We start from the raw sequence: 57671 nt of genomic DNA on the forward strand, positions 1-57671 counted from the left end.
GCCGAGAAGGCCTTCGCCTCCTTCGACAAGGGCTCCGGCACCCAGAACGTGGCCACCACCATGGCCTTCGTCCGCCTGGTCAAGGACCTGGTCCGCGACAAGGAGACGGGCCGGCGCTGGGTGCCGATCGTCCCCGACGAGGCGCGCACGTTCGGCATGGAGTCGCTGTTCCCGTCCCTGGGCATCTACTCCCCCAAGGGCCAGACGTACGAGCCGGTCGACCGCGACCAGCTGATGTACTACAAGGAGGCCCAGAACGGCCAGATCCTCAACGAGGGGATCAACGAGGCCGGTTCGATGGCCGACTTCATCGCCGCGTCGACCGCGTACGCCACGCACGGCGAACCGCTGATCCCGTTCTACATCTTCTACTCGATGTTCGGCTTCCAGCGTATCGGCGACCTCGCCTGGGCCGCTGGCGACAGCCGTACCCGTGGCTTCCTGATCGGCGGCACCGCCGGCCGGACCACACTGAACGGCGAAGGCCTGCAACACGAAGACGGTCACAGCCATATCCTGGCCGGCACCATCCCGAACTGCCGCACCTTTGATCCAACCTACGGCTACGAGCTGGCGGTGATCATCCAGGACGGCATGAAGAAGATGACCGAAGAGCAACAGGACATCTTCTATTACATCACCGTGATGAACGAGTCCTACCAGCAGCCAGCCATGCCGGCCGGTGTCGAGGAAGGCATCGTCAAGGGCATGTACCTGCTCGAGGAAGACACCCGCGAAGCGGCGCACCACGTTCAGCTGATGGGCTCCGGCACCATCCTGCGCGAAGTTCGCGAAGCGGCGAAGATCCTGCGTGAACAGTTCAACGTCGGCGCTGACGTCTGGAGCGTTACCAGCTTCAACGAACTGCGTCGCGACGGCTTGGCCGTAGAGCGCAGCAACCGTCTGCACCCGGGCCAGAAGCCTAAACTGAGCTATGTCGAAGAGTGCCTGAACGGCCGTCAAGGTCCGGTCATCGCGTCTACCGACTACATGAAGCTGTTCGCTGAGCAAATTCGTCAGTGGGTCCCGTCCAAGGAATTCAAAGTCCTGGGCACCGATGGTTTCGGCCGCAGTGACAGCCGCAAGAAGCTGCGTCACTTCTTCGAAGTCGATCGTCATTTCGTGGTGTTGGCAGCCCTGGAAGCACTGGCTGACCGTGGCGACATCGAACCTAAAGTGGTGGCTGAAGCCATCGCCAAGTTCGGGATCGACCCGGAAAAACGCAACCCACTGGACTGCTGAGGAGACACTCTGTGAGCGAACTCATTCGCGTACCTGACATCGGCAGCGGTGAAGGTGAAGTAATTGAACTGTTTGTGAAGGTCGGCGACCGTATCGAAGCCGAACAGAGCATCCTGACGCTGGAATCGGACAAGGCGAGCATGGAAGTCCCTGCTCCCAAGGCCGGCATCGTCAAAAGTCTGAAAGTGAAGCTGGGCGATCGCCTGAAAGAAGGCGATGAACTGCTGGAACTGGAAGTTGAAGGTGCCGCTGCTGCGGCCCCGGCGGCTGCCGCTGCGCCGGCTGCAAAAGCTGAAGCGAAACCGGCTGCTGCGCCTGCCGCCGCTGCTGCTCCAGCGCCAACAGCCGCGCCGGCTGCCGCCTCGGTTCAGCAAGTGCACGTGCCGGATATCGGTTCGGCGGGCAAAGCCCAGATCATCGAGATCCAGGTCAAGGTCGGCGACACCGTCGAGGCTGATCAGTCGCTGATCACCCTGGAATCCGACAAGGCCAGCATGGAAATCCCATCGCCTGCCGCTGGCGTGGTCAAGAGCATCAGCGTCAAGCTCAACGACGAAGTCGGCACCGGCGACCTGATCCTGGATCTGGAAGTGGCGGGTGCTGCGGCCCCTGCTGCTGCCGCGCCAGCTCAGGCTGCTGCACCGGCTGCCGCTGCTCCGGCGCCTGCCGCTGCGGCCCCGGCTGCACCGGTTGCCGACACAGTTCAGGACATTCATGTCCCGGACATCGGTTCGTCGGGCAAGGCCAAGATCATCGAAGTGCTGGTCAAGGCGGGCGACACCGTCACCGCCGACCAGTCGCTGATCACCCTGGAATCCGACAAGGCGAGCATGGAGATTCCATCGCCTGCCGCTGGCGTGGTGGAAAGCGTTTCCATCAAGCTGGATGACGAAGTCGGTACCGGCGACCTGATCCTGAAGCTGAAAGTCAAAGGCGCTGCACCTGCTGCTGCCCCGGCGACCGCCGCGGCTGCACCGAGCGCTCCTGCCCCGGCCGCCGCAGCGCCTGCTGCCGCTGCACCTGCCGCACCCGCGGCTGCACCGGCCAAGCCGGGCGCCAAGGTTCATGCTGGCCCGGCTGTACGCCAACTGGCTCGCGAGTTCGGCGTCGAGCTGAACGCCGTCGGCGCCAGTGGCCCGCACGGTCGTGTGCTGAAAGAAGACGTGCAGGTTTACGTCAAAGCCATGATGCAGAAGGCCAAGGAAGCACCGGCCGCTGCTGCAGGCGCAACCGGCGGCGCGGGTATCCCACCGATTCCGGTTGTGGACTTCAGCCGCTTCGGTGAAACCGAAGAAGTGCCGATGACCCGCCTGATGCAAATCGGCGCGTCGAGCCTGCATCGCAGCTGGCTGAACATTCCGCACGTGACTCAGTTCGATTCGGCTGATATCACCGACCTGGAAGCGTTCCGTATCGCTCAGAAAGCCGTTGCAGAGAAGGCCGGCGTCAAGCTGACCATCCTGCCGCTGCTGCTCAAGTCGTGCGCGCACCTGCTCAAGGAACTGCCGGACTTCAACAGTTCGCTGGCACCAAGCGGCAAGGCGATCATCCGCAAGAAGTACGTGAACATCGGCTTCGCGGTCGACACGCCTGATGGCCTGCTGGTACCGGTCATCAAGAACGTCGACCAGAAGAGCCTGTTGCAACTGGCAGCCGAGGCCGCTGTGCTGGCCGCCAAAGCCCGCGACAAGAAGCTTACCGCTGACGACATGCAAGGCGCCTGCTTTACCATTTCCAGCCTCGGCCACATTGGCGGCACCGGCTTCACGCCGATCGTCAACGCGCCGGAAGTGGCGATCCTCGGTGTTTCCAAGGCAACCATCCAGCCAGTCTGGGACGGCAAAGCCTTCCAGCCGAAACTGATGCTGCCCCTGTCGCTGTCCTACGATCACCGTGTGATCAACGGCGCCGCTGCTGCACGCTTCACCCAGCGTCTGAGCAGCCTGCTGGCGGACATCCGCACCATCTTGCTGTAACACCGGCCGGCCCTCCTTCTCCGGAGGGCCTGTCGCGTTCCACGTTTTCCGAGCGCCACGCTCGTACCTCAACCCCGCCAATTTGGCGGGGCTTTTTTTGCCTTGAATAAAGCATCTTCCTACAGCCGTGGCTTACATCGCCCACAACTCAAGTCCACTTCCGCTCGATATTTTTTGTCGCTCAATAACTAGGCTTAGTTCCACAGTATTTTCTTATAAATACGACAAACCTCTTTTGCTTAGTTAGCGTTATTTCGAATGGATTCGAACATGTTTAAACCGACTGTCGGCCCTATTGTTGGCCACACTACAACTAACCACGCGCGCATTTTTCTGCGCGGCGAACTTCAAGACAACGCATTGGTATTTGCCGGTGTTCGTTATCGGCGCGCAGGGGAAGAGCGTTGGTCCCGAGGTGTATTCAGCAACCTGTCGATCTTGCGCGACATGTCCGATGTGATTGCACTCAACAGCCTCGCCATCGACACCGAGTACGAATTCCAGGCCGGATGGTTCAGCCCCATGAGCCCGGTGCATACAGTTGAGACCATTCAGGAATTGCCGCTGCAATGGCCACGGGAGATTTATCGCTTTCGCACCCGCTCCAGCAAAAGCGGTACGCCGCGTGCGTACATTGTCGGCTCCTGCCGCTACCTGCGCCTGACCGCCGGTGTGGCCATCGCACCACAGGCCGGCGATCGGATCTTTGCCTCGATCACCGAACTTGCGCAGCAGGCCGAACCGCCCATTAGCGCGATGTTGATGACCGGTGATCAAATTTACGTCGATGACCTGAACGTTATTGCGCCTGATCGTGAATACAAGGAAATACTCAGCAAGTATCGCGCGGCTTTTTCTCAGCCAAATATCGCCAGATTAATGTCCAGCGTGTCGACTTATATGATCCTCGACGACCATGAGATAGAAGACAACTGGCCCGCCAACGAAAGCAAGGACGATGCTTATTTATATAAGAACGCCATGGCCGCCTATGAGCTATACCAGGCCAGCCACAGTCCGGCGCATGCATTACTGGCCAATGGGCAGATAAGCAGAAAACTGGAACAGTATTGGTATCAGTTCGCCGACGGCGATATTGAATGGTTTGTCACCGACAGCCGAACCCGTCGCAACCTGTCGCCCGATGATCGACGCATCCTCGACGAAGATCAGGAACAGGCGCTGTGTAAATGGCTGATCCACAGCCCGGCCCGGGTCAAGTTCGTGGTCACCAGCGTGATGTTCTACCCCGACCGCAAACTCAACGGTGATGACGCCTGGAAAGCCTTCCCGGAACAACGACTACGGCTGCTGGAGACGATTCGTACGCACCGCATCAAGAACGTCATCTTCGTTTCCGGCGATGTCCACGGCTCCCTGACCAGTCGCCTGACCCACAGCGAGGATCCGGACTTCGACGTGCACACCATCGTGTCGTCACCGCTGTGCAACAGCAAATTGCTGCCGTATGCCTCCGCGTCCACCTTCATTCTCGATCAGGCGCTGGCGCGAACCGCTGCGGGAGATTATCGACATGAATTGACCAGCAAGGTGGTCAGCGAAGACAACTTTGCCCATCTGGTGGTGGATCGAGAGCAGATTCAGGTCAATTACCATGACCGGAACGGCCAGCACCTGCATTCGACCAGCATCCCGTTGCGCTAAGGCAATGAAGGCCAAATGCATTAGTTTTCGGCTCTTGCTGGAGAAATCTTCGCCCCTGCCGACATATTCTTATAGCACTTGGCCTTCATGTCTCTTGTCAGTCAGTGTCGCAATGATGCAACCTTGCCGCAGGCAACAGTAAAGAGGGCGAGAGCCCGGCGCGATCAGCACATTCGAAGCGAGTTTCCCTCAATGAAAAGCCAACCCGATGCCGCCAGCCGTATGGTGGCCGAGGTAGTGACGCAATTGCCTGTGCCCTCGCGGCTCGGCATGCTGCGTTTCGAACGGCTGAATGAAGCGAGCTGGGCGCTCCTGTTTCTCGACCCCAATTGCGAACGACAGTTTGGTCTGCCGGCCGTGGAGCTTTGTGCTCTGGTCGACTCACCTTACGCCAGCCTGATGGAGCCCGAAGCGCGTTATCAGCTGCACGACGCGATTCAGCAGCAACTCAGCGACGGCCCGCATTACCTGATCCGCTACAAGCTGCACACCGCCAAAGGCTCCCTGAGCCTGCTGGAACTCGGCGAAGCCTACCGACAACACAATCGACACCTGCTGCGCGGCTACCTGATGGTCGTGGACGGCTTGTTCGAGGGTGCCCCCCTGCTGCCGTCACTGGACCTGGAAACCCAGAACTCGCGTCTGCAAATCGCCCTGGAACTCAATCAGCGCGCCCAGCTGGAGCAACTGCAGCATCTGGATCGGGTCCGCGCCCAGCAAGACTTGATCCTGCTGCTGACCCGCCAGCGCTACAGCACCAACAATTCCCTGCAAGAAGCCGCCGAACTGATCACCCGCAGCGCCTGCGATATCTACGAAATCGACTGCGCCAGCCTGTGGAACCTCGAAGGCTCACTGCTGGTGCCGATCTCGGCCTATCACCGCGCCTCCGGGGATTACCAACTGCCGGCTCCGATCGACGTCAGCGGCTTCCCGGATTACCTCGACGCCTTGCACAGCAGCCGCGCCATCGATGCGCACAACGCCATGCGCGACCCGCGCACCCGGGAAATGGCCGAGAGCCTGCGCCCTCGCGATGTGAACGCGATGCTCGACGCCAGTATCCGCGTCGACGGCCAGGTGGTTGGCGTGCTGTGCCTGGAACAGACCGGCGCGACTCGCGCCTGGCAGTCGGACGAAATCGCCTTCGCCGGCGAGTTGGCCGATCAGTTCGCTCAGGTCATCAACAATCACAACCGCCGCACCGCCACCAGCGCCCTGCACCTGTTCCAGCGAGCGGTCGAGCAAAGCGCCAACGCCTTTTTGCTGGTCAATTGCGATGGCGTGGTGGAGTACGTCAACCCGAGCTTCACGGCGATCACCCAGTACAGCACCGAAGAAGTCCACGGCCAGCGCCTGTCGGAACTGCCGGCCCTGGAAAACCTCAGCGAGCTGCTGTTCGACGCGCCCTCGGCGCTGGCCAAGAGCAACAGTTGGCAGGGCGAGTTCAAGAGCCGCCGTAAAAACCTCGAACCCTACTGGGGCCAGTTGTCGATTTCCAAGGTCTACGGCGACAACCGTGAGCTGACGCATTACATCGGCATCTACGAAGACATCACCCAGACCAAGCTCGCCCAGCAGCGCATCGAGCGTCTGGCCTACACCGACAACCTGACCAACCTGGGCAACCGCCCGGCGTTCATCCGCAACCTCGACGAACGCTTCGCCCGGGACAGCGATACGCCGATCAGCCTGTTGCTGGTGGACATCGACAACTTCAAGCGCATCAACGACAGCCTCGGCCACCAGACCGGCGACAAACTGCTGATCAGCCTCGCCCGGCGCCTGCGCAACAGTCTGAGCCCGAGCGGTAGTCTGGCGCGGTTCGCCAGTAACGAATTCGCCGTGTTGCTGGACAACACCGACCTCGCGATGGGCCAGCATGTCGCCAACCAACTGCTCGCGACCCTCGACAAGCCGATGTTCGTCGACAACCAGTTGATCAGCGTTACCGGCTCCGTGGGCCTGGCCTGCGCGCCGCTGCACGGTCGCGATCCACAGACATTGATGCGTAACGCCGGCCTGGCGCTGCACAAAGCCAAAGCCAACGGCAAACACCAGGTCCAGGTGTTCACCGAAGCGCTGAACGCCGAGGCCAGCTACAAGCTGTTCGTCGAGAACAACCTGCGCCGCGCCCTGACCCAGAATGAGCTGGACGTGTTCTACCAGCCCAAACTGTGCCTGCGCAGCGGTCGCCTGCTGGGCATGGAAGCGCTGCTGCGCTGGAACCACCCGGAAAAAGGCATGATCCGCCCGGACCAGTTCATCAGCGTCGCCGAAGAAACCGGCTTGATCATCCCCATCGGCAAATGGATCGCCCGCCAGGCCTGCCGCATGAGCAAAGACCTGACCGCCGCCGGCCTGGGCAATCTTCAAGTGGCGATCAACTTGTCACCCAAGCAGTTCTCGGACCCGGACCTGGTGGCGTCCATCGCCAATATCCTCAAGGAAGAAGCGCTGCCGGCGAACCTGCTGGAACTTGAGCTGACCGAAGGCCTGCTGCTGGAAGCCACCGAAGACACCCACTTGCAGCTCGATCAGCTCAAGCGCCTGGGCCTGACCCTGGCCATGGACGACTTCGGCACCGGTTACTCGTCGCTCAGCTACTTGAAAAAATTCCCGATCGACATCATCAAGATCGATCGAAGCTTCATCCACGAAATCCCGGACAACCAGGACGACATGGAAATCACCTCCGCGGTGATCGCCATGGCCCACAACCTGAAACTCAAGGTCGTGGCGGAAGGCATCGAGACCGCCGAGCAGCTTGCGTTTCTGCGGCGTCACCGTTGCGACGTCGGCCAGGGCTACCTGTTCGACCGACCGATCCCGGGTTCCGAGCTGATCGAAAAGCTCAAGCGCTACCCACGCGGCCCGCTCGTCTGACAGCACACTGTGGAGCACCCCCAAATCCTGTGGCGAGGGGGCTTGCCCCCGTTTGAGTGCGCAGCACTCACAAAATCGTTGGTACCTCAGAGATTTGGGGGCAGCTTCGCCGCCCAACGGGGGCAAGCCCCCTCGCCACAGTTCGCTCCCACAAGGTAGTGCGTAACCGGCCGGCATTGGGCAAACTGCGTGTCTGACAATTTACATTCAACCTGACTGAGGGGACTGATGATGGTCTTGCGCTCGGAAATCCTGGTGAACAAAAACGTGCTCCCTACCAAAGAACAAGCTCTGCCTGGCCGCGAAACCCCGATGAACCTGCCGGAAAAGCACTTCGTCCACGACGCCCCGTTGCTGGGCCCGTTCGCGATGGACGTGGATTTCGCGATCTTCGGCCTGGGCTGCTTCTGGGGCGCGGAACGCAAGTTCTGGCAGCGTGAAGGCGTGGTCAGCACGGTAGTGGGTTACGCCGGCGGTTTTACACCGAACCCGACATACGAAGAAGTTTGCTCGGGCCTGACTGGCCACAGCGAAGTGGTGCTGGTGGTCTACGAACCGGCAAAAGTCAGCTATGAAGAACTGCTGAAAATGTTCTGGGAATTGCACAACCCGACGCAAGGCATGCGTCAGGGCAATGACATCGGCACTCAGTATCGCTCGGTGATCTATGCGACCAACCCGACTCAACTGGACGCCGCCAGGCACAGCAAGGACGTGTTCCAGGCCGAGTTGACCAAGGCCGGGAAAGGCGAAATCACCACTGAAATCGACGAAGCACCGACGGTCTACTTCGCCGAGGCGTATCACCAGCAATACCTGGCGAAAAATCCGGAAGGGTATTGCGGGATTGGCGGTACGGGCGTTACCTGCCCGATCTAACCCCGCACTGATCGTTCCCACGCTCTGCGTGGGAACGATCGGTCAACTCTCAGCAATCAACCAATCCATCTGCCACCCACCCTGGGTCTGCCCAAGCTTCTTCGACAACCACGGCAGCAACTCACGCAATTCCTCTTCCAGCCCCCACGGCGGATTCGCAATCGCCAACCCGGACCCGTTCAGACTGTTCGGCGTATCCAGCGGATGCACCAGCAACTCCACGCGCAACAACTTCGGTGCGCCCGTACCGGCCAAATCCTGATAAAACCGCCGCAACATGCGCTGATCCTTCACCGGGTACCAGATCGCCGCCACGGTTTGGCGCATCCGGCCAATCGCCTCTTTCAACGATGCCGCACAGCGCTGCATCTCATCCAGCTGCTCGAACGGCGGATCAATCAACATCACCGCCCGCTTCTCCTGCACCGGCAACATCGCACGCGGCACATGCCAGCCTTCGCCCAGATGCACCTTCACCCGACGGTCGCCGGCCATGTTGTCCTTGAGTAACACCCCGTCTTCCGGGTGCTTCTCGTTGAGCATCACCCGATCCTGCGGCCGCGTCAGCCGCCGCGCCAGCTCCGGCGACCCCGGGTAATAGCGCAACTGGCCATCCGGGTTCATGTCATGCAGCACCTTCATGTAATCAGCGGTCAACGCCGGCAGATCCGGCTGATCCCACAAACGTGCAATACCTTCCAGGTACTCACCGGTACGGCTCGCCTGATCACCCTGCAGGTCATACAGACCAATGCCGGCGTGAGTGTCGAGATAGGCAAACGGCTGCTCCTTGCGCGACATCAAAGCGATGATGCGGGTCAAAGTCAGGTGTTTGAACACATCGGCGTGATTGCCGGCATGGAAGGCGTGACGATAATTCATGATTGCTCCTGCGAAGGCCGGGAAGTTTACCTTGTACCGAGGCGAACGTCAGGGGTTGGTGGCTGAGCGGGCGTTCGGTCTAGCAATCGCAATCACTCCCCCGCGCCGGAGCCACCGAAGTCTGCGATTTTTTGATCTTGCCCATTTGGCGAGCAACATCAGGTCACACTTTGCCAAAGACCTACCATCGTGAAGCTTACACATGAGTGCGAAGATCGGACCGACCTGACGCCCGTAAAATGGAGATTTACATGGGACGGAAAATGATTGGTATCGGTGCGCCTACCTCAACCGGCGGCACCGTACTGGAAGGGAATGTCGGTATTAACATCGATTGCGCTGTAAGCACCTCATCCATTGGACACTTGGCAAGCTGCCCAGCCTGCAGCAAAGGAAAAGGCCCCATCGTCGCGGTCGGTCCCAGAACCATTACGTTGCCGGCCGGATTGGTTGCCCTGGAAGGTGACTACGTTGCCTGCGGCTGCCCTCCACAATCCAACAAGGTGATGTCCGCTCAGTCATCTGTATATGGCGGAGCAGAACACAACAAAGCAGATTTTTCAGGCATCACTGCCCTGCTGAATCATCCCAAGTCCATCACCGATATTTCCTTGTCCTATGGCGATGAGCAGGTTCCTGTCGAGTCAGTTTCCCGGTTTTACACCGACTTGAATATTCATGTGAAAACCTCGGGTTATTTGCCCGGCGAGACGGTTACCGTCAACGTTAGCGGCCCCACCGAAAAAGCCTTGACAGGGATAGTCGGGGCCAAAGGCGTAGCCATCATTCCAAACGCATTCGGAAGCGAAATCATTGACATGGAAGGGGAAGCTTAATGGCTCAAGTTGTCATCAATGCCGGCGGAGTGTCCTCCAGCATCTCGGTTAGAAGGCCTCGTTTCAGCACACTATGGAACGCATATGCAGAAGTAGGTCATAAAGGCTCAGTCGAGGTTTACGGACTTGTCGGAGGTGGAGTCGAAGCGGCAAGAGCGGAAAAGCCTGATGCTTATGCGAATGCCTGCGCATTGAGGATAAGCAGAGCTTTTAATTACGGCGGATATAAAATCCCCAAAGGCACGATCATACAAAACCAGCCCATCTATCGACTGAGTGGAGCGGATCAGTTGCCCTACATTATGAAGGTGGTCGATTTTCTCGCTTTTCTTAGACATAACTGGGGCGAGCCCGACCATACGCTGACGCAAACCAATTCAAATTTTATAAATGGAAAAAAAGGCGTCATCGTCATGGAAATCACCGGGTGGAGCGACGCGTCAGGCCACGCAACCCTTTGGAACGGGAGCGTGACCGGTGACGACAGTGACTATCACAGGCAAGACAGCCATACCTATGACAATCCAAGGGTAAAGCTGGAAAAAATAAACTTTTGGGAGTTGAAGGGATGACGCACTCGCGGCTAATTGTGCTGGCACTGCTACTCGTTACAGGGCAAGCCATATCTGCTGAAATCGATATCGTTAAGTCTCGAGAGATGCTTAAGGATTATGGGTTGGCCAACTGTATCTCCAGCCAATTCAAGGGTGAGTCAGAAATAAAATCTGATATTGGACTTGCGATTGGCGCCTACTCGTCGATGGGCAAAGGTCAGCATCTAATCATTCAAAACGAGGACACCCTCGAGATCAAACACGACCCTTACGCAGAAACCGAGAAGTACATGCGTAATGCCTATGCAACGACCTCGTCCCTCAGCAAGCACTCTGATAAAAAAATGGTTTTTTATGGTTGCCTAGAGGTTTACAACTCTAGGGAGTTCGATGCATTCATTCAGTCTCAGGATCAATACCTGCCAAAGTAGATCATCAAAATGAGTAAGGACGATCCTTCCTACAATCAAACAGGAAGGATCACTCTTTATTCAGATGCTACGGCAGAGCCCGCAATCGCCGCCCAATCACATCCAGCACATCACACCCATCCCGCAACGGAATGGCACACAGCAACGCAAAATCACTAAGAATGAACGACTCACACTCAACCGAACCGCGCATCGACATGTTCTCAAGCACTTGCGTGACGGCGCGAATTCGATAGTTGGCGGCGTCGTATAAAACATCGAGCGGCGCGTGGGTATCGACGAACAGCGTGGGCATGTCAGTGCAATTGCTGGTGAGGGCCATGAAGCGGTTACTTGGGTGGGGGATTGGCTTTTCGTAGGGTGGATCGGGGTGAAGATTTTTCATAATTGAAACCTCTGGTAGTAATGGGCGCTACCATCGGCCTTCCTACAGGCTTGGGTGGCAGCTATACGCGGGGTAGGAATATCGAGACCAGAGAACTCGACCACACCGAAGCGTGCCCGCGCACAGCCGCCGCAACTGATCTTACGGACGCACGTTGATGGCCGCAATTCAGGTGTCGACGCCGAAGCGTCCTCTCTAGTCTTAAAGGGTTCCTACACCCCGCCACTGAGTTTTCAGTGACCACCAGAGACTATCGATGGAGAACATTTCACACCAGTTCATGGAAACCGCCGCGACATGAAGGAAACTTCCGACGACCTTGCCCAGAAATTTCGCTCTGGTTCAGAGCCCCCATCTACCAAGTGGATTGATCTTCAAGACCCGCTTTGTGAAGATCATCTTTCCACTCCACAGTTGCCAATCGAAAAATATCTTCGAAAAAAGCTCTGGTGTTCTCCATCTCATCCCAACCACAAGGGAAAGACGAATATTCTTCAGGGTCATACGCCAGCAGCGACTGAAAATCATAATCTTTATCCTGAAGAGCTTCCTCCAAGCTTTTATAAATGAAAAATTTGTGCCGGTATGACTTTCTTGTAGGCAAGCAGTATTTAAGTATTATCTCTTCTCTATCAGCCGGGTCATTAGGATCAAGTTTTTCAAGAGCCTCCCCTAGCGTTTCTTCACGATCATAAATATCAACTCCCCCCAAAAAAAATGCCGGGGTCGGGAGGTATGGTTGCCCATCATCTGGATCAATAAACATTTCTCACCTATTTAATTGGATATAGCGTAAACGGCACGCCAGTTACAGGATCGAATTTCATTTAAAATCCATCCATTTGAATCAATTTCGGATTTTTTTCCGACTTTGGATTAGGTATATAACCCTCTCCCGCGCCAGGGAGTCTCATCCTCACAATATCGGCCTTTTGGGAATCTTTTCCCGTAAAACGTGTTAGCCCTTGCTCCGTCCGTGTTGTTCCGAGGTTGTAGGCTTTGAGCATGATTTCCCAACTATGAAATCTGGAGCTGGAATTACCTTTCTTATTCCGAGGTGTCTTACCCGTAATAGGGTTCGTACCATCAATTGCCCTTTGAATATGAGCCGCACGAGGAACTTCAGGGTCATGTTTTCCAACCATATGCATGCCTTGACTGTCGTTCAATCTTTTAACTTCTTTCTTGGCAAGCTCCGCAGCAGTCAGTTTAAGCTTCGGTAACTCAGGCTCACCCTCATCAACCTTAACGCCAGTCGTATCACACGGCGCCTCACACCCAGCCTTACCCGACTGCGGACAATTCCCGCTCAACCCCAACGGATCAACCCACCCCGTCGGATTCGGCGTGTACTGGTACTGATTCAGCCCACCCGCCAACTTCACCGGGTCCGGCGTCAGGTACCGTCCAACCTCCGGATCATAGTACCGATGCCGGTTGTAATGCAGACCGCTCTCCGCATCAAAGTACTGCCCCTGAAACCGTAACGGTTGTTCAAGTTGCTCGCCGCCACCGAACGTCTGGCGCGTGATTTTGCCGTAGGCGTTGTACTTCGCCGACCAGACAATCTCGCCACCAAAATCGGTCAGTTCCTGCGGCGTGCCGAGGTGGTCGAGTTGGTAGTAGAACGGGCAGGCCTTGCGCGGGCCTTTGCCGTCGAGCATGGCGAGGGGGCGGAAGGTGCCGGGTTCGTAGACGTAACTGCGGTAGTGTTCGCGGCTGCTTTCGGCGATGAGGTTGTCGCCTTGCCAGAAGAATTCGGTGGTCTTGCCGTCGACGGTTTTGGCGATGCGGCGGCCGAAGGCGTCGTAGCGATAGCTTGTGCAGCGGCCGTCCGGGGTTGTGACGCCGATCAGCCGGTGCTGGCAGTCGTAGCGGTATTCGGTGACGAGTTTTTGCGCGGTGCCGCGGCGTTCGCGGATGAGATTGCCGAAGGCGTCGTAATCGTAATGTCGGTCGCCTTGCATGAGCAGGCGATTGCCTTTAACGGTCGCCAAACCGGGACGATCCTGCATCAGCAGGTTGCCGGCGGGGTCGTGGGCGAAGGTTTCCGGTGGGTCGTCGCGGGTGTGGCGCACGCGGGTCAGGCGGTTGAGCGGGTCGTATTGGTAGTTGCGTTGGCCGTGGCGGGTGTCGGTGATGCTGTCGAGATTGCCGTTGGCGCTGTAGGCATAGTCGCGGCGATACAGCGGTTGTTGCTGTTGGCTGACGGCATGGGCTTTCAGACGGCCCTGATCGTCGTAGGCATAGTCGCTGAGCAGTTGACCTTGCTGACGTTGCTGCTCACGCCCGAAGGTAAATTGGTGGATGGTGAGCCGCGCGCCGTTGAGGTCGATGGCGGTCAGCGCGCCGCCCTTGGCGTGGTGGTAATCGAGTTTGCTGCCGTCCGGCAGACGCAGGCGGTTGAGTTGGCCGCAGGCGTCGTAGCCATAACGCAGCGTGCCCCAACCTTGATGCTCGGTGATCAGCCGGTCTTGTTGGTCGTACTCGAATTCCAGCGGATGGTCGTGTCCGTCATCGACGTCGATAAGTCGGCCGAGGCTGTCGTAGCGGTATTCGACCTTGATGCCGTCGGGCAGCGTCTTGACCAGCAACCGCCCTGCCGAGTCTCGTTCATAAGCGGTGACGAGTTGCGAGCCATCGTCGCCAAACTCGGTTTTTTCCAGCAGGTGGCCGTTGAGGTCGTAGGCGTACGCCGTGCGTTGGCCGTCGAAACCGGTTTCCTGTCGGATCAATCCATTGGGCGTATAGTCCAGCTGATATTTTTCGCCGGATTCGTTTTCGATCTCGGTCAGAAGCAGCTGCGCGTTGTCGTAGCGATACTTGAGCTGGGTGCCATCGGCATTGAGGCGGCGGCTGACAAGATGCAGATCGTCGACGTATTCGTAGCGCGTGACGCGGCCGAGCTCATCGCGTTCGGCGGTGATTTTTCCGTAGGCGTTGTAGCTGAAGGCGCGACTGGCGCCTGTAGGAAGCGTCGTCTGAATCAGTCGGCCGACGGCGTCCCATTGGGACTTGGTGACCGCACCGTGTTCGTCCTGCCGGGTAATCTGCCGCCCTAGCGCATCGTAGGAAAACCGTCGTACACCACCGTCCGGCAGCGTCTCTTCGACCAGTTGCCCCAAGCCATTCCACACGAAGACATGCCGACTGGTGTCCGGATAGCGGATCGACAGCAACTGACCTTTTTCGTCGTAGTGATAGTGGGTGACATGGCCGTCGGGGCCGGTCGCTTCGGTGATGTCACCCTGGGCATTGCGCTGATACTTCCACACCGCTTTGCCGCGATAGCGCGCGTGCAGGAAACCGTTGCGGTACTCGTAGGACGTCGGCTCGTCTTCGGGCGGAATCAACGCAACAAGGCGTCCGACTTCGTCGTAGCGGTATTCGGTGACGGCGCCGAGCGGGTCTTGTTCGGCAATCAACCGACCTTGATCGTCGTAAGCCTTGAGCTGTTCGCCACCGTCCAGCTCGACCTTGCGCACCAGCCGCGCCCGCTCGTCGTGGACGTAAACCTCTTCGCTGCCGTCGATGTTGTGGACGGTGACGCCGCCCTCGTCATCCCAGGCATACCGCGCGTCCATCTGCGCAAACGACGCCCAGTGGCGGATACATCGGGCAGCCTTGCCGGACCTTTCCCACTCCCAGAAGAAACTCGCCCCACCGGCCAGTTGCCGCTGGAGGATGACGTGCTGATCGTCGTAGTCGTAGCGCTCGCTTTCGCCAGCGGCGTTGGTGGCTTCGATGAGTCGACTGCGTTCGTCGTAGCGGTAACAGACCAGGGTTTGCTCGGTCTGCCAGGCTTCTTCGAGGGTTTGGGCGGGGACAAAAACCTGGTAGTCGACGGCGACCAGATGGCTGCGTTCATACCGCAACAGCAAGGCGCGACCGGCGCCGTTGTCGAGGCGCTGGATGCGGTCCTGACGGTCGCGGGTGATACGCAGGCGGTTGTCGTAAGCGTCGCTGATGGTTGTGAGAAAACCATTATGAAAATGGTAGAAACGTGCCTCGTCACCGGCTTGGGCGAGGATCAGTTCTTCGGGCTCATTGCCTAGGTAAATCGCGGCGCGGGAGAGGCTGTTGTGGATCGCCGGGCGCGCAGTGTTGGGCAGAGGGAAAGTGGTGCGACGGTTTTCGTGGTCGATCCAAATGACGGTGTCGCCGTCGATTTGCAGTCGATGGGAAAGCGAATGGCTCCAGCCGAATCCGAGGCCGACGTCGATTTCGGCAGCGCTGGTGCGGTAGAGCCGGGTGAAGTCGAACGGCAGGATGCCGTCGAGGGAACCGTCGGTAAGGGTCAGCAGTTCTTCGCCGGTGACCATCGAGACCGGGCATTTGTTGGTCGCTGTTTTATCGACGGAGTCGGCGCTGTCGCCGTTGGGGTTTTTCGCCTGATCGGGGACGTTGTCGTGGTGTTCGTTTTGCTTGAGCGTGGTGTTGCGCTTGGCATCCCAGCGCAGTTGCATGCGACCTTTTTTCAGGCCTGCCGCAACGCCACGCGCGGCAACTTTTTTGTAACGTTCAACATAAGTAATGAAGCTGTTGATGATGTTGAAGATCGCTTTGACGAAACCCGCTACGGCGTCGACGATCCGGGCGCCGTAATTGGCAAGGCGCATTCCCAAATAGGCAATGCCTGCGCCTGCGCCCGCAAAAGTCAGAACGACCCCGATCAGAATGTCGATGAGCAGTTGCACCACCACGGTTGAAACCGCTTCGGCCGTTTTGCCGGCGATTTCGCTGGGAGGCAGCATCTCCAACCAGAGGCTGGCCGTGCGCAGCAACAGACAGAGGGCTGCTTCATCACTGATCAGCAGCTGGACCTTTTCCATCGTTGCCGGAAATTTCTCCGCCAGTTCGGCCAGTTTGTCGGCACCGCTACCCAGGCGGCCAACGAACTTCAGGGGATCCTGGAGAATGTCCGAGAGCAGGCTGATGCTGTCCCATACACCGATAACCGCCGCCCAACTTCCCGCGAGTATTCCGTTACCGGCGGCCGCAAACGTCGATTGCGACCATTGCGGCTTGAACCCTTTCCACTCGTTGCGTAGCCAACCTTCCAGTTCTGAGGTCAGGCCATCGTAAGACGAGAAAAGATCTTCGATTTGATCCGATGAAACTTCACTCTGGACATGAACGCGATAGAACTTTCCGGGTTTGCCTTCGAACTGCCCTTTACCGTTTTCATCGAGCGTGACCGGTTTGCTCTCACCACCCTCCATGGCAATCACATCGACCTGAATATTCCCCAACGGGATGTCATAGACCGATTCAAACTTGCTCTCGATCTCAAGAATTCCATTCGCAGGACACCGCGCCAAACCCGAGAAAAAATCATCGTCGCGACTACTCACCGCGGTAGTCGAATCGCCAAGCTTTATCAGCCGTTCCATGTCCAACAGCGAAGGCATGTCCATCGCCCGGCTGACACTGTCCGCTTTCCGGCTCAAGAATTCGCCAAGCTGCTCGCGATACAAAACCAACGTGTCTTTAAAACCGTCGAGCTCCTGCTCGATCCGTACGATCTGATCCATCAGTTCAACTCCGCCATCAGGTAATCCACCAAGGCTTGTTTCGGTGCTTGAGGCAGGTCCGGCGCCTGCAAAAAGATCGCGACTTTGTGCCGTAACACCCGCTCCGAAAACGCCTCAAAAAGATCAGCACGGTCCTCGCTCAACCACTTGATCAAGTTGTTGATGCGGGTTGTCGCGGACTCGGCGGCGAGGTCTTCGAGCAGCGACTCGGAAACTTCCCACCACGGAAAAACCCTGGAGGTTTTCAAGGCACTGCCGCCGATATCGAGCGGCTGCCCATTGATCAAACCGCGGTCAATCACCGGCATTAACTGCGTGGCGTTAACGTCGGCAGACTGAAGAATCGGCAGCAGATAACGCCCATCCCAGAAGCGGAAAAACACCGCATTGCCGTTGGGCAGAAGCACCTGTGTGAGGCTGCGCAGATGCTCGACCAGCGCATCTTGAGAGGCAGAAGAAACCGCCAGCCAACCCCAGTCGCGAGACTCGGTCGTGGCAACCCACTCCAGAAACTCACCCTCAGCCGCGACGATTCCGACGTAGGGCATGACCGGTTCCCACTCGGCGTAAGCGGTGTCGGCCCAGATCGGATTAGGAGCTTGAGCGGCGACTGACTGCCGCCACGCTTTGAACGGCTCAGCCGTGCTGGCATTGCTGAAGATCGCGAACAGTTGTTCCGACGGTTTCAGTGGCTGCCGTTCCAGCCATTCACGAGGCGACAAGCAATCAGGCTGCACAGACACCGTCCTTGCAGCGCTCGCATTCTTCGCAGAACGGCGCGTCGCTTTGCAGACTCATGATCTGTGCGGCGCTTAGCACGGCAGCCGGGACGGCGACGAGTTTCAACGGCGTATTCGGCGACACTGGGGCAGCGGCCATCGACGGCATCAGCGCACCGCCGACCTGAATCGGCACGCTGCTGAAAATCCCGCCCGGGCCGATGTTGATCCACTGCCCGCCCGCCTGAATCGTCGCGCTGGCGCCACCGTCGATCACCACTTGCTGACCGGCGCTGACGTGGAATTGCTGGCTGGCGTTGAGTGCCTGACTGGTGACGCGGATGTGCCGGTCGCCGACCACCAGCAAGTGATCGTCGAGCTTCACTTCCGCTTGGCGCTGGCCGTGGGTGATGCGTTGTTCGTCCGCCTTCAGCTCATGGCGAGCGGTCCCCGTGACGACGATGCTGCGCTGGTTATCGACCTGCACCTGTTGATCGTTCAACACGTGCTGGGTCCAGTTTCGCTGGGCGCGCAGGTAGATTTCCTCGGCACCTTTGCGATCCTCAATGCGCAATTCGTTGTAGCCACCGCCTCCGGGACTGCTCTGGCTGCGGAAAATGCTGCGGGTCTTGTCGGCGGGCAGATCCAGCGGCACCGGTGTTGTGGCGTTGGGCAGGCAACCCATCACCAGCGGCTTATCGGCATCGGCGTCGATAAAACCCACCAGCACTTCCATGCCGACTCGCGGGATCAGTACGCTGCCGTAATGGTCGTGGGCCCAGCCGGTGGCGACCCGCAACCAGCAACTGGAATGTTCGTTGAGCTGACCGTCGCGGTCCCAGGCGAGCTGGACCTTGACCCGACCGAACTCATCGCAATGGATTTCGCTGTCGACCGGACCGGTGACCACGGCCGGTTGGTAGCCGAGCATGCGTGGCTTTTCCGGCCCCAGCGGCGGGCGAAACGAAACCTCCCACGGTGTCGCCAGAAAAGTATTGCGGTAGCCCTGGAAATCATCCGGGTCGTCGCTGGTGGCGGACTCTTCCAGCACTTGCGGTTGTCGGCCACGGTGTTCAATGCCAGTGATCAGCCACAGATCGTTCCACGTCTGACGCGGGTGCTCGGCGAGGTGGAGGAAATGTCCGCTGACCAACGCAGAATCGTCGCCACGCCCTTCCGCCTGGCGGAAGTCTGCGTTGCGCCGTTCCAACGCTCGTTGCGTCAGCTGTTTGCCATGCTCGCGGTCGGTGAATTGGCCGGGGAAGTGGTAATCCTCCAGCACCGGGCGCTGTTCGCTGTCGACCCGGCTTTCAAGGGAAAGACGCGGTTTCTGGAAGTCGTAATCGCGACGGGTGACCGCCGTGGTACGAGTCTCCAGGCGCACGTTGAAACGCTTGATGGCCGGCGCATCCGCCGCCATGCCGCTGCCCGGCAAGTACAGCGTCGGCTCGGGCAGACGCGGGAACACCGTTTGGTCATCGCCAAACACCAGCAGGTGGCCGTCGGGGGAGTGCTGGAAGTGGTAATGAATGCCGATCTCGGTACACAGGCGCTGGATAAACGCGAGGTCGCTTTCGGCGTATTGCACGCAGTACTCGCGCGGTGAGTAATCGCTGCCGAGTTGAAATTCGAACGCATCGCGCTGGATGCCATGGTCCTTGAGGACCTGCGCGATGATCGCCGGCACGCTTTTGTGCTGGAAGATTCGCTGGTTGATGCGCTGACCGAGATAAGCCAGTCGCGGTACGAGACTGATTTGATAGCCCGTCAGACGTTTCCCGGAATCGCTTTGACCTACGCGAAAGATCTGACCGTGTATGCCGGAACCTTGTGCATCGAAACTCAGAAAGGCCTGACGATGCAGCAGGCTTTCGAGCTCGATGTCCGGCCGTTCGCTGACCAGTTCCAGGTCAAAGCGGTAGGGTTGGCTGATGGCTTCCGTGCCCGTGAACTCAAGCACCTTGAGCTCAATCTGGACGCCGTCGATCGTCAACGTGAAACGCGGTTGATTGGCAGGAGCGAACATCCGATGTGTCTCTGCAGAATGAGGGCGGGCGATTCTGCATGAGCGACAAGGGGTGTTGAGGGAGGGACAGGAAAATCAGATTTGCCCTACTTTTTTAGAGATTTTTCCTTCGAAAGTTGGGATGGTTGGCTACAGACATTCCCTGCAAAAGTAGTGTGTTGCTGCTGATGGCCTCTTCGCGGGCAAGCCTCGCTCCTACAGAACACACAAATCCGTAGGAGCGAGGCTTGCCCGCGAAGAGGCCATCAAAAACACCAAACCTTTCCCCGCAAACAAAAAAACGGCCCGCCTCCAAATGGAAGCGGGCCGTTTTCATGTTCGGCGAAAGGTCAGAGCATCAGCTCTTCCCGATCACTTGTTCAGGCGGAAATCAGCCTCGGCAGCGGCGAAGCGCTGAAGCATGCCCTGAGTCGGCGCGCCCAGTTTGCTGACGATGTAGATCGCCAGGCTGGCGAAGATGAAGCCTGGGATGATTTCGTACAGGCCCAGCAGCTCGAAGTGTTTCCACACGATCACGGTGATCGCGCCGACCAGGATGCCGGCCAGTGCGCCGTTGCGGGTCATGTCTTTCCAGATCACGGAGATCAGGACAACCGGACCGAACGCAGCACCGAAACCAGCCCAGGCGTAGCTGACCAGACCCAGTACGCGGTTTTCCGGGTTAGCGGCCAACGCGATGGCGATCAGGGCAACCAGCAGCACCATGGCGCGGCCGACCCAGACCAGTTCAACCTGGGAAGCGGTTTTACGCAGGAAGGTTTTGTAGAAGTCTTCGGTCAGGGCGCTCGAGCACACCAGCAACTGGCAGCTCAGGGTGCTCATGACGGCAGCCAGAATGGCCGACAGCAGGACACCGGCAACCCAAGGGTTGAAGAGGATTTTGGCCAGTTCGATGAACACGCGCTCTGGGTTTTCGGTCACAGGACCAGCCAGTTCAGGGTGCGCCGAGAAGTACGCGATACCAAAGAAACCTACAGCGACGGTGCCGCCCAGGCACAGGATCATCCAGGCCATGGAGATGCGACGTGCTTTAGCAATCGACTTGACCGAATCCGCCGCCATGAAGCGCGCCAGGATGTGCGGCTGGCCAAAGTAGCCCAGGCCCCAGCCCATCAGCGAGATGATGCCAATGAAGGTAGTGTTTTTCAGCATGTCGAAGTTGCTTGGATCTTGCGCTTCGATGGCCAGGAACGTGGTGTCGACGCCGCCGGTGGCCAGCAGCACGATGATCGGCGTCAGCAACAGGGCGAAGATCATCAGCGTGGCTTGTACGGTGTCAGTCCAGCTCACTGCCAGGAAACCGCCGACGAAGGTGTAGGCAATCGTCGCCGCAGCACCGGCCCACAGCGCTGTCTCGTAGGACATGCCGAAGGTGCTTTCGAACAGACGGGCGCCGGCCACGATGCCGGAAGCGCAGTAAATGGTGAAGAACACCAGGATCACGACGGCAGAGATGATCCGCAGCAGACCGCTTTTGTCTTCAAAACGGCTGGAGAAGTAATCCGGCAGGGTCAATGCATCGCCGTTGTGCTCGGTCTGCACACGCAGACGGCCGGCGACGAACAGCCAGTTCAGGTAAGCACCGATGATCAGGCCGATGGCGATCCAGCTTTCGGACAGACCGGACATGTAGATGGCGCCCGGCAGGCCCATCAACAACCAGCCGCTCATGTCGGAGGCGCCGGCGGACAATGCAGTCACGACGCTGCCCAGGCTGCGACCGCCCAGAATGTAGTCAGAAAGGTTGTTGGTGGAACGATAGGCCATGAAGCCGATCAGCACCATTGCTGCGATGTAGATCACGAACGTGATCAGAGTTGGATTGCTAACGCTCATTAAGTTTCGCCCTGGCTTTGTTTTTATGTAGCGGCGGCTGGTGAACCGCGCGCAAACGACGACGTTTGACAGACGATTTCAGGTCCCACGCATTTATGACTGATGTTTCCCCAGGAAAGCCATCAGCCGGTACACCTGTCTTTTATGACCGGTTGCACCTTGGCCGCGAATGCTATTCAACAAAGCAAATAAGGTGCAACCCATTTTTCGAGAATAAGTTGCACCTAGTCGGATTTACCTGAAAAACCCCTGTTTTTGCTCCCTTTTAGGGCAGTCCTGACGGTTTACTAGAATGAAAAGCACCAAGCCGGCGCGGTACGTTCGTTCCGGAATTTATTTCCTGACGAGCTGCTTATTATTCCGACAAAAAAAGGGTTGCACCCGGTTGCACCTCAAAGGTTGCCCAGCTAATCTTGCGGCCAGCTGATGCCACGCGGTCGTGGCAAACATGAGGATAAAAATATGGCTACCACCACCCTTGGGGTCAAACTTGACGACCCGACCCGCGAGCGCCTCAAGGCGGCCGCGACCTCGATTGATCGCACGCCGCACTGGCTGATCAAGCAGGCAATTTTCAATTACCTGGAAAAACTCGAGGGTGGTGCAACCCTGACCGAGCTGAGCGGTTTGACCAAGGATTCCGACGAAGCCGTCGACGCGCCTCTGGATCACGCCCACCAGTGTTTCCTCGAGTTCGCCGAAAGCATCCTGCCGCAATCGGTGCTGCGCGCCTCGATCACCGCCGCCTACCGTCGCCCGGAACCCGAAGTGGTGCCGATGCTGATCGAACAGGCGCGTCTGCCGGCGGCGATGGCCGAAGCGACCAACAAGCTCGCCTCCTCGATTGCCGAAAAACTGCGCAATCAGAAGAGCGCCGGCGGCCGTGCCGGAATTGTCCAGGGCCTGCTGCAGGAATTTTCCCTGTCGTCCCAGGAAGGCGTAGCGCTGATGTGCCTGGCCGAAGCGCTGCTGCGCATCCCGGACAAAGGCACTCGTGACGCACTGATCCGCGACAAGATCAGCACCGGCAACTGGCACCCGCACTTGGGCAACAGCCCGTCGCTGTTCGTCAACGCCGCGACCTGGGGCTTGTTGCTGACCGGCAAACTGGTCGCCACCCATAACGAAGCGGGCCTGACTTCCTCCTTGAGCCGCATCATCGGCAAGAGCGGCGAGCCGATGATCCGCAAGGGCGTCGACATGGCCATGCGCCTGATGGGCGAGCAGTTCGTGACTGGCGAAACCATCGCCGAAGCCTTGGCCAACGCCAGCAAGTTCGAAGCCAAAGGTTTCCGCTATTCCTACGACATGCTGGGTGAAGCCGCACTCACCGAGCACGATGCCCAGAAATACCTGGCCTCGTACGAACAAGCCATCCACTCGATCGGCAAAGCGTCCCACGGTCGTGGGATTTATGAAGGCCCGGGCATTTCCATCAAGCTGTCAGCCCTGCACCCGCGTTACAGCCGCGCCCAGTACGAGCGCGTGATGGACGAGCTGTACCCGCGCCTGCTGTCGCTGACCCTGTTGGCCAAGCAATACGACATCGGCCTGAACATCGACGCCGAAGAAGCCGACCGCCTCGAGTTGTCGCTGGATCTGCTGGAGCGCCTGTGCTTCGAGCCGCAATTGACCGGCTGGAACGGCATCGGTTTCGTGATCCAGGCTTATCAAAAGCGTTGCCCGTATGTGATCGACTACGTGATCGACCTGGCTCGTCGCAGCCGTCATCGTCTGATGATCCGCCTGGTAAAAGGCGCCTACTGGGACAGCGAAATCAAGCGCGCCCAGGTCGAAGGCCTGGAAGGCTATCCGGTCTACACCCGCAAGGTGTACACCGACGTTTCCTACATCGCCTGCGCCCGCAAACTGCTCTCGGTGCCGGAAGTCATCTACCCGCAGTTCGCCACACACAACGCCCACACTCTGTCGGCCATTTACCACATCGCCGGTCAGAACTATTACCCCGGCCAGTACGAGTTCCAGTGCCTGCACGGCATGGGTGAACCGCTGTACGAACAGGTTGTAGGCAAAGTTTCCGAAGGCAAGTTGAACCGTCCGTGCCGCGTGTACGCACCGGTCGGCACTCACGAAACATTGTTGGCGTACCTGGTCCGTCGTCTGCTGGAAAACGGCGCGAACACTTCGTTCGTCAACCGTATCGCCGACCAATCCATTTCGATTCAGGAGCTGGTGGCCGATCCAGTGGCCAGCATCGAGCAGATGGCGACGCTGGAAGGCGGCTTCGGCCTGCCGCACCCGCGTATCCCGCTGCCGCGAGATCTTTATGGTGCCGAGCGCGCCAACTCCAGCGGCATCGACATGGCCAACGAACATCGTCTGGCTTCGCTGTCCTGCGCTTTGCTGGCCACCGCTCACAACCACTGGAAAGCCGCGCCGATGCTCGGTTGCGCGTCCAGCTCCGAAACGCCTGCGCCAGTACTCAACCCGTCCGATCTGCGTGACGTGGTCGGCCATGTGCAGGAAGCGACCGTCGAGGACGTCGACAACGCGATCCAGTGCGCCCTGAACGCTGCACCGATCTGGCAGGCCACCCCGCCGGCCGAACGCGCTGCGATTCTGGAACGTGCCGCTGATTTGATGGAAGGCGAGATCCAACCACTGATGGGCCTGTTGGCTCGCGAAGCCGGCAAGACCTTCGCCAACGCCATCGCCGAAGTGCGCGAAGCCGTGGACTTCCTGCGTTATTACGCAGTGCAGGCGCGCAACGATTTCACCAACGACGCCCACCGCCCATTGGGTCCGGTGGTGTGCATCAGCCCGTGGAACTTCCCCCTGGCCATCTTCAGTGGTCAAGTCGCTGCAGCATTGGCTGCCGGTAACCCGGTACTGGCCAAGCCTGCGGAACAAACCCCGCTGATCGCTGCTCAAGCCGTACGCTTGATGATCGAAGCCGGGATTCCGGAAGGCGTGCTGCAATTGCTGCCTGGCCGTGGCGAAACCGTTGGCGCCCGTCTGGTCGGTGACGATCGGGTCAAAGGCGTGATGTTCACCGGCTCCACCGAAGTCGCTCGCTTGCTGCAACGCAACGTCGCCGGTCGCCTGGATGCACAGGGTCGTCCGATCCCGCTGATCGCCGAAACCGGTGGCCAGAACGCGATGATCGTCGACTCCTCGGCACTGACCGAACAGGTTGTGATCGATGTGGTGTCGTCGGCCTTCGACAGCGCCGGTCAACGTTGCTCGGCACTGCGAGTGCTGTGCTTGCAGGAAGATTCCGCTGACCGTGTCATCGAAATGCTCAAGGGCGCCATGGCTGAATGCCGTCTCGGTAACCCGGAGCGCCTGTGCGTAGACATCGGCCCGGTGATCGACGCCGAAGCCAAGGCAAGCATCGAGAAACACATCCAGGCCATGCGCGACAAAGGTCGCAACGTGTACCAGGTCGCCATCGCCAACAGCGAAGAAGTCAAACGCGGCACCTTCGTGATGCCGACGCTGATCGAACTGGAAAGCTTCGACGAGCTGCAACGTGAGATCTTTGGTCCGGTGCTGCACGTGGTTCGCTACAAGCGCAAAGACATCGACCTGCTGATCGGTCAGATCAACGCTTCAGGTTACGGCCTGACGCTGGGTGTTCACACCCGGATCGACGAGACCATCGCCAAGGTGATCGACAACGTCAACGCCGGTAACGTCTATGTGAACCGCAACATAGTGGGTGCCGTGGTTGGCGTGCAGCCGTTCGGCGGCGAAGGCCTGTCGGGTACTGGTCCGAAGGCCGGTGGTCCGCTGTACCTGTACCGTCTGCTGTCGACGCGTCCTACCGATGCAATCGAACAATCCTTCGCTCGCGGTGACGCGGTCGTTGCACCGGACGTTCGTCTGCGTGATGCCATGAGCAAACCGCTGAACGCCCTGAAAGCCTGGGCCGACAGCAATAAGTTCAGCGACTTGAGCGCCCTGTGTGGGCAGTTCGCGGAGCAATCGCAAAGCGGCATCACCCGCGTTCTCGCAGGCCCGACCGGCGAGCGCAACAGCTACGCCATCCTGCCGCGTGAACACGTGCTGTGCCTGGCGGAAGTCGAAGGCGACCTGCTGGCTCAACTGGCGGCGGTATTGGCTGTCGGCGGTTCGGCGGTGTGGCCGGAAGCTGAATTGACCAAGGCACTGTTCGCACGTCTGCCGAAGGAGATTCAGGCGAAGATCAAACTGGTTGCCGACTGGGGCAAGGACGAAGTGGTGTTTGATGCGGTTCTGCATCATGGCCATTCCGACCAGCTGCGTGCGGTGTGCCAGCAAGTGGCCAAGCGAGCGGGTGCGATTGTCGGGGTTCATGGATTGTCGCGAGGCGAGACCAGCATTGCGCTGGAGCGTCTGGTGATTGAGCGGGCGTTGAGCGTCAACACCGCTGCGGCGGGTGGTAATGCCAGCTTGATGACGATCGGCTAACACGCTGTAAGCCAGGCAACCGCAATGGTTGCCTGGCAATCAAATCCCTTGTAGGAGTGAGCCTGCTCGCGATAACGGCCTTTCAGTCACATCCATTTTGACTGTGCCACCGCCATCGCGAGCAGGCTCACTCCTACATTTGATTAGTGTTGCCCCCACCCCTCCATCACTCCCATCAATCATCGTATCCAGCTTCTATTCCTCCGTCTTAAACTCGGTCCAACCCCAATTTCAGGTAGGCCGCCATGTCCGAGACGTTGCTCAGTTCCCGCAATCTGGCTTTCGAGCTGTACGAAGTCCTCGATGCCGAAGGTCTGACCCAGCGTGAGCGTTTCGCCGAGCACAATCGCGAGACCTTCGATGCCGCCATCGGCACCGCCCGCAGCATCGCCGAGAAATTCTTCGCCCCGCACAACCGCAAGGGCGACGAGAACGAGCCGCGCTATGAGGACGGTCAGGCGATTCTGATTCCGGAAGTGAAACCAGCGGTTGACGCCTTCCTCGAAGCCGGTTTCCTCAACGCCGCGCGCAGTTTCGACGCCGGCGGCATGCAACTTCCTACACTGTTGTCCCAGGCCTGTTTCGCGCACTTCCAGTCGGCCAACGCGGCATCGACCTCGTACCCGTTCCTGACCATGGGCGCGGCTAACCTGATTGAAAGTTTCGGCACCGATGAGCAGAAGCAACGCTTCCTGCAACCGATGATCGACGGCCGCTTCTTCGGCACCATGGCCCTGACCGAACCGCATGCCGGCTCGTCACTGTCGGATATTCGTACCCGCGCAGAGCCTGCGTCTGACGGCACGTATCGACTCAAGGGCAACAAGATTTTCATCTCCGGTGGCGATCACCCGCTGTCGGAAAACATCGTGCACATGGTGCTGGCCAAGTTGCCGGATGCACCGGCCGGGGTGAAGGGCATTTCGCTGTTTATCGTGCCCAAATTCCTGGTCAACGATGACGGTAGCCTCGGCAAGCGCAACGACGTGCTGCTGGCCGGGCTGTTCCACAAGATGGGCTGGCGCGGCACTACGTCCACCGCGCTGAACTTCGGCGATAACGGTGAGTGTGTCGGCTACCTGGTGGGCAAGCCGCACCACGGTTTGAGCTACATGTTCCAGATGATGAACGAGGCACGGATCGGTGTCGGCATGGGCGCGGTGATGCTCGGTTACGCCGGGTATCTGTATTCCCTGGAGTACGCCCGCGAGCGCCCACAAGGCCGGGTGCCAGACAGCAAAGACCCAAACACCGCACCGGTGGCGATCATTCAGCACGCCGACGTCAAGCGCATGCTGCTGACGCAGAAAGCCTACGTCGAAGGCTCGTTCGACCTTGGGTTGTACGCGGCGCGTCTGTTCGATGACACCACCACGCTGGAGACTGAAGATCAACGCAAGCAGGCTCATGAGCTGTTGGATTTGCTGACGCCGATCGTCAAATCCTGGCCGTCGGAGTTCTGCCTGAAGGCCAATGAACTGGCGATCCAGATTCTCGGCGGCCATGGCTACACCCGCGAATACCCGGTGGAGCAGTATTACCGCGACAACCGTTTGAACCCGATCCACGAAGGCACCCACGGCATTCAGTCGCTGGATTTGCTGGGCCGCAAACTGGCACAGAACGGTGGTGCGGGGCTCAAGCAGTTGATCCGCTTGATTGCCAACACCGCCGAACGGGCGCAAGCGTATGAGTCGTTGACCGCGTTGCGTGAGCCTTTGGAAAAACTGGTTTCACGTCTGCAAACGGTCACCATCGGTTTGCTGACAGATCTGGGCCAAGGCAAGGTCAATAGCAGCCTGGCGAACTCGGCGCTGTACCTGAAGGTGTTCGGGCACACGGTGATCGGCTGGCGCTGGCTGGAACAGGCGATTCGCGCAGAGGAAGGCTTGGCCAAAGGGGATGCGGCGGATGTGAGCTTCTATAAGGGCAAGCTGCAGGCGGCGCGGTATTTCCTGACATGGGAAGTGCCGGGTTGCCACCATGAGCTGGCGATTCTTGAGGCTCGGGATGATGTGTGTTTGACGATGCAGGATGAATGGTTTTGATCCCCTCACACTGATCGTTCCCACGCTCTGCGTGGGAATGCCTCCTGTGACGCTCTGCGTCACGATTGTGAAGGGACGCGAAGCGTCCCGGGCTGCATTCCCACGCGGAGCGTGGGAACGATCATTTCAACCGAAAGCTACCCATCTGCCGCGCCAAATCATCCGCCAACCGCTGCAACGTCTGACAATCCTCACGACAAGCCCTGACTTCTCCGGCGGTGGCGCGGGCCAGATCTGAAATCCCCTGCACGTTCCGATTGATCTCTTCCGTCACCGCCGACTGCTCTTCCGTCGCCGTGGCCACCTGATGGTTCATGTCGCTGATGCGCTCGACCTGTCCGGTAATCGCCGTCAACGATGCGCCGGTGCGCTGGCTCGACTCGACGCCGGTGCCCGTCGCTGCCTGCCCGGAATGCATGGATGAAACGGCATTCTCCGCGCCCTGTTTGAGGCTGCCGATCATCTGCTGGATCTCGTCAGTCGACGTCTGGGTGCGCCGCGCCAACGTGCGCACTTCATCCGCCACCACCGCAAACCCACGCCCCATGTCTCCGGCCCGTGCGGCTTCGATGGCTGCGTTCAGTGCCAGTAAATTGGTCTGCTCGGAGATCCCGCGAATCACTGCCAGCACCTGATCGATGGACGCGACTTGGTTGGCCAATTCACCCACTGCACCGGCGGCGATGCCGATTTCATCGGACATGCTTTCTATATGCCGAATCGAACCACCCACAACCTCACGCGCCTGCATCGCTTCATCGCGGGCGTTCTGCGAAGCGACGGCGGCATTACCCGCGTTCTGGGCGATTTCCTGCACGGTCAGGCCCATTTCGTGGACGGCGGTGGCGACCATGTCGGTCATTTCCTGCTGACGACCGGAGCGCTCGGCGGTGTTGTCGACCACCTTCGCCACTTGGCTGACCGCCGTGCGCAAACGCTCGCTGGTGGTCAGCACTTCGCCAATCATTTCGCGCTGACTGTCGAGGAATCGATTGAAGCCGCGCGCCAGGTCACCCAGCTCATCGGCGCGACTGGAATCTAACCGGTGGGTCAAATCTCCCCCACCGCTACCGATGTCTACCAGCGCGGCTGTTACCTGTCGGATCGGCCGCACCAACCCACGGGCCAGCAAAACCACCAGCAACAGACACACCAGCGCCACCGCCAGACCAATTCCGCTGCTCATCCACATGGCGCGACGGGCTTCGGCGTAGATCTGCGACTGTGGCACTTCGGCCACCAGGGTCCAGCCCAAATCGCGCAGGGGCAGGCTCAATGCCAGAAAATCTTCGCCATCACGAGCGAAACTGCTGCTAGCGGCGGCTTTTTGGCCCATCACAGCTTGCGCGGCCGAAGCACCGATCTGCTCAGACAATGTGCGTTTACCGCTGAACTGCGCCTCGGGGTGAACCTGGATCAAACCGTCGGAACGCACGAGATAGACCTTGCCGCGCTCACCGAAGTTGAAGTTGTGGATCAGCTCCGACAGCTCTTTCATGCTCAACCCAAGCCCGGCAACGCCCACGACTTTACCGGCCTGCTCGACCTTGAGGTCGATGAACAGCGCCAATTCTCCGGTCGCGGTGTCATTGTCGATATTGAGGGTGCGCGGCTGGTTGCTGTCGAGGAATGCGTAGAACCAGGCGTCCTTGGGATTGGAACGGCTGAGGGTCCGGTCCAGGCCTTTTTCAGTGAAGTAATGGTTTGAAGCCGTGCCGACAATCAGCGCGGTAAAGGCTTTGTGTTCGGCGCGGATGCCTTCCAGGTACTGGACGAACGCGTCTGTCTGGGCACTGTTTTCACCCCCGGCCAGCCAGTCGCGCACCATGCTGTTGCTGGCGATGTCTTTGGCGGCGGTGAGGGGTTGGACGAGGATGCGTTCGATGTCGTTGCGCATCGCTTCGATGCTCGACGGCAGTGCCTGCTCGACCAGATAGCTCTGGGCGAGACGGTTGACCACGAGGGTATAAATGCCAACCACGATCAGGATGCTGACCAGCAGGGCGGTGCCCATACTGAGGATCAACTGCCATTGAATACTGCGTCGCCAGAACTGCATGGAGCACCCCCAAAGAATAAGAGGCTGAAACACTGCAACAGCCGTGCCGATTGTATACAACACAATCGACAATCTATTCTTTGGTTGTGCGCAAAGCCGATCAGGCCTGATTGATCGTCTTGGAGATCACTTCAACCGTGGCGCTGACTTGCTCTTGGTAACGGTCGAGTTCCTGCTTGTGCTGCTTTTGCATTTCTATCTGCTGGGAGCACAGATTCATCGCAGCCAGCACCAGGAGTCGGTCACCGATCAGCGTCGGGTACTTCCTCTTGGTGTCGGCCAAGGCAGCTTTCAACATCATCGCGGCGTCCAGCAGGGTTTGCTCTTCCCCGGCCGGCGCCTTGATCGAATAGTCCTCCCCCAGGATCGAGACGACTTTTACCCCTGCGGCGCCGTGATTCATGCGCTGACCGGGCCGGCGCTGACGCGCTCAACCAGAGCCTGGATGCGGGCCGCGGTGGCGCCTTGTTTCTCTTCCTGTTCCATCAGGTTCAGCTGCAGGCTTTCGTTTTCATCCTTGGCCTGGGCCAGTTCTGCGCTCAGGGTCTGGTTGGTGGCGAGCAGGGTCTGGTTCTGTTGCACCAGGTCGCTGACCAGCTGTTCCAATTGGCTAAGGGATGCTTCCAACATTTTGATTTTCCAAGCTTTTTCAAAGGGCGCGTACGATAAAGAAAAGTCATCATGGATGCCAGGGTTATTCAGGCGCAAGGCCTTGATTTTCCTGGCGGACGACCTTCCTCGCGAGCTTTAAAGACTGTGATTGGCGGATCTGGTTCCTGCACTTCGTCGCCGGAACCCGTCTGCGACAAAAACGCGCAGGCACTCAAGACTTTAGTCGTATGACCGATAAGTCACTCATACGTCAGCTTCAGCGCCGCACGGGTGCGCTCACTTTGGTAAACAGCATGTCCCTTCGTAATATGAATATCGCACCGCGGGCGTTCCTCGGTTTCGCCCTGATTGGCGGTTTGATGCTGGTTCTGGGTGTGTTTGCCTTGAACCAGATGAGCAAGATTCGCGGCGCCGGCGAAGACATCGCGTCCATGAGCGTGCCGAGCATCAAGAGCCTGGACGAATTTACTCAACTGACCCTGCGCCTGCGAGTGCTGTCCTACCGTTTGCTGGTCAATCGGGAACCGGACGTGCAGCAGAAAACCTTTGAGCTGTTCGAACTGCGCAATCAGCAGATCCGCGACGCTCAGAAGGTCTACGAACCGTTGATCGACGGCCCGCAAGAGCGCGCCGCGTACGATCAATACGTGCAGTTACTGGGGCAATACCGCCAACTCGAAGACCGGATGAAGACGCTGTCGCGCAACAATCAGGTCGACGAACTGCGCACGATGCTCAACAGCGAACTGCTTTCCAATTCAGAGGCAGTCAACTCGGCACTCGGCAAGCTGCTTGAGATCAACACGCAACAGATTGAAGCCACCGACACCCGTGCCGGTGAGCAGTATTCGACTTCGCTCAATCTGGTGATCACCTTACTGGTCATTGCCAGCGGCCTGACCCTGCTGTTCGCCTGGCTCCTGACCAACAGCATCACCAAGCCGATCGCCAACGCCCTGAGCGCTGCCGAAGAAATCGCCGAAGGCAACCTGACTCGCCCGATCCATGTCGATGGTGAAGACGAAGCCGGCCGCTTGCTGCTGGCCATGTCGAAGATGCAGGACAAGTTGCGTGACACCCTGCAACGGATTTCGGGCTCGGCCACGCAACTGGCGTCCGCCGCTGAAGAGCTGAACAGCGTCACCGACGAAAGCGCCCGTGGCCTGACCCAGCAGAACAACGAAATCGAACAGGCCGCCACCGCCGTCAATGAAATGACCAGCGCCGTGGAAGAAGTCGCGCGCAACGCCGTGAGCACGTCCGAAGCCTCGAAAAACGCCACCACCTCGGCCGGCGACGGTCGTGACCTGGTGCAGGAAACCGTCAGCGCCATCGAACGCATGAGCGCCGATGTGCAGAGCACTGCCACCTTGATTGGCGATCTGGCCAATGAGTCCCGTGACATCGGCAAGGTGCTGGACGTGATTCGCGGCCTGGCTGACCAGACCAACCTGCTGGCGTTGAACGCCGCGATCGAAGCGGCGCGTGCCGGTGAAGCCGGGCGTGGTTTCGCGGTGGTGGCGGATGAGGTTCGTGCACTGGCACACCGCACTCAGCAGTCGACCAGCGAGATCGAACGCATGATCGGCAGCATCCAGAGCGGCACCGAACACGCGGTGGACTCGATGCGTAACAGCACCGAACGCGCTGAATCGACCTTGAACATTGCCCGCGGTGCAGGCCTTTCCCTGGACACCATCAACAGCGCCATTGTCGAGATCAACGAACGCAACCTGGTGATCGCCAGCGCGGCTGAAGAACAGGCGCAGGTCGCCCGTGAAGTGGATCGCAATCTGGTGAACATTCGTGATTTGTCGGTGCAATCGGCGACCGGGGCGAATCAGACGAGCGCGGCGAGCAATGAATTGTCGCGATTGGCGCTGGACCTGAACAATATGGTTGGGCGGTTCAGCCTTTAACCCGTACAGGATCGTTCCCACGCTCCGCGTGGGAACGCCTCAATGGACGCTCTGCGTCCGCTTTGGGACGCGGAGCGTCCCGGGCTGCATTCCCACGCGAAGCGTGGGAACGATCCCCCCCATGCTGCAAAAGCTTTTTGACAGCATCACATTTCAACAGGTTAGAATCGCTGGCACGCAGACTGCATGGTCAGTTTGTGCCCGCCTTTCAGCTTTCTGGAGTACTGCCTTTGAATGCGACGACCATCAACAGCCTGTTCTTGATCGGCGCGTTGCTGGTAGGTGCGAGCATTCTGGTGAGTTCACTTTCCTCCCGCCTCGGCATCCCGATTCTGGTGATCATCCTGGCGGTGGGCATGGCCGCCGGCGTCGACGGCGGCGGCATTATCTTTGATAACTACCCAACGGCTTATCTGGTCGGCAACCTTGCATTGGCGGTGATCCTGCTCGATGGCGGCTTGCGCACCCGGGTCTCGAGTTTCCGCGTGGCGCTTTGGCCCGCGTTGTCACTGGCCACGGTCGGAGTACTGATTACGACCGCACTGACCGGCATGGTCGCCGCCTGGCTGTTCAATCTGAACATGATTCAGGGCTTGCTGATCGGCGCCATCGTTGGCTCAACGGATGCCGCGGCGGTGTTCTCGCTGCTCGGCGGCAAAGGCCTGAACGAACGGGTCACCGCCAGCCTCGAAATCGAATCCGGCAGCAACGACCCGATGGCGGTGTTTCTCACTGTCACGCTGATCGACATGCTTGCCAGCGGCCAGACCGGCCTGCACTGGAGCCTGCTCGGGCACTTCGTGCGTGAGTTCGGCATCGGTGCCGTGATCGGCCTCGGCGGTGGCTGGGTCATGCTGCAACTGGTCAACCGGATCAACCTCGCCAACGGCCTCTACCCGATTCTGGTGATTGCCGGCGGCCTGGCCGTGTTCGCCCTGACTAACGCCCTGCACGGCAGCGGCTTCCTGGCGGTTTATCTCTGCGGCCTGGTGATCGGCAATCGTCCGGTGCGCAGCCGCCACGGCATTCTGCACATGCTCGACGGCATGGCCTGGCTGGCGCAGATCGGCATGTTCCTGGTGCTGGGGCTGCTGGTGACGCCGCATGACCTGCTGCCGATCGCCCTGCCCGCTCTGGGTCTGGCGCTGTGGATGATTCTGTTTGCACGGCCCCTGTCGGTGCTGGTCGGCCTGCTGCCGTTCAAGGCGTTCCATGGCCGCGAAAAGGCGTTTATTTCCTGGGTTGGCTTACGCGGCGCGGTCCCGATCATTCTGGCGGTGTTCCCGCTGATGGCCGGCCTGCCGAATGCCCAGCTTTACTTCAACCTCGCCTTCTTTATCGTGCTGGTGTCGCTGCTGGTGCAGGGCACAAGCCTGCCGTGGGTGGCGAAGCTTTTGAAAGTGACCGTTCCGCCGGAGCCGGCGCCGATCTCGCGCGCAGCACTCGAGGTGCATGTCACCAGCGAGTGGGAGCTGTTCGTTTATCGCCTCGGCGCCGAGAAATGGTGCATCGGTTCGCCCCTTCGCGAGCTGAAAATGCCCGAAGGCACGCGTATCGCGGCACTGTTTCGTGGCCAGCAACTGCTCCATCCGTCGGGTAGTACGGTGCTCGAAGTCGATGATTTACTGTGTGTTATCGGCCATGAACACAACCTTCCGGCCCTCGGAAAACTCTTCAGCCAGGCACCGCAACGCGGCCTCGATTTGCGCTTCTTCGGCGACTTCGTACTCGAAGGAGACGCCCAGCTGGCCGCGGTTGCGGCGCTGTACGGGTTGAAAGTCGAAGGCATCGATCCGGACATGTCCCTGGGCCATTTCATTGCCCAGAAAGTCGGCGGTGCTCCCGTCGTCGGTGACCAGGTGGAGTGGAACAACACCATCTGGACCGTTGCGGTCATGGAGGGGAACAAGATCGGCAAAGTGGGCGTCAGATTCCCCGAAGGAAGTCGCCCCGGCCCGGGCTTGTTCCTCTAAACTCCATTCTTCGTCTCGTTTTCGATCGGTCTCTATGTCAACCCTGCGCACTTTTTTCATCATGGCCCTACTGGGCTTGAGTCTTTCTGTCGGTACCTTGCAAGCGGCCGAACCGCCGACCAGCGAAGCCGTGCAGGCGAGTCTGAACAAGATCGCCGATCGCAAACTGCCGGAAGCGGATCAGAAAGCCCTGCAATCCGTCCTGCAAAGCACGCTGACCCAGCTCGGCAACCAGCGTGACTACGAACAAAAGCTGGTCGCACTCAAGCAGCAGTTGGCCACCGCGCCCAAGCAGAACATCGAGAACCAGCGTGAGCTGACCAAGCTCAAAGCCACCAGAATGCCGCCGGTGCCGCAACGCTACGCCAACCAGTCGATCCAGCAGCTCGAGCAAATGCTCACCGAGCGCTCGACCCAGCAAAGCGACTTGCAGAAGGCGCTGGCCGATGCCAACAGCCTGGTGATCACCGCACAGACTCGCCCCGAGCGCGCACAGGCCGAAATTTCCGCCAGCCAGACACGCATTCAACAGATCAACAACATCCTCAAGGCCGGCAAAGACGCCGGCAAGACCTTGAGCGGTGAACAGCGTGACCTGCTGAATGCCGAGCTCGCGGCATTGAATGCGCTGATTCCGTTGCGTCGCCAGGAACTGGCCGGTAACAACCAATTGCAGGATCTGGGTAACAGCCAGCACGACTTGCTGAGCGAAAAATCCGATCGCCTGGATCAGGAAATCCAGGAGCTGCAAACCCTGATCAACCAGAAGCGTCTGGCCCAGTCCCAGGAGACGGTGACGCAACAGTCCATCGAAGCGCAGAAGTCCGGCGGCAGCGCGCTGCTGGCCACCGAAAGTTCGGCCAACCTGAAGCTCTCGGACTACCTGCTCAAAAGCACTGACCGCCTCAATGAGGTCACTCAGCAGAACCTGCAGACCAAGCAGCAGCTGGACAACGTGACCCAAAGCGATTCGGCGCTGGACGAACAAATCAACGTACTCAAGGGCAGCCTGCTGCTGTCGAAGATTCTCTACAAGCAGAAACAGTCCCTGCCACGTCTCAAGCTCGACCGCGACCTGGCTGACCAGATCGCCGATATTCGCCTCTACCAGTTTGAAGTGAGCCAGCAGCGGGAATTGCTCAGCAACCCCGCGACCTATGTCGACAACCTGTTGTCCACCCAGCCACCGGAGCAAGTCACCCCACAGCTGCGAAAAAGTCTGCTGGAACTGGCCACCACCCGCGCAGACCTGCTGGAACGCCTGAACCGCGAACTGAGTGCGGTGCTCAACGAATCCATCACCTTGCAACTCAATCAGAAACAGCTGCTCAGCACCGCGCAAAGCCTGCGGGCGACCCTCGATGAGCAGATGTTCTGGATTCCCAGCAACAAGCCGCTGGACCTGGAATGGATGCGCGCCGTGCCGGAACGCCTGCAACGTCAGGTCACCACGCTGCCGTGGGCTTCCAGCCTGAGCGAATTGAGTGATGGCCTGATCCAGCGGCCGTTGCTGTTCCTGCCCCTGGTGTTGCTGATCGGCGCCCTGTTGTGGCGGCGTAAAAGTCTGTATGCCCGACTGAGCAAAGTTCACCAGGACATCGGCCACTTCAAGCGTGACAGCCAGTGGCACACGCCGCAGGCCATCCTGATCAATATCCTGCTGGCAATGCCGGTCTCGCTGGGCCTGGCCTTGTGCGGCCTGGCCTTGCAGATCGACGCCCGCGGGCAGAACGCCAACATGGGCGCGGCGTTGCTGCAAATGGCCCAGGCCTGGCTGGTGTTCTACACCGCTTACCGGATCCTCGCCCCCGGCGGCGTGGCTGAACTGCATTTCCGTTGGGAAAAGCCCCAGGTCGAATTCCTTCAGGGCTGGGTCCGCCGACTCGGGTTGGTGGTGATGGCATTGGTTGCCGTGGTGGCGGTGGCCGAACTGCAACCCTCGACGCTGGCTGATGACGTACTGGGCATGCCCGTGGTGCTGATCTGCTACGCCTTGATGGCCTGGCTGCTCAGCCGCCTGCTGATCAGCAGCCCGACGCACCAGAACGCTTCGCTGTTCCGCAAAGCGGTCGGGGTCATGTTCACCGTCCTGCCCGTCGCGTTATTTGTGGCGGTGTGCTTCGGCTACTACTACACCGCGCTGAAGCTCAGTGACCGGTTGATCAACACCCTTTACCTGCTGATGTTCTGGCTGGTGATCGAGGCCACTTTCGTTCGTGGTCTCAGCGTTGCGGCACGGCGCCTGGCCTACCAGCGCGCCCTGGCCAAACGCCAGGCTGCGAAAGAGGCTGGCGACGGCGAAGCAGTGATCGAAGAGCCGACGCTGGACATCGAGAAGGTCAACGAACAGTCCCTGCGCCTGATCCGTCTGGCACTGCTGGGCGGTTTCATCGCGGCGCTGTACTGGGTCTGGTCCGATTTGATCTCGGTGTTCTCGTACCTCGACAACATCACCCTTTACGAATACACCAGCGGGACCGGCGCCAACATGAGCATGGTGCCGATCAGCATCGGCGACATGCTCGGCGCGCTGATCATCATCGGTATCACCTTTGCCCTCGCGCGCAACTTGCCAGGTTTGCTGGAAGTGTTGGTGCTGTCCAAGTTGAACCTGGCGCAGGGCAGTGCTTATGCCACGACCACATTGCTGTCCTACGTGATCGCCGGCATCGGCTTCGTCTCGACCCTGTCGACCCTCGGCGTGAGCTGGGACAAGTTGCAATGGCTGGTGGCGGCGCTGTCGGTGGGCCTCGGTTTCGGGATGCAGGAGATTTTCGCCAACTTCATTTCCGGCATCATGATTCTGTTCGAGCGTCCGGTGCGGATCGGCGATACCATCACCATCGGCAACCTGTCAGGTACGGTCAGCAAGATCCGTATCCGCGCCACGACCATCACCGACTTCGACCGCAAGGACATCATTGTCCCGAACAAGACGTTCATCACTGGGCAACTGATCAACTGGTCCCTGACCGACACCATCACCCGGGTGACCCTCAAACTCGGCGTCGACTACGGTTCGGACCTGGATCTGGTGAAAGAGCTGCTGCTCAAAGCCGCGCGCGATAACCCGCGCGTCCTGAAAGACCCGGAACCCCACGTGTACTTCCTGAACTTCGGCGAAAGCACCCTCGACCACGAGTTGCGCATGCACGTGCGCGACCTCGGTGACCGTAACCCGGTACTCGACGAGGTCAACCGCTTCATCAATCGCGAGTTCAAGAAGCAGCACATCAACATCTCGTTCCGGCAGATGGAGGTTTATCTCAAGAACATCCAGGGCCAGGAATACAGAATGGTGCCCGTCGATCCGGAAGCCAAAACCATTGTGGCCAAACCCGATGGCAAACCGCTGCAAGAGCCGCCAGCCGCCACGCTCGACTAAGCGGCTTATCCCTAGCAGAATGCTCGGACATTCTGCTGGAGATGGCCCTTGAAAGCCCTCGACGAACTGACCTTCGATAATCGTTTCGCCCGCCTGGGCGATACGTTTTCCGTCCACGTGCTGCCCGAGCCGATCGAAAACCCGCGCCTGGTGGTGGCCAGCCCTGCCGCCATGGCGCTGCTCGATCTCGACCCTGCCGAGGCCGAAACCCCTGAGTTCGCCGAACTGTTCAGCGGCCATAAGCTCTGGGCCGACGCGATCCCGAGGGCGATGGTCTATTCAGGTCATCAGTTCGGTTCCTACAACCCACAGCTGGGCGATGGTCGCGGTCTGTTGTTGGGCGAGGTCTACAACGAGGCTGGCGAACACTGGGACCTGCACCTCAAAGGTGCCGGCCAGACACCCTTTTCGCGCATGGGCGATGGACGCGCAGTACTGCGCTCGTCGATCCGCGAGTTTCTCGCCTCCGAAGCGCTGAATGCCCTGAACATCCCGACCACCCGCGCCCTGTGCGTGATCGGCTCCGACACCCCGGTGTGGCGCGAGAAGCAGGAACGCGCGGCCATGGTCCTGCGCATGGCGCCAAGCCATGTGCGCTTCGGGCATTTCGAATATTTCTACTACACCAAACGCCCCGAGAAGCAGAAAGAACTCGGCGAGCACGTGCTGGCCATGCATTTCCCCGAGTACCTGGAACAACCGGAACCGTATCTGGCGATGTTCCGCGAAATCGTCGAGCGCAATGCCGAGCTGATCGCCAAATGGCAGGCCTACGGCTTCTGCCACGGCGTGATGAACACCGACAACATGTCGATCCTGGGCATCACCTTCGACTTCGGCCCGTTCGCCTTTCTTGACGACTTCGACGCCCATTTCATCTGCAATCACTCGGATGATCAGGGCCGGTATTCCTTCAGCAACCAGGTGCCGATCGGCCAGTGGAACCTCAGCGCCCTCGCTCAGGCACTGACGCCGTTCATCAGCGTCGACGCCCTGCGCGAAACCCTTGGCCTGTACTTGCCGCTGTACCAGGCCCACTACCTGGACCTGATGCGCCGCCGCCTCGGTCTCACCACGGCTGAAGACGATGACCAGAAACTGCTGGAGCACCTGCTGCAACTGATGCAGAACAGCGGCGTCGATTACACGCTGTTCTTCCGCCACCTGGGGGATGAATCACCGGAACTGGCCCTCGCCCGCTTGCGTGATGACTTCGTCGACATCAAAGGCTTCGATGCCTGGGCCGAGCTGTATGTCGCTCGGGTTGCCCTTGAAGGCGAGGTTGATCAGGAGCAGCGGCGCAAACGGATGCATGCAGTCAATCCGCTCTACATCCTGCGTAACTATCTGGCGCAAAAAGCCATCGATGCGGCAGAAAGCGGCGATTATTCAGAGGTTCGGCGACTGCATGCGGTGCTGAGTAATCCGTTTGACGAGCAAGCGGGGATGGAAAGCTACGCCGAGCGGCCGCCGGAATGGGGGAAGCATTTGGAGATCAGTTGTTCGTCGTGATGGCTATCAGATAAAAGTCTCCACCGACACATCGAAGCGCTCAGCCAGCCAGCGGATCTGCCGCAGGTTGAGCTGACGCTTGCCGCTCAGGATCTCGGACACCACCGATTGGGTGCCGACGCCGGGCAGATCGCCCTGGTTCAGACCGTGTTCGCGCATCATGTAGCCGAGCACGTCGACGCCGGCGGGCTTGGGCATTGGGTGATGCTTGTGATCCCATTCCTCAATCCAGTCACCGATGATATCCACCAGGCTCATCAGTGGATGGTACTCATCATCGCCAGTCATCGCGAGCAACTCGTCCAGCGCCTGTGCTAACAGATCATAGTCGTCTTCATTTTTTGGCTTACGCAGCACCGGCGAGACGAACTCCCAATGCTCGGCGGCCCTTTCGATAAGAATACTCATGCTCTTTCCTCCTTCCATTTTCCGCGGTCATATTCGCGGTGATCCAGCACATGCTTGATGTATAGCTTCTGAGATCGATACCTGATGTAGGCAATCAGTCGTAACTTGTTGCCACCAATATCGAAAACATGAAATTCACCCACCTTGTCGATCGCAGGAAAAAGAGCCTTCATCGCCGCAAAATCCGGCGGCTTACTTCCTTTGGCCAGTTGATACCAATGATCCAGTGCAGTAGCTGCCATTGGCCATTTGATCTTGGCTTCACGTATTAGTTTTTCGGTGATGACATGCATGCAACATCCTTATCGCATTCTGCTATGGGAAGTTAATCACAGACCAAAAATATCGCAAGTTGCGATAGCGCTGCGCAGACCAACGGTCTTGCTCAGTACGATTCAGCCTAGTTTCACCGCCAGACGCCGCACGATTGAAAATGTGAGCAGACGTCTCCACATAGAGATGATCGGCTTCTTTACAGGACCACCCTCATGACCGACCCACTCCACATCCCCTGCCCCCACTGCAACGGCCTCAACCGCATCCCCGCCGAACGCCTCAACGATCACCCAAAATGCGGCCGCTGCAAAGCCGAGGTCTTGCTGAACAAGCCGTTTGAGTTGAAGCAAGGCGATTACGCCAGTCAGATCAAGGGTGATCTGCCGTTGCTGGTGGACGTGTGGGCGGACTGGTGCGGGCCGTGCAAGTCGTTTGCGCCGGTATTCGAGCAGGCGGCGGGGCAATTGGCGGGTAAATGTCGACTGGCGAAACTGGACAGTGAGGCGAACCAGCCATTGTCGGCGCAGTTGGGGATTCGCTCGATTCCCAGTTTGATTCTGTTCAAGAACGGCCGGGAAGTAGCCCGCCAGAGCGGCGCCTTCCCCTTACCGCAGTTGATGAGCTGGTTGCGTAGCCAGGGTATCTGAACGAGATCTCGTAATCACCACGGAACTGTAGGAGCGAGGCTTGCCCGCGAAGAGGGCATAACATTCAACACTATCGTTGACTGTCAGACCGTCTTCGCGGGCAAGCCTCGCTCCTACAGAGGACTGTCAGGCGTTTTCGAGCAGGTTGTGCAGCTCGACGAATTGCTGCGTCAACTTGTGCCGTGGGTCGAGGTGGATCAGCGGGGTATTGGCCTGGTGGGATTCGCGCATGCGCACCGAGCTGGTCAAGTACACCGGCAGCACCGGCAATCCTTCGGCGATCAGCTCATCTAGAATTTGCTGCGGCAGGCTGGCACGGGCCTGGAACTGATTGACCACGATGCCCTCAACTTCCAGACCTTCGTTATGGTCGTCCTTCAATTCTTCGATTTCCGCCAAAAGGCCGTACAGCGCCTGGCGCGAGAAGCTGTCGCAGTCGAAGGGGATCAGCACCCGATCAGCGGCGATCAACGCCGATACCGCGTAGAAGTTCAACGCTGGCGGGGTATCCAGGTAGATGCGGTCGTAATCTTCCCCCAGTTCCTCGAGCAATTTGCGCAGCTTGTTGATCTTGTGTTTGGCCTCAAGCTTGGGCTGCAAGTCGGCCAACTCGGCGGTTGCGGTGATGACGTGGAGGTTTTCGAACGGCGTTTCGTAGATATCGACCTGGTTCTTCTTCGAGAACGGTCCAGAGGACAGGGTTTGCTTGAAGAAGTCGGCGATGCCCATCGGGATGTCATCCCCGGTGAGGCCCGTCAGGTACTGAGTGGAGTTGGCCTGGGCATCGAGATCCACCAACAGGGTGCGATAACCCTCGCTGGCGCTGACCGCCGCCAGATTGCAGGCAATGCTGGATTTGCCCACGCCACCTTTCTGATTGAACACCACGCGCCGCATGTGAAAAACCTCCGTGTATCAAAGAATGACCGAGTGTAGTAGGCCACGGCGCTGCTTAGCTACCTCGCCAGCATGGGGACTACACAGTCAGCGGCATTCTCTTAATAAAAAAGCCGCTAAACCCGCCATTGATCAGCGACAGAGCCGACAGACATGCTCCCCCCGATGTGGATAATGGCCAAACGACAGCTTTTCACGGACCAACCAGTACGTTTCATCGAGCAAAACGTAACCACCATTTGCTACACACCCGTCGCAACGGGATAATGCGCGCCACTCGGCGCCCAGCGCCACCTAAGGCAGTTCGCTTTTTTTTTGCGATTGGCCGCGTCAAGGAAGCCCGCAGGGGCGGGATGAATGCCTGTGATCAATTTCAACATCGCCCAATGGCGCGCGTGGGCCCCTGGGCTCGAAAGCGTGGACGATTGGCAGGCCTGGAGCCGACAACCGGTCGTGCTTCAGAGCAGCGATGCCGCCCCCGACGTGTCTTTTCTGCCAGCCATGCAGCGCCGGCGACTCAGCCGACTGGCGCGGATGGCGTTCAGCGTCGGCTGGCCCCTGGCCGACGGTCGCCAGGACCTACCGTTGGTCTTTATTTCCCGTCATGGCGAAACACCCCGCACTTTCGAAATCCTCAGCGATCTGGCCGCCGAACAACCGTTGTCGCCGACTCAATTCAGCCTGTCGGTGCACAACGCGGTCATAGGTCTGTGGTCGATCATGCGCGGTGAAACCAGCGAGATGACCGCCCTGGCCGCCGCCGGTGACGGCCTTGAACACGGCATGCTAGAGGCCGCGGCGCTACTTTCCGAAGGCGCGCCTGCCGTGCTGCTGATCGTCACAGAAGAAAAACCGCCCGAAGCCTACTCGGCCTGGATCGACGACGTGCCGTTCCCCTATGCAGTCGGTCTGTTACTGACACCAGGTACCGACTGGCAGCTGTCCCTGAACAGCACTTCGGATGCGTTGTCCAACGCCCACTGGCCCCATGCCCTGAATCTCTTGCGTACCCTGCTCGGCCAGCAGACCACCTGCCAACATGCCTGGAAAAATCGTGTATGGACCTGGCAACGCAACCTGTAACCGAAAAAAACCGCGACGCCTATTACTGGCGTCTGCTGGCCACCGCCGCAAGCTTCACCCTGTTCGGGTTGGGCGGGCTGTGCCTGCGGCTTGTGGTTTTCCCGTTGCTGAGTTGCCTGCCCGGCGATGCCCAGACCCATCGATTACGGGCACGACAAACCGTCAGTCGCTGCTTTTGGTATTTTGTCCGCTTCATGGCCCGTACCGGCGTACTGACCTACGACATCCAGGGCGCGGAAAAGCTCGGTCGCCCGGGGCAGATGATCATGGCCAATCACCCGTCGCTGATCGACGTGGTGTTCCTGATCGGTCTGGTGCGTCACGCCAACTGCGTGGTCAAGAACAGCCTTTGGGAGAATCCGTTCACCCGAGGCCCGCTACGCTGCACCGAATACATCAGCAACGACGGCAGCATGGACATGCTCGACGCCGCGGCTGACGCACTGAAAAGCGGCCAGACCCTGATCATCTTTCCCGAAGGCACCCGCACCCAGCCGGGCGAACCGCCGGCCTTTCATCGGGGGGGCGCGGCAATCGCCCTGCGTGGTGCGAAAATCCTCACCCCGGTGATCATCAAGGTCAACCCGACCACATTGACCAAGGCCGAACCCTGGTATCGCATCCCGAAACGCCGCGTGCACTTCAGTTTTCGCGTCGGGGCCGATATAGACCCACAAGCCTTTGCCGCGTGTGGCCCTGCGCCTCAGGCTTCGCGCAAGCTCAACGATTATTTGCATTCCTACTTTATTAAGGAGCTCGCCGAAGATGAGCGATCTGCACCGTGAAATCAAAACCCTGATCATCGACGCCCTGGGCCTCGAAGACATCAGCGCCGACGACATCGGCGACGACCAGACGCTGTTCGGCGAAGGCCTGGGCCTGGACTCGGTAGACGCCCTGGAACTCGGACTGGCCATCCAGAAAAAGTACGGCATCAAAATCGACGCCGATGCCAAGGACACCCGTAATCACTTCAGTAACGTGGCGAGCCTTGCGGCCTTCGTCACCGCAAAACAGGCAGCTTGAGACCGGACCATGCAAACTCGTGACGACATTTTCAACACCCTGCGCGATGCCTTGGTCGAACTCTTCGAGCTGGCCCCTGAGCGCGTGAGCCTCGAATCCAACCTGTATCAGGACCTGGAAATCGACAGCATCGACGCCGTCGACCTGATCGATCACATCAAGCGTCAGACCGGCAAGAAAATCGCCGCCGAAGAATTCAAATCGGTGCGTACCGTCAGCGACGTGGTCGAGGCGGTCTACCGTCTGGTTCAACCGGCCGCATGAGTCGACTGATCGGCCTTGGCCTGTTGCTGGCGGGCTTGTTGTACCCCTTTGCGGTGTATTTCGGCATGGAACACTTTGCTCCGTGGCAGTTCGGTCTGCTGCTGGGCAGCCTGTGGCTGGCGCGGGCGCTGCTGGGTGCGCGTCGCCCCGGCAGCCTGTGGATGGCGCTCACCGCGATTGGCTTCTGCCTGTTGCTGGCGTTATTCGACAGCCCGTTGTTGCTGCGTTGGTACCCGGTGCTGATCAGCGCCTTCATGCTGGGGCTGTTCGGCCTGAGCCTGAAAGTCGGGCCGCCGATGGTTGAACGCCTGGCGCGCCTGCGTGAGCCGCACTTGCCGGCCAAGGCGATTGTTTACACCCGCCAGGTGACCGTCGTCTGGTGTGTGTTTTTCCTCTGTAACGGTTTGCTCGCCGCCGCCCTGACCCTGTGGGCGCCTCTGAGTTGGTGGATGTTGTACACCGGCCTGATTTCCTATGGATTGATGGGCCTGCTGTTTGCCATTGAATGGCTCATACGACAACGGGTACGAGGCCACCCATGAATTGGATATCACTTGAGCAGCTGTTGCTCAAGGCACAGCCGCAGCGTGCCATTGCGGCCGAACCGGCGTTGAATCACGCACAGCTGTGCGAACAGGCGTTGAGCCTCGCGGCCGGCCTGCAATCCCAGGGCGTGCAGCGCATCGCCGTGCACCTTGAAGACGCCGCTGACCTGGCGATTGCCCTGCTCGGCGCCTGGCGTGCCGGGGTCAGCGTGCTGCTGCCTGCCGACCTGCAACCGCAGACTCGCCAACGCTGGTCGAGCGAAGTCGATCTGTGGCTGACCGACCTGGCCGATGACGCGCATCTCACCGACTATCGGCAGGCGCCCCTGTCCCCCGCCGCACTGGATCTGGACACCTGCCAGCTGAGCCTGTGTACTTCCGGTTCCAGCGGCGAACCCAAGCGCATCGACAAGACTCTGCGCCAGCTCGCCAATGAAGTTCAGGCGCTGGAGCAGCTCTGGGGTGCCGACCTGGGCCAGGCGTGCATCATCGGCAGTGTCGCCACCCAGCACATCTACGGTTTGCTGTTTCGGGTGCTGTGGCCGCTGTGCGCCGGGCGCCCGTTCGTGCGCAAGCAACTGGCCTTCCCGGAAGACTTGCAGCGCGCCAGCCGCGAACACCCGGTGTTCGCCTGGGTCGCCAGCCCGGCGCTGCTCAAGCGCATGGGCGACAACCTCGACTGGCCGGCATTGAGTGCGGTTCGCCGGGTATTTTCTTCCGGCGGAGCCTTACCGGCCGAGGCTGCGCAAAGTCTTTACGAACGCCTGCAACAATGGCCGACGGAAATCCTCGGCAGCTCGGAAACCGGCGGCATCGCCTGGCGTCAGGGCCATGATCTCTGGCAACCGTTTGCTGACGTCGTGCTGAGCCAAGACAACGAGGGTGCGCTGCTGATCGCCTCGCCCTACTTGCCCGCCGGCCATATCGAACACACTGCCGATGCCGCCAGGATCGCTGCCAACGGCCGATTCGAACTGCTCGGACGGCTGGACCGGATCGTCAAACTGGAAGAAAAACGTATCTCGTTGCCGATGCTGGAAAAGGCGCTGATGGAGCATGACTGGGTCGCAGATGCGCGCCTCGGTGTAGTCCAGGAAAACCGCGCCTCGCTGGGCGCGCTGCTGGTGCTGACGGACGCAGGCCTGCATGCCTTGCGCAATCAGGGCCGCCGCACTTTGACGCAAGAACTGCGTCAGCACCTGGGCCAGCACTGCGAAGCCCTGGCCCTGCCACGACGCTGGCGGTTGCTGCGGCAATTGCCCCTGAACGCTCAAGGCAAACTGCCTCAGGCCGAGGTCGAAGCCTTGCTGCTGGCCCCCCGCCCGAAAGCGCCGGAAGTGTTGGAACAGGTCGAAGTCGATGGCGAATGGAGCCTGCAACTGGCCGTTCCGCCGGACCTCGCCTACTTCAGCGGACACTTCCCGCAAACGCCGGTATTGCCCGGTGTGGTGCAGGTGGATTGGGCGCTGAGCCTCGGCCAGCAATTGATGGATCTGCCCGCTAAATTCGCCGGTATGGAAGTGCTGAAATTCCAGCAACTGGTGCGCCCGGGTGATGAAGTCCAACTGCACCTGCGCTTTGACCCGGAACGCAGCAAATTGTACTTCGCCTATCGCAATGAAACCGCGACCTGCTCCAGTGGGCGGATTTTGCTGGAGGCTACCAGTGGATAAGTTGAGATCCCCTGTAGCAACTGCCGAAGGCTGCGTCCGAGTGCTAAGCGCTCGCATGGCAACCACCACCATTTTTCCGAAATACCGCACATGCCGGTTTACGCCCGCTTCGCGGCCGAACGCAGGCTTCGCCAGCGGCTACAAGGGTGAGGTGTGACCCGGAATGCATAACCCCTGCGCAATCATCCCGGTCTACAACCACGAAACCGCGATCACCACGGTGGTCGACGCGCTGATCGCCAGTGGCCTGCCGTGCATTCTGGTGGACGATGCCAGCGATCAACCCTGTGCCAAAGTACTCGACCAACTGGCCCGGCGCGAAATGGTTTACCTGATCCGCCTCACCGCCAACCAAGGCAAGGGCGGTGCGGTCATGACCGGCCTGCGCGAAGCCTCGCGCCTGGGATTCAGCCACGCTTTGCAGGTGGACGCCGACGGCCAGCACGACCTGCAAGATGTCGCGACCTTCATCGCACAATCACGCGCTCATCCCAAAGCGGTGATCTGCGGTTATCCACAATACGACGCCAGCGTGCCGAAAGGCCGGTTGTACGCCCGCTACCTGACGCACGTCATGGTCTGGATCAACACGCTTTCCTTGCAGATCCGCGATTCCATGTGCGGTTTCCGCGTCTACCCATTGCCACCGACCCTGGCGCTGATCGACTCGGCGAAGATCGGCAAACGCATGGACTTCGACTCGGACATTCTCGTGCGTCTGGCCTGGCGCAATCAGCCGATGCAGTGGTTGCCGACCAAGGTCCATTACCCGCTGGACGGTGTCTCGCATTTCCGTATGTTCCACGACAATGTGCTGATTTCGAGCATGCACACCCGGCTGTTCTTCGGCATGTTGCTGCGGGCACCGGTGATCCTCTGGCGACGGTGGCGAGCATGAGCATCAACGCAGACAAAGAGCACTGGGCCGACCGTCAGGAACGCGGCAGTTTCTGGCTGATGAAACTCACCGCGTTCGGCGCCAAAGTGCTGGGCCGGCGGCTGCTGAGTCCGCTGCTGTACGGCATCGTTTTGTACTTTTTCCTGTTCGGTCGCAGCGCCCGCCGCAGCGCCTGGCAATACCAGCAGCGCCTCGCGGACTGGAGCGCACGCCCGCAATTGCGTCCGACCCACTGGCGAGTGTTCAGCCAGTTCATGGCCTTCGCCGATTCGATGCTCGACAAGCTCGATGTGTGGAACGGCAAGCTGAGCATCGAGCACATCGAAATCGTCGACCCGGCTCTGCTGCGCACTCAGCTGCGCGGCACTCGCGGGCAGATGCTGGTGGGCGCGCACCTGGGCAATCTCGAAGTCTGCCGCGCGCTGGCGGAGATCGGCGAGAAAGTCACGATGAACGTGCTGGTGCACACCAAGCATGCCGAGCAGTTCAACCGTTTGCTGGGCGAAGCCGGCGCGACCAATCTGAGGCTGATTCAGGTCAGTGAGCTGGACCCGGTGATCATGCTGCAACTGCATGAACGCCTGGAGCGCGGCGAGTGGCTGGCGATTGCCGGCGACCGTGTGCCCCTGCATGGCGGACGTAGCGTGACCGTTGACTTCCTCGGTCATCAGGCCGCGTTTCCGCAAGGGCCGTGGCTGCTGGCCGGCTTGCTGAAATGCCCGATCAATCTGCTGATGTGCCTGAAGAAACCGTCGGGCCAATATCGAGTCACCCTCGAGCCGTTTGCCGAGGCCGTGGTGTGGAAACGCAGCGACCGCGAACAGGTCATTCATCAGTGGGCCTCCCGCTACGCCGAACGCCTGGGTCACTATTGCCTTGAAGCGCCCCAACAATGGTTCAACTTTTACCCTTTCTGGAAGACCGATGACGACGCCAACGCTTGAGCCGGTAACCTTCGGCGAACTCCCTTTGCGCATCGAAGACGTGCTGGCCGCGGCCAACCGTCAGGTGCCGACGCAGTTGCAAAGCGACCCTGCGTACCGCGAACGCATTGCCAAGGGCGCGCGATTCCTCGATTCCCTGCTGGACAAGGAAGGCGTGATTTATGGCGTGACCACCGGTTACGGCGACTCCTGCGTGGTCGCGGTGCCGCTGCATCACGTCGAGGCGTTGCCCCGTCATCTGTACACGTTCCACGGCTGCGGCCTGGGCAAATTGCTCGACGCCCAGGCCACTCGCGCCGTCCTGGCGGCGCGTTTGCAGTCGCTGTGCCACGGCGTGTCCGGGGTGCGCGTGGAACTGCTGGAGCGCCTTCAGGCGTTCCTCGAACACGACATCCTGCCGCTGATCCCGGAAGAAGGGTCGGTGGGCGCCAGCGGTGATCTGACGCCGCTCTCTTACGTCGCCGCAACCTTGTCCGGCGAGCGCGAAGTGATGTTCCGTGGCGAACGTCGCCAAGCCGCCGATGTTCACCACGAACTCGGCTGGACACCGCTGGTGCTGCGCCCGAAAGAAGCCCTGGCGCTGATGAACGGCACCGCCGTGATGACCGGCCTCGCGTGTCTGGCCTACGCCCGCGCCGATTATCTGCTGCAACTGGCCACCCGCATCACCGCGTTGAACGTGGTCGCCCTGCAAGGCAACCCCGAGCACTTCGACGAGCGCCTGTTCGCCACCAAACCGCATCCGGGGCAGATGCAAGTCGCCGCGTGGCTGCGCAAGGATCTGGCGATCGACGCGCCGACGGCACCGCTGCATCGCCTGCAAGACCGTTATTCCCTGCGTTGTGCGCCGCACGTGCTCGGCGTTCTGGCCGACAGCCTGAACTGGCTGCGTTCGTTCATCGAGATCGAGCTCAACAGCGCCAACGACAACCCGATCATCGACGCCGAGGCCGAACGCGTGCTGCACGGCGGGCACTTCTACGGCGGCCACATTGCGTTCGCCATGGATAGCCTGAAAAACCTGGTGGCCAACGTAGCCGATCTGCTGGACCGGCAACTCGCGCTGCTGGTGGACGAGCGTTACAACCATGGTTTGCCGAGCAACCTGTCCGGCGCCACGGCGGACCGCGCGATGCTCAATCACGGCTTCAAGGCCGTACAGATCGGCACCAGTGCCTGGACCGCCGAAGCGCTGAAAAACACCATGCCGGCCAGCGTCTTCTCGCGCTCCACCGAGTGCCACAACCAGGACAAGGTGAGCATGGGCACCATCGCCGCCCGCGATGCGATCCGTGTGCTGGAGCTGACCGAACAGGTCGCCGCCGCTACTTTGCTCGCCGCCAACCAAGGCGTGTGGCTGCGCAGCAAGGCCGAGGACGCGCGACCGTTGCCACCCGCCCTCGCCGCGATGCACGAAGAATTGGCCAAAGAGTTCCCGCCGGTCATCGAAGACCGCGCGCTGGAAGGCGAATTGCGCCTGTGCCTGCAACGCATCGCCGAGCAACACTGGAGGCTGCATGCGTAGCAAGGGAGTGCTTCACACCGATACGGAAATCCTCGTGCCGTTCTTTGACGTCGACACCATGAACGTCGTCTGGCACGGCCATTACGTCAAATACCTGGAAGTCGCCCGTTGTGCGCTGCTGGACAAGATCGGCCACAACTACACCGCCATGGTCGAGTCGGGGTACGCCTGGCCGGTGATTGACCTGCAATTGCGCTATGTGCGCGGCGCCGTGTTCGGCCAGAAGCTGAACGTGCGGGCCAATCTGGTGGAGTGGGAGAACCGTCTGAAGATCAATTACCTGATCAGCGACCTGCAAACCGGTGAGCGATTGACCCGCGCCAGTTCCGTACAGGTGGCCGTCGACATGAGCAGCCGCGAGATGCAGCTGGCCTCGCCGAAGATCTTTACCGATGCCGTTGAAAGGATGCTGGCATGAACCCGTTTTTCAAATACCTCGGCGCATTGGCGCTGCTCGGACTGTCTTCGATTGCTCACGCCTTCGATTTGCAACAACTCAGCGATCAACTGGCCAAACCCGATGTGATCCACGGCAATTTCATCCAGGAAAAACACCTGCGCGCGTTACCCAAGCCGCTGACCAGCAAGGGCACCTTCGTCCTCGCGAAAAACCACGGCTTGCTCTGGTTGCTGAAGACCCCGCTGCAACAGGATTACCGCATCACCGGCAAAGGCATTGCCCGCCGTGACGCCAGCGGTTGGCAAATGCTCCCGAGCAAAAGCGCCGGCGCCGAACAGAACCGTTTGTTCCTCGCTGTACTGCAAGGCGACAGCAGCGGATTGCAAAGAGACTTCGAACTGTCCCTGAGCGGCGACGCGCAGAACTGGAAACTGACGCTGATCCCGCGCTCATTGCTGCTCAAGCAGGTGTTCAACCAGATCAACATCACCGGCAGCCAATTGGTGCACAGCATCGAACTGCTGGAAACCCAGGGCGACAGCACGCTGTTGCGCATGCAGGACAGCACCAGCACCCAACCGTTGAGCGACGCGGAGCAACATGACTTTGCCGAGTGAACGCAGACTTCCATGGCTGTTCCTGATCCTCCTGCTGGCGGTGCTCGCGCTCGCCGGCTGGCAATGGCGCGACGGCGCACCGCTGTCGGCCAACCTGATGGAGCTGGTGCCGGGCACAACGCCGGACGCGCTGGAACTGCGCGCCGAACAACGCATGCAAGAACCGCTGAACCGGGAAATGCTGGTGTTGGTGGGCCATAAAGATCGCCCGCAAGCCATCGCCATGGCGCAGAGACTGGGCGAGCAGTGGCAGGCCAGCGGTTTGTTCGAGAAGGTTCAGTGGAACCTGCAAGCCGACTTGCCGGCGCTGCGCACGCAACTGCTGCAAGGCCGACTGTCGATGCTCTCGGCGATGGATCGGCAGCAGCTGATCGAACATCCCGACGCCTTTATCCAGCAGCGGGTGCAAGCCCTGTTCGACCCTTTCACCGGCTTCAGCCTGGTGCCGAGCCAGGATGACTGGCTCGGGCTGACCGGGCGCATCCAGAACAGCCAGCCGCAACATGGCGCCGTGCAACTGGACATCGGCAGCGGTGCGCTGGTGGCCGATGCCGACGGCAAGAGTTGGGTGTTGCTGCGAGCCAAAACCACGGGCAACGCCTTCGACATGAACCTGCCACTGCAAGTGGCTGACCTGCTTGAACGCAGCCGCGAAGAAGCCGCCCAGGCCGATGTGCAACTGCTCGCCGCCAGCGGTCTGCTGTACGCGGCCAGCGGTCAGCAACAAGCCACCCGCGAGATGACGTGGGTCGGTGGCGGCGCCACCGTCGGCATTCTGTTGCTGCTGTTGCTGGCCTTCCGGCGCTGGCGTGTCTTGCTGGCGTTTGTCCCGGTGTTGGTGGGGATGCTGTTCGGCGGCGTGGCGTGCGTGGCGCTGTTCGGTCACATGCATGTGATGACGTTGGTGCTGGGTTCGAGCCTGATCGGCGTGGCCGTCGATTACCCGCTGCATTACCTGTCGAAAAGCTGGAGCATGAAACCCTGGAACAGCTGGCCGGCGTTACGCCTGACCCTGCCTGGCCTGACGCTGAGCCTGATCACCAGTTGCATCGGCTACCTGGCCCTGGCCTGGACGCCGTTCCCGGCCCTGACCCAGATTGCCGTGTTCTCCGCCGCCGGCCTGCTCGGCGCCTATTTGTCCGCAGTGTGCTTGCTACCCGCGCTGCTCAAGGGCGTGAACCTGCGACCGGCGCGATGGCCGCTGCGCGTCAGCGAGTGTTTGCTGAACCTGCGCGAAGCGCTGCTCAAACACGTGAGCACGCCGGTGTTGCTGGCGCTGTTGATTGCTTTCTGCGTCGGCGGTCTGTTGCAACTCGACAGCAAAAACGATATCCGCCAGTGGATCGGCGCACCGCAGCAATTGACCGACGAAGCCCGGACCATTGCGCGCATCACCGGTTATCAGCCAACCAGCCAGTTCTTCCTGGTGCGCGCGGCTAATCAGCAGGAACTGCTCGAACGCCAGACCGCACTCAGCGAGCGGCTGGATCAGTTGGTCAACCTGGAAAAACTCCAGGGATACCTGTCGCTCAATCAACTGGTCAGCCAGCCGAGCGAGCAGCGCAAAGTGCGCGAAGCGTTGAGCAAGTTGCCACAGTTCTGGCAGCCCTTGCTCGACCTCGGCGTGCCGGCAGAAGCGCTGCAAGCCGAGCTTGCAACGTTGCAGACGCTGCCCGCCGAAGACATCGACGCCGCGCTGGTCGGTCCGCTGGCGGAACCTTATCGCACCCTGTGGCTGGGGCCGACCGATGACGGCGTGGCGGCGATGGTCAGCCTGCAAGGCCTGAACAACCCTTCGCTGCTACGCGTACAGGCGCTGGACTTGCCGGGCGTCGAATTGGTCGACCGTCTCGGTGAACTGAACAGCGTTTTCGCGGCGACACAGATCAGCGCGGCGGAGCTGAAACTCGCCTCCTGCGTGTTGATCGTGCTGGTGCTGATCCTGCCCTTTGGCTTCGGTGGGGCGCTGCGCATCGTCTCGCTGCCCTTGCTGGCCGCGCTGTGCAGCCTGGGCAGTCTCGGTTGGCTGGGTCAGCCGCTGACGCTGTTCAGCCTGTTTGGCCTGCTGCTGGTGACGGCAATCAGTGTCGATTACGCGATCCTCATGCGCGAACAGGTCGGCGGTGCTGCCGTGAGCCTGCTGGGCACCTTGCTGGCAGCGGTGACCACATGGCTTTCGTTCGGTCTGCTGGCGGTGTCCAGCACGCCGGCAGTGAGCAATTTCGGTCTGTCGGTGAGCCTCGGCCTGGCCTTCAGTTTCATCCTGGCGCCGTGGGCCGGACGCCAAGTGCATGCCGCCGCCGTCGTGGAGCCAGCAGCATGATGATCGCCTTGTTTTGGCTGATGGCCCTGACGATGTTCGCCGTGGCCACCCACGTGGGTCGTCGCTTCGGCCTGATCCCGATCGTCAGCCAGTTGCTGCTGGCGACCTTCGGTCTGCCGCTGCTGATGTACTTCTGGATCGAACCGGGCTGGCAACTCAGCGGCGCCGAACTGATCTCGCCGGTTTGGCTGAAAAACCTCTACAGCCTCGGTTTTGCCTTGTTGCTGGGAAACATCCTCAGCGATGTGATCGATCTGCGGCTGGATCGCCAAAGCCTGAAAATCGCCCTGCCGAGTTTTTGCATTCCGTTCGCCTGTGGGCTGGCGACAGCGGTGTGGCTGTTGCCGCCGCAACCATGGATCAGCTCGCTGGCGGTCGGCCTGGTGTTCGCCATCACCGCCATTCCGGTGTTGTTTTTGTACCTGAGATACATCAACTACCCACCCGCTGCGACCCGTCGGCTGGTGCAAACCGCGATCCTCATCGACCTCACGTGCTGGACGCTGTTCGGCTTTGCCCAAGGCAGCCTGCACCTGAGCAGTCTGCTGCTGCCGCTGGCCGGCGCCTGCCTGCCGTTGCTCCTGCGTTTGCTGGGTTTGCGCCAACCGTTGCTGCACAGCGGCTGCTTCTTTGCGCTGCTGGTGGTCGCCGAACACTTCAAGCTCAATGCACTGATTTTCGGCATCGGTTATCTGCTGTGCATGGCCGCGCTGAAAGTGCCGCTGGTGTTGCCGTTGCCGGCGATCTGGATGAACCGTTTGCAAACCTGGATCGCCATCCCGCTGATCCTCACCTTCGGCATCGTGCAGATCAATGTCCACGCGGCCATGGCCAGTCTCGGCTGGGTGCAGTTGGCGGCGCTGCTGCTGTTGCCGATTGCCAGCAAACTGCTGGGCAACTGGCTCGGCCTCGGCTGGGCCGGCGCTTCATTTGAAGGCGCCAGTCGCTGGCGCGAAAGCCTGCTGCTCAATATTCGCGGTTTGAGTGAGATCGTCTTTCTCAACCTGCTGCTGCAACAACAGCTGATCAGCCCGGCGCTGTACTTCGCGCTGATGGTGATGGGCCTGATCGCCACACTGCTGCCGGCACTCGCCGGCATGCACCAAACCCCTTTGAATATCGCCGCCCCGGCAAGGAGCCCCCGTGCCAACAGTTGAAATGGAACGTCGCCAGGTTGTTGTCATTGGCGCAGGTCCTTCGGGCGCCATTGCCGCCGCGCTGCTCAAGCGCAAAGGCCACGATGTGCTGATGATCGAACGCCAGCACTTCCCACGGTTTTCCATCGGTGAAAGCCTGTTGTCGCACTGCCTGGATTTCGTCGAAGAAGCCGGCATGCTCGAGGCCGTGAACGCCGCCGGGTTCCAGATGAAAAACGGTGCCGCGTTCGCCTGGGGCGAGCACTACAGCGCCTTTGATTTTGGCGATACCTTCAGCAACGGCAAGCCGACCACTTTCCAGGTCCAGCGTGCCGATTTCGACAAACTGCTGGCCGATCAGGCCGCGCTGCAAGGCGTGGAAGTGCGCTACGGCGAAGCCATCGTCAGCGCCGATTTCGACCTGCCGAAGCCGCAGCTCGATGTGCTTCGCGAGGATGGCAGCCAGTACCGTGTCGAAGCTGATTTTGTGCTCGATGCCAGCGGCTACGGTCGCGTGTTGCCACGCCTGCTGGACCTTGAAGCTCCGTCGAATTTCCCGGTGCGTCAGGCGGTGTTCACCCACATCGAAGACCACATCGACAGCCCGACCTTTGAGCGCGAAAAGATCCTTATCACCACCCATCCGACCCATCGCGACATCTGGTTCTGGACCATTCCGTTCAGCAACGGCCGGTGCTCGGTGGGCGTGGTCGCGGCCGCCGAACACTTCGAAGGCCGCATGGAGAATCTGGACGATTGCCTGCGCGGCTTCATCGCTGAAACCTCGAGCCTGGCCGGCGTCCTGGAAAACGCCGTGTGGGACACGCCGGCCCGCACCATCGGCGGTTACTCGGCCAACGTCAAAACCTTGCACGGCCCGGGCTTTGCGTTGCTCGGCAACGCCGCAGAATTCCTCGACCCGGTATTTTCCTCCGGCGTGACCATCGCCATGCGCTCGGCCAGCATGGCTGCCGGCGTTTTGCATCGGCAACTGCAAGGTGAAAGCGTCGACTGGCAGACCGAGTTCGCCGCACCGCTCAAGCGTGGCGTCGACACGTTCCGTTGCTACGTCGAAGGCTGGTACGCGGGGACTTTCCAGGATGTGATTTACCATCCAGGCAGCTCAGCGGATATCCGCCGTATGATCAGTGCGATCCTCGCCGGTTATGCCTGGGACGAGCGCAATCCGTTCGTCAGCGAACCCAAGCGGCGGCTGCGCGTGTTGTCCGAACTTTGCGCAAGAGATGTCACATGATCCGTTACCTGCTTTTGGGTTGCCTTCTGCTACTGAGCGCTTGCGCCAGCCAGGCGCCGCTGCCCGGGCAAACCGAAAACCTGCCGTTGCCGCAACAACTGCACATTCAGCGCCTGCTGGCTGATCAGCGTCAGGACTGGGTGCTGGTGATCGCGCGTGAAGGCCCGGGCATTCGCTGGTCCATGATGGACTTGCTGGGTATTCCGCAGGCACGCCAGAAACTGATCGATGGCCAGTGGCAAGCCGACGGCCTGCTGCCACCGAATCCGGAAGCAAGGGAATTGTTCGCCGCGTTACTGTTCGCGCTGACCCCGCAAGGCGAATTGCAGAGCAACTACCCCGACGCCTGGCAACATGGCTCGCAACGCTCCCTGCCCGCTCGCTGGGACGTGCATTACTCGCAACACCTGAGATTTGAGTTGAACCTGCCTAAAGGTCCGAAGTACCTGGTGACGCCCCTGAGCGGGGAAACGCCATGACCGCCTATCTGAACGCCCTCGGGGTGATCTGCGCCCTGGGTCGCGACAAACAGGAAGTCGCCCGCAACCTGTTTGCCGGCGATTGCTCCGGCATGCGCAGCGAATCCGGCTGGGTGCCGGAGCGATCTTTACCGGTGGCGTCGGTGCGTGGCGAACTGGCCCCGATCCCGCCGGAACTGGCCGAGCAAAGCAGCCGCAACAACCAACTGCTGCTGGAAGCCGCGCTGCAAATTCGCGATGACATTGATCAAGCGATCCAGACTTACGGCCGTGATCGAATCGGTGTGATCCTGGGCACCAGCACCTCCGGCATCGATGAGGCCAGCCGTGGCCTGGCCCATTACATTCGCGAACATGAATTCCCCGCCGATTACGACTATCAGCAGCAGGAACTCGGCGCGCCGGCAAATTTCCTCGCCGACTGGCTGCAATTGAGCGGCCCGGCGTATGTGATCTCGACTGCTTGCACTTCCAGCGCCCGGGCGTTGATGAGTGCCCAGCGGCTGCTGGATCTGGGTATGTGCGATGCCGTGCTGTGCGGCGGCGTCGACAGTTTGTGCAAACTGACCCTCAACGGCTTTTCGGCCCTGGAAGCGGTGTCCGAGCAGCGCTGCAACCCGTTTTCGGTCAACCGCAACGGCATCAATATCGGCGAAGCCGCCGTGCTGTTTCTGATGAGCAAAAAGGCCGGTGACAGGCAACCGATTGCCCTGCTCGGCAGCGGCGCCAGTTCCGATGCGCACCACATCTCGGCGCCGGAACCGACCGGCCGGGGCGCCCTGCAAGCGATGAGCAAAGCCCTGAACCGCGCGAATTTGCAACCCGATCAAATCGGCTATCTGAACCTGCACGGCACCGCGACCCAACACAACGACGCGATGGAAAGCCTGGCGGTCTCGGCCCTGTTCCCGCATGGCGTGCCCTGCTCTTCCACCAAGCCGATGACCGGACATACGCTCGGCGCTGCCGGCGCCCTGGAAGCGGCGTTCTGCTGGTTGAGCCTGAGCGCGGACAACCTGGAAAACCTTTTGCCGCCGCATGTCTGGGACGGTCAGCCCGACCCCGACTTGCCGGCCTTGCAGTGGGTGACCCCGCCCCATCGCCTGACGTCCATTGCACCTCGCTACCTGATGAGCAATTCCTTTGCCTTCGGTGGCAACAACGTCAGCCTGATTATCGGAGACGCCCCATGATTGACTGGCCGCTCGCCGAGCTGCTGCCGCACGCTGGCGACATGATCCTCATCGATCAGATCCTGGCGTTCGATGACGAGCAGATTCACACCCGTCTCACCGTCAAGCCCGGTGGCCTGTTCAACCGTCCCGACGGCAGCCTGCCGGCGTGGGTCGGCATCGAACTGATGGCCCAGAGCGTCGCGGCCTACGCCGGTTGCCATGCGCGCCAGCGCGGTGATGCGGTGGCGCTGGGCTTCTTGCTTGGCACCCGAAAATTCGAATGCAACGTGGAGCACTTCCCGGCGGGCACCGAGCTGATCATCCACGG

Annotated in this window: 45 protein-coding genes and 1 pseudogene (1 of these 46 running past the window's edge); 32 read left to right on the forward strand and 14 right to left on the reverse strand. The window is 59.9% G+C overall.

From position 1 onward, the window contains the following. From ACIQV9_RS15930 to msrA, 5 genes are all read left to right on the forward strand, one after another. On the forward strand, positions 1–1242 hold a 1242-nt coding region (locus ACIQV9_RS15930), incomplete at its 5' end, for a transketolase-like TK C-terminal-containing protein (protein ID WP_403103100.1). Between the two features lie 11 nt (positions 1243–1253). Continuing rightward, the gene (gene aceF, locus ACIQV9_RS15935; protein WP_403103102.1) at positions 1254–3218 is read left to right on the forward strand and encodes a dihydrolipoyllysine-residue acetyltransferase; all 1965 of its coding nucleotides are present in this window, start codon (positions 1254–1256) and stop codon (positions 3216–3218) included. A gap of 270 nt (positions 3219–3488) precedes the next feature. Continuing rightward, on the forward strand, positions 3489–4883 hold the full coding sequence (locus tag ACIQV9_RS15940; RefSeq protein WP_403103105.1) for an alkaline phosphatase D family protein: 1395 nt from the start codon (positions 3489–3491) through the stop codon (positions 4881–4883). 192 nt (positions 4884–5075) lie between these two features. Beyond that, positions 5076–7769, forward strand: coding sequence for an EAL domain-containing protein (locus ACIQV9_RS15945; RefSeq protein ID WP_403103108.1), 2694 nt, complete (start codon positions 5076–5078; stop codon positions 7767–7769). A 231-nt stretch (positions 7770–8000) separates the two neighbouring features. After that, positions 8001–8648 (forward strand): peptide-methionine (S)-S-oxide reductase MsrA, encoded by a 648-nt coding sequence (msrA, locus tag ACIQV9_RS15950; RefSeq protein WP_109635931.1) that lies wholly within the window; start codon positions 8001–8003, stop codon positions 8646–8648. Between the two features lie 42 nt (positions 8649–8690). Here the strand turns inward: msrA and ACIQV9_RS15955 are convergent, their stop codons facing one another. Further along, positions 8691–9530 carry a 23S rRNA (adenine(2030)-N(6))-methyltransferase RlmJ gene (locus ACIQV9_RS15955; RefSeq protein WP_095127455.1) on the reverse strand — a complete coding sequence of 280 codons (840 nt, stop codon included), beginning with the start codon at positions 9528–9530 and terminating at the stop codon, positions 8691–8693. Positions 9531–9781: 251 nt separating this feature from the next. Between ACIQV9_RS15955 and ACIQV9_RS15960 the strand changes: the two genes are divergently transcribed. From ACIQV9_RS15960 to ACIQV9_RS15970, 3 genes are read left to right on the forward strand one after another with little or no spacing between them, the layout of a single operon-like run. Continuing rightward, positions 9782–10366: a PAAR domain-containing protein gene (locus tag ACIQV9_RS15960; protein WP_403103112.1), complete on the forward strand. Its 585-nt coding sequence runs from the start codon at positions 9782–9784 to the stop codon at positions 10364–10366. Continuing rightward, complete coding sequence (locus ACIQV9_RS15965) at positions 10366–10938, forward strand: type VI secretion system amidase effector protein Tae4 (RefSeq protein WP_403103114.1); 573 nt, start codon at positions 10366–10368, stop codon at positions 10936–10938. The genes ACIQV9_RS15960 and ACIQV9_RS15965 overlap by 1 nt, the downstream gene beginning before the upstream one ends. Then, on the forward strand, positions 10935–11351 hold the full coding sequence (locus ACIQV9_RS15970; protein ID WP_403103117.1) for a T6SS amidase immunity protein Tai4 family protein: 417 nt from the start codon (positions 10935–10937) through the stop codon (positions 11349–11351). The genes ACIQV9_RS15965 and ACIQV9_RS15970 overlap by 4 nt, the downstream gene beginning before the upstream one ends. A gap of 67 nt (positions 11352–11418) precedes the next feature. Here ACIQV9_RS15970 and ACIQV9_RS15975 read toward each other — a convergent pair whose 3' ends face one another. The 6 genes from ACIQV9_RS15975 to putP all read right to left on the reverse strand — a co-directional run bounded on the left by ACIQV9_RS15975 (position 11419) and on the right by putP (position 21851). Then, positions 11419–11736 (reverse strand): hypothetical protein, encoded by a 318-nt coding sequence (locus ACIQV9_RS15975; protein WP_403103120.1) that lies wholly within the window; start codon positions 11734–11736, stop codon positions 11419–11421. A 355-nt stretch (positions 11737–12091) separates the two neighbouring features. After that, positions 12092–12502, reverse strand: coding sequence for a hypothetical protein (locus ACIQV9_RS15980; protein WP_403103123.1), 411 nt, complete (start codon positions 12500–12502; stop codon positions 12092–12094). Positions 12503–12563: 61 nt separating this feature from the next. Continuing rightward, a complete protein-coding gene (locus ACIQV9_RS15985; protein ID WP_403103126.1) occupies positions 12564–17270 on the reverse strand; it encodes an RHS repeat-associated core domain-containing protein in 4707 nt (1568 codons plus the stop codon). Beyond that, positions 17270–18007 (reverse strand): DUF4123 domain-containing protein, encoded by a 738-nt coding sequence (locus tag ACIQV9_RS15990; protein ID WP_403103128.1) that lies wholly within the window; start codon positions 18005–18007, stop codon positions 17270–17272. The genes ACIQV9_RS15985 and ACIQV9_RS15990 overlap by 1 nt, the downstream gene beginning before the upstream one ends. Continuing rightward, the gene (locus tag ACIQV9_RS15995; RefSeq protein ID WP_403103131.1) at positions 17997–20015 is read right to left on the reverse strand and encodes a type VI secretion system tip protein VgrG; all 2019 of its coding nucleotides are present in this window, start codon (positions 20013–20015) and stop codon (positions 17997–17999) included. The genes ACIQV9_RS15990 and ACIQV9_RS15995 overlap by 11 nt, the downstream gene beginning before the upstream one ends. Positions 20016–20366: 351 nt before the next feature. Beyond that, positions 20367–21851, reverse strand: coding sequence for a sodium/proline symporter PutP (putP, locus tag ACIQV9_RS16000; protein WP_010464334.1), 1485 nt, complete (start codon positions 21849–21851; stop codon positions 20367–20369). 462 nt (positions 21852–22313) lie between these two features. Between putP and putA the strand changes: the two genes are divergently transcribed. Next, positions 22314–26264 (forward strand): trifunctional transcriptional regulator/proline dehydrogenase/L-glutamate gamma-semialdehyde dehydrogenase, encoded by a 3951-nt coding sequence (gene putA, locus ACIQV9_RS16005; protein WP_403103136.1) that lies wholly within the window; start codon positions 22314–22316, stop codon positions 26262–26264. A 245-nt stretch (positions 26265–26509) separates the two neighbouring features. After that, positions 26510–28312, forward strand: coding sequence for an acyl-CoA dehydrogenase (locus tag ACIQV9_RS16010; RefSeq protein ID WP_403103140.1), 1803 nt, complete (start codon positions 26510–26512; stop codon positions 28310–28312). Between the two features lie 121 nt (positions 28313–28433). Here the strand turns inward: ACIQV9_RS16010 and ACIQV9_RS16015 are convergent, their stop codons facing one another. From ACIQV9_RS16015 to ACIQV9_RS16030, 4 genes and pseudogenes are all read right to left on the reverse strand, one after another. Continuing rightward, positions 28434–29279 (reverse strand): methyl-accepting chemotaxis protein, encoded by an 846-nt coding sequence (locus tag ACIQV9_RS16015; protein ID WP_403103378.1) that lies wholly within the window; start codon positions 29277–29279, stop codon positions 28434–28436. Positions 29280–29297: 18 nt separating this feature from the next. Beyond that, positions 29298–30371, reverse strand: a pseudogene (locus ACIQV9_RS16020) (cache domain-containing protein); the annotation flags it as partial. Between the two features lie 100 nt (positions 30372–30471). Further along, positions 30472–30774 (reverse strand): cell division protein ZapA, encoded by a 303-nt coding sequence (locus ACIQV9_RS16025; RefSeq protein WP_010464343.1) that lies wholly within the window; start codon positions 30772–30774, stop codon positions 30472–30474. Next, the gene (locus ACIQV9_RS16030) at positions 30771–31001 is read right to left on the reverse strand and encodes a hypothetical protein (protein WP_094469479.1); all 231 of its coding nucleotides are present in this window, start codon (positions 30999–31001) and stop codon (positions 30771–30773) included. The genes ACIQV9_RS16025 and ACIQV9_RS16030 overlap by 4 nt, the downstream gene beginning before the upstream one ends. A gap of 275 nt (positions 31002–31276) precedes the next feature. Between ACIQV9_RS16030 and ACIQV9_RS16035 the strand changes: the two genes are divergently transcribed. The 4 genes from ACIQV9_RS16035 (at position 31277) to selO (ending at position 39772) form a co-directional block, all read left to right on the forward strand. After that, positions 31277–32902: a methyl-accepting chemotaxis protein gene (locus tag ACIQV9_RS16035; protein ID WP_403103144.1), complete on the forward strand. Its 1626-nt coding sequence runs from the start codon at positions 31277–31279 to the stop codon at positions 32900–32902. Positions 32903–33132: 230 nt separating this feature from the next. Then, complete coding sequence (locus ACIQV9_RS16040) at positions 33133–34875, forward strand: potassium/proton antiporter (protein WP_403103147.1); 1743 nt, start codon at positions 33133–33135, stop codon at positions 34873–34875. Positions 34876–34909: 34 nt separating this feature from the next. Next, on the forward strand, positions 34910–38260 hold the full coding sequence (gene mscK, locus ACIQV9_RS16045) for a mechanosensitive channel MscK (RefSeq protein ID WP_403103150.1): 3351 nt from the start codon (positions 34910–34912) through the stop codon (positions 38258–38260). 48 nt (positions 38261–38308) lie between these two features. Continuing rightward, positions 38309–39772, forward strand: a complete 1464-nt coding sequence (selO, locus tag ACIQV9_RS16050) for a protein adenylyltransferase SelO (protein ID WP_403103153.1) — start codon at positions 38309–38311, stop codon at positions 39770–39772. A 6-nt stretch (positions 39773–39778) separates the two neighbouring features. On the opposite strand, the gene ACIQV9_RS16055 is transcribed toward selO, so the two are convergent. Next, positions 39779–40180, reverse strand: a complete 402-nt coding sequence (locus ACIQV9_RS16055) for a type II toxin-antitoxin system HigA family antitoxin (protein WP_403103156.1) — start codon at positions 40178–40180, stop codon at positions 39779–39781. Continuing rightward, complete coding sequence (locus ACIQV9_RS16060; RefSeq protein ID WP_403103159.1) at positions 40177–40473, reverse strand: type II toxin-antitoxin system HigB family toxin; 297 nt, start codon at positions 40471–40473, stop codon at positions 40177–40179. The genes ACIQV9_RS16055 and ACIQV9_RS16060 overlap by 4 nt, the downstream gene beginning before the upstream one ends. Before the next feature lie 195 nt (positions 40474–40668). Between ACIQV9_RS16060 and trxC the strand changes: the two genes are divergently transcribed. Further along, positions 40669–41103: a thioredoxin TrxC gene (gene trxC, locus ACIQV9_RS16065; RefSeq protein WP_403103161.1), complete on the forward strand. Its 435-nt coding sequence runs from the start codon at positions 40669–40671 to the stop codon at positions 41101–41103. A 126-nt stretch (positions 41104–41229) separates the two neighbouring features. Here the strand turns inward: trxC and ACIQV9_RS16070 are convergent, their stop codons facing one another. Continuing rightward, positions 41230–42000 (reverse strand): ParA family protein, encoded by a 771-nt coding sequence (locus ACIQV9_RS16070; RefSeq protein ID WP_403103163.1) that lies wholly within the window; start codon positions 41998–42000, stop codon positions 41230–41232. A gap of 357 nt (positions 42001–42357) precedes the next feature. On the opposite strand from ACIQV9_RS16070, the gene ACIQV9_RS16075 reads away from it, so the two are divergent. The 17 genes from ACIQV9_RS16075 to ACIQV9_RS16155 all read left to right on the forward strand — a co-directional run. Beyond that, a complete protein-coding gene (locus ACIQV9_RS16075) occupies positions 42358–43083 on the forward strand; it encodes a beta-ketoacyl synthase chain length factor (protein ID WP_403103166.1) in 726 nt (241 codons plus the stop codon). Further along, the gene (locus ACIQV9_RS16080; protein WP_403103169.1) at positions 43059–43868 is read left to right on the forward strand and encodes a lysophospholipid acyltransferase family protein; all 810 of its coding nucleotides are present in this window, start codon (positions 43059–43061) and stop codon (positions 43866–43868) included. The genes ACIQV9_RS16075 and ACIQV9_RS16080 overlap by 25 nt, the downstream gene beginning before the upstream one ends. Further along, positions 43849–44109 carry a phosphopantetheine-binding protein gene (locus ACIQV9_RS16085; RefSeq protein ID WP_403103172.1) on the forward strand — a complete coding sequence of 87 codons (261 nt, stop codon included), beginning with the start codon at positions 43849–43851 and terminating at the stop codon, positions 44107–44109. The genes ACIQV9_RS16080 and ACIQV9_RS16085 overlap by 20 nt, the downstream gene beginning before the upstream one ends. Positions 44110–44118: 9 nt before the next feature. Beyond that, positions 44119–44373, forward strand: a complete 255-nt coding sequence (locus ACIQV9_RS16090) for an acyl carrier protein (RefSeq protein WP_403103174.1) — start codon at positions 44119–44121, stop codon at positions 44371–44373. Next, positions 44370–44915, forward strand: coding sequence for a hypothetical protein (locus tag ACIQV9_RS16095; protein ID WP_403103177.1), 546 nt, complete (start codon positions 44370–44372; stop codon positions 44913–44915). Before ACIQV9_RS16090 ends, ACIQV9_RS16095 begins: the two co-directional genes overlap by 4 nt. Then, positions 44912–46591, forward strand: a complete 1680-nt coding sequence (locus ACIQV9_RS16100) for an AMP-binding protein (RefSeq protein WP_403103180.1) — start codon at positions 44912–44914, stop codon at positions 46589–46591. Before ACIQV9_RS16095 ends, ACIQV9_RS16100 begins: the two co-directional genes overlap by 4 nt. 163 nt (positions 46592–46754) lie before the next feature. Beyond that, positions 46755–47489: a glycosyltransferase family 2 protein gene (locus tag ACIQV9_RS16105; protein ID WP_403103183.1), complete on the forward strand. Its 735-nt coding sequence runs from the start codon at positions 46755–46757 to the stop codon at positions 47487–47489. Then, positions 47486–48433, forward strand: a complete 948-nt coding sequence (locus ACIQV9_RS16110; protein WP_403103187.1) for a glycosyl transferase — start codon at positions 47486–47488, stop codon at positions 48431–48433. Before ACIQV9_RS16105 ends, ACIQV9_RS16110 begins: the two co-directional genes overlap by 4 nt. Next, positions 48414–49958, forward strand: coding sequence for a histidine ammonia-lyase (hutH, locus tag ACIQV9_RS16115; protein ID WP_403103190.1), 1545 nt, complete (start codon positions 48414–48416; stop codon positions 49956–49958). The genes ACIQV9_RS16110 and hutH overlap by 20 nt, the downstream gene beginning before the upstream one ends. Continuing rightward, positions 49951–50376, forward strand: coding sequence for an acyl-CoA thioesterase (locus ACIQV9_RS16120; protein WP_403103193.1), 426 nt, complete (start codon positions 49951–49953; stop codon positions 50374–50376). The genes hutH and ACIQV9_RS16120 overlap by 8 nt, the downstream gene beginning before the upstream one ends. Beyond that, positions 50373–50975, forward strand: coding sequence for an outer membrane lipoprotein carrier protein LolA (locus tag ACIQV9_RS16125; RefSeq protein WP_403103196.1), 603 nt, complete (start codon positions 50373–50375; stop codon positions 50973–50975). The genes ACIQV9_RS16120 and ACIQV9_RS16125 overlap by 4 nt, the downstream gene beginning before the upstream one ends. Next, positions 50959–53298, forward strand: coding sequence for an MMPL family transporter (locus tag ACIQV9_RS16130; RefSeq protein ID WP_403103199.1), 2340 nt, complete (start codon positions 50959–50961; stop codon positions 53296–53298). Before ACIQV9_RS16125 ends, ACIQV9_RS16130 begins: the two co-directional genes overlap by 17 nt. Further along, positions 53295–54455, forward strand: coding sequence for a sodium:proton antiporter (locus tag ACIQV9_RS16135; protein WP_403103202.1), 1161 nt, complete (start codon positions 53295–53297; stop codon positions 54453–54455). The genes ACIQV9_RS16130 and ACIQV9_RS16135 overlap by 4 nt, the downstream gene beginning before the upstream one ends. Then, complete coding sequence (locus tag ACIQV9_RS16140) at positions 54442–55689, forward strand: NAD(P)/FAD-dependent oxidoreductase (RefSeq protein WP_403103204.1); 1248 nt, start codon at positions 54442–54444, stop codon at positions 55687–55689. Before ACIQV9_RS16135 ends, ACIQV9_RS16140 begins: the two co-directional genes overlap by 14 nt. Beyond that, positions 55686–56168, forward strand: coding sequence for a hypothetical protein (locus ACIQV9_RS16145; protein WP_403103207.1), 483 nt, complete (start codon positions 55686–55688; stop codon positions 56166–56168). The genes ACIQV9_RS16140 and ACIQV9_RS16145 overlap by 4 nt, the downstream gene beginning before the upstream one ends. After that, positions 56165–57361 carry a beta-ketoacyl-[acyl-carrier-protein] synthase family protein gene (locus tag ACIQV9_RS16150; protein WP_403103209.1) on the forward strand — a complete coding sequence of 399 codons (1197 nt, stop codon included), beginning with the start codon at positions 56165–56167 and terminating at the stop codon, positions 57359–57361. Before ACIQV9_RS16145 ends, ACIQV9_RS16150 begins: the two co-directional genes overlap by 4 nt. After that, a protein-coding gene (locus ACIQV9_RS16155; RefSeq protein WP_403103211.1) for a hotdog family protein crosses the window boundary here: on the forward strand, positions 57358–57671 show its 5' portion. It continues 151 nt past the right edge of the window; 314 of the gene's 465 nt are visible here — the first part of the coding sequence; it begins with the start codon at positions 57358–57360; the stop codon falls past the right edge of the window. The genes ACIQV9_RS16150 and ACIQV9_RS16155 overlap by 4 nt, the downstream gene beginning before the upstream one ends.

This window comes from Pseudomonas sp. NPDC099000 (assembly GCF_044759925.1).
GTDB lineage: Bacteria > Pseudomonadota > Gammaproteobacteria > Pseudomonadales > Pseudomonadaceae > Aquipseudomonas.

Excerpts from the sequence above, each read along its gene's own strand:
- ACIQV9_RS15940 (WP_403103105.1), top strand. The coding sequence starts at position 3,489 with ATGTTTAAACCGACTGTCGGCCCTATTGTTGGCCACACTACAACTAAC.
- ACIQV9_RS15945 (WP_403103108.1), top strand. The coding sequence starts at position 5,076 with ATGAAAAGCCAACCCGATGCCGCCAGCCGTATGGTGGCCGAGGTAGTG.
- msrA (WP_109635931.1), top strand. The coding sequence starts at position 8,001 with ATGGTCTTGCGCTCGGAAATCCTGGTGAACAAAAACGTGCTCCCTACC.
- ACIQV9_RS15955 (WP_095127455.1), bottom strand. The coding sequence starts at position 9,530 with ATGAATTATCGTCACGCCTTCCATGCCGGCAATCACGCCGATGTGTTC.
- ACIQV9_RS15960 (WP_403103112.1), top strand. The coding sequence starts at position 9,782 with ATGGGACGGAAAATGATTGGTATCGGTGCGCCTACCTCAACCGGCGGC.
- ACIQV9_RS15965 (WP_403103114.1), top strand. The coding sequence starts at position 10,366 with ATGGCTCAAGTTGTCATCAATGCCGGCGGAGTGTCCTCCAGCATCTCG.
- ACIQV9_RS15970 (WP_403103117.1), top strand. The coding sequence starts at position 10,935 with ATGACGCACTCGCGGCTAATTGTGCTGGCACTGCTACTCGTTACAGGG.
- ACIQV9_RS15975 (WP_403103120.1), bottom strand. The coding sequence starts at position 11,736 with ATGAAAAATCTTCACCCCGATCCACCCTACGAAAAGCCAATCCCCCAC.
- ACIQV9_RS15980 (WP_403103123.1), bottom strand. The coding sequence starts at position 12,502 with ATGTTTATTGATCCAGATGATGGGCAACCATACCTCCCGACCCCGGCA.
- ACIQV9_RS15985 (WP_403103126.1), bottom strand. The coding sequence starts at position 17,270 with ATGGATCAGATCGTACGGATCGAGCAGGAGCTCGACGGTTTTAAAGAC.
- ACIQV9_RS15995 (WP_403103131.1), bottom strand. The coding sequence starts at position 20,015 with ATGTTCGCTCCTGCCAATCAACCGCGTTTCACGTTGACGATCGACGGC.
- putP (WP_010464334.1), bottom strand. The coding sequence starts at position 21,851 with ATGAGCGTTAGCAATCCAACTCTGATCACGTTCGTGATCTACATCGCA.
- putA (WP_403103136.1), top strand. The coding sequence starts at position 22,314 with ATGGCTACCACCACCCTTGGGGTCAAACTTGACGACCCGACCCGCGAG.
- ACIQV9_RS16010 (WP_403103140.1), top strand. The coding sequence starts at position 26,510 with ATGTCCGAGACGTTGCTCAGTTCCCGCAATCTGGCTTTCGAGCTGTAC.
- ACIQV9_RS16015 (WP_403103378.1), bottom strand. The coding sequence starts at position 29,279 with ATGATTGGCGAAGTGCTGACCACCAGCGAGCGTTTGCGCACGGCGGTC.
- ACIQV9_RS16025 (WP_010464343.1), bottom strand. The coding sequence starts at position 30,774 with ATGAATCACGGCGCCGCAGGGGTAAAAGTCGTCTCGATCCTGGGGGAG.
- ACIQV9_RS16030 (WP_094469479.1), bottom strand. The coding sequence starts at position 31,001 with ATGTTGGAAGCATCCCTTAGCCAATTGGAACAGCTGGTCAGCGACCTG.
- ACIQV9_RS16035 (WP_403103144.1), top strand. The coding sequence starts at position 31,277 with ATGTCCCTTCGTAATATGAATATCGCACCGCGGGCGTTCCTCGGTTTC.
- mscK (WP_403103150.1), top strand. The coding sequence starts at position 34,910 with ATGTCAACCCTGCGCACTTTTTTCATCATGGCCCTACTGGGCTTGAGT.
- ACIQV9_RS16055 (WP_403103156.1), bottom strand. The coding sequence starts at position 40,180 with ATGAGTATTCTTATCGAAAGGGCCGCCGAGCATTGGGAGTTCGTCTCG.
- ACIQV9_RS16060 (WP_403103159.1), bottom strand. The coding sequence starts at position 40,473 with ATGCATGTCATCACCGAAAAACTAATACGTGAAGCCAAGATCAAATGG.
- trxC (WP_403103161.1), top strand. The coding sequence starts at position 40,669 with ATGACCGACCCACTCCACATCCCCTGCCCCCACTGCAACGGCCTCAAC.
- ACIQV9_RS16070 (WP_403103163.1), bottom strand. The coding sequence starts at position 42,000 with ATGCGGCGCGTGGTGTTCAATCAGAAAGGTGGCGTGGGCAAATCCAGC.
- ACIQV9_RS16075 (WP_403103166.1), top strand. The coding sequence starts at position 42,358 with ATGCCTGTGATCAATTTCAACATCGCCCAATGGCGCGCGTGGGCCCCT.
- ACIQV9_RS16080 (WP_403103169.1), top strand. The coding sequence starts at position 43,059 with ATGGACCTGGCAACGCAACCTGTAACCGAAAAAAACCGCGACGCCTAT.
- ACIQV9_RS16085 (WP_403103172.1), top strand. The coding sequence starts at position 43,849 with ATGAGCGATCTGCACCGTGAAATCAAAACCCTGATCATCGACGCCCTG.
- ACIQV9_RS16090 (WP_403103174.1), top strand. The coding sequence starts at position 44,119 with ATGCAAACTCGTGACGACATTTTCAACACCCTGCGCGATGCCTTGGTC.
- ACIQV9_RS16095 (WP_403103177.1), top strand. The coding sequence starts at position 44,370 with ATGAGTCGACTGATCGGCCTTGGCCTGTTGCTGGCGGGCTTGTTGTAC.
- ACIQV9_RS16100 (WP_403103180.1), top strand. The coding sequence starts at position 44,912 with ATGAATTGGATATCACTTGAGCAGCTGTTGCTCAAGGCACAGCCGCAG.
- ACIQV9_RS16105 (WP_403103183.1), top strand. The coding sequence starts at position 46,755 with ATGCATAACCCCTGCGCAATCATCCCGGTCTACAACCACGAAACCGCG.
- ACIQV9_RS16110 (WP_403103187.1), top strand. The coding sequence starts at position 47,486 with ATGAGCATCAACGCAGACAAAGAGCACTGGGCCGACCGTCAGGAACGC.
- hutH (WP_403103190.1), top strand. The coding sequence starts at position 48,414 with ATGACGACGCCAACGCTTGAGCCGGTAACCTTCGGCGAACTCCCTTTG.
- ACIQV9_RS16120 (WP_403103193.1), top strand. The coding sequence starts at position 49,951 with ATGCGTAGCAAGGGAGTGCTTCACACCGATACGGAAATCCTCGTGCCG.
- ACIQV9_RS16125 (WP_403103196.1), top strand. The coding sequence starts at position 50,373 with ATGAACCCGTTTTTCAAATACCTCGGCGCATTGGCGCTGCTCGGACTG.
- ACIQV9_RS16130 (WP_403103199.1), top strand. The coding sequence starts at position 50,959 with ATGACTTTGCCGAGTGAACGCAGACTTCCATGGCTGTTCCTGATCCTC.
- ACIQV9_RS16135 (WP_403103202.1), top strand. The coding sequence starts at position 53,295 with ATGATGATCGCCTTGTTTTGGCTGATGGCCCTGACGATGTTCGCCGTG.
- ACIQV9_RS16145 (WP_403103207.1), top strand. The coding sequence starts at position 55,686 with ATGATCCGTTACCTGCTTTTGGGTTGCCTTCTGCTACTGAGCGCTTGC.
- ACIQV9_RS16150 (WP_403103209.1), top strand. The coding sequence starts at position 56,165 with ATGACCGCCTATCTGAACGCCCTCGGGGTGATCTGCGCCCTGGGTCGC.